General features: G+C 52.6%; 58 protein-coding genes (2 of these 58 cut by a window edge). 22 read left to right on the forward strand and 36 right to left on the reverse strand.

The genetic code is table 11. The features are described from left to right. Window positions 1-1,267: the 3' portion of an isochorismate synthase MenF gene (locus tag RHH27_RS05095; RefSeq protein ID WP_302679022.1), read on the forward strand. It extends 110 nt beyond the left edge of the window; 1,267 of the gene's 1,377 nt are visible here — the last part of the coding sequence; its start codon lies beyond the left edge, outside the window; the stop codon is at window positions 1,265-1,267. On the opposite strand, the gene RHH27_RS05100 is transcribed toward RHH27_RS05095, so the two are convergent. From RHH27_RS05100 to RHH27_RS05135, 8 genes are all read right to left on the reverse strand, one after another. Next, on the reverse strand, window positions 1,264-1,572 hold the full coding sequence (locus tag RHH27_RS05100) for a hypothetical protein (protein WP_226971987.1): 309 nt from the start codon (window positions 1,570-1,572) through the stop codon (window positions 1,264-1,266). The genes RHH27_RS05095 and RHH27_RS05100 overlap by 4 nt on opposite strands. 178 nt (window positions 1,573-1,750) lie before the next feature. Beyond that, the gene (gene petH, locus RHH27_RS05105) at window positions 1,751-2,911 is read right to left on the reverse strand and encodes a ferredoxin--NADP reductase (RefSeq protein WP_302679023.1); all 1,161 of its coding nucleotides are present in this window, start codon (window positions 2,909-2,911) and stop codon (window positions 1,751-1,753) included. Between the two features lie 147 nt (window positions 2,912-3,058). After that, complete coding sequence (locus RHH27_RS05110; protein ID WP_302679024.1) at window positions 3,059-4,081, reverse strand: diguanylate cyclase domain-containing protein; 1,023 nt, start codon at window positions 4,079-4,081, stop codon at window positions 3,059-3,061. Between the two features lie 34 nt (window positions 4,082-4,115). Then, a complete protein-coding gene (locus RHH27_RS05115) occupies window positions 4,116-4,673 on the reverse strand; it encodes a methanogen output domain 1-containing protein (protein WP_302679025.1) in 558 nt (185 codons plus the stop codon). A 151-nt stretch (window positions 4,674-4,824) separates the two neighbouring features. Beyond that, entirely contained in the window at window positions 4,825-5,289 is a 465-nt protein-coding gene (locus tag RHH27_RS05120; RefSeq protein ID WP_206201354.1) for a PAM68 family protein, read from the reverse strand. Window positions 5,290-5,294: 5 nt separating this feature from the next. Continuing rightward, a complete protein-coding gene (rpsO, locus tag RHH27_RS05125) occupies window positions 5,295-5,564 on the reverse strand; it encodes a 30S ribosomal protein S15 (protein ID WP_206201355.1) in 270 nt (89 codons plus the stop codon). A gap of 106 nt (window positions 5,565-5,670) precedes the next feature. Next, a complete protein-coding gene (locus tag RHH27_RS05130) occupies window positions 5,671-6,711 on the reverse strand; it encodes a LysR family transcriptional regulator (RefSeq protein ID WP_206201356.1) in 1,041 nt (346 codons plus the stop codon). A 189-nt stretch (window positions 6,712-6,900) separates the two neighbouring features. After that, complete coding sequence (locus RHH27_RS05135) at window positions 6,901-7,062, reverse strand: hypothetical protein (protein WP_302679026.1); 162 nt, start codon at window positions 7,060-7,062, stop codon at window positions 6,901-6,903. A gap of 22 nt (window positions 7,063-7,084) precedes the next feature. On the opposite strand from RHH27_RS05135, the gene RHH27_RS05140 reads away from it, so the two are divergent. Continuing rightward, the gene (locus tag RHH27_RS05140; protein WP_225901662.1) at window positions 7,085-9,262 is read left to right on the forward strand and encodes a CHASE2 domain-containing protein; all 2,178 of its coding nucleotides are present in this window, start codon (window positions 7,085-7,087) and stop codon (window positions 9,260-9,262) included. Next, window positions 9,259-9,519 (forward strand): FeoA family protein, encoded by a 261-nt coding sequence (locus RHH27_RS05145; RefSeq protein WP_206201358.1) that lies wholly within the window; start codon window positions 9,259-9,261, stop codon window positions 9,517-9,519. The genes RHH27_RS05140 and RHH27_RS05145 overlap by 4 nt, the downstream gene beginning before the upstream one ends. Here the strand turns inward: RHH27_RS05145 and RHH27_RS05150 are convergent. From RHH27_RS05150 to RHH27_RS05170, 5 genes are all read right to left on the reverse strand, one after another. Then, a complete protein-coding gene (locus RHH27_RS05150; protein WP_206201359.1) occupies window positions 9,502-11,133 on the reverse strand; it encodes a CTP synthase in 1,632 nt (543 codons plus the stop codon). The genes RHH27_RS05145 and RHH27_RS05150 overlap by 18 nt on opposite strands. Window positions 11,134-11,212: 79 nt before the next feature. After that, window positions 11,213-11,557 carry a helix-turn-helix transcriptional regulator gene (locus tag RHH27_RS05155; protein WP_206201360.1) on the reverse strand — a complete coding sequence of 115 codons (345 nt, stop codon included), beginning with the start codon at window positions 11,555-11,557 and terminating at the stop codon, window positions 11,213-11,215. A 117-nt stretch (window positions 11,558-11,674) separates the two neighbouring features. Beyond that, window positions 11,675-13,360, reverse strand: coding sequence for a B12-binding domain-containing radical SAM protein (locus RHH27_RS05160; RefSeq protein WP_302679027.1), 1,686 nt, complete (start codon window positions 13,358-13,360; stop codon window positions 11,675-11,677). Window positions 13,361-13,429: 69 nt separating this feature from the next. Next, window positions 13,430-14,215 carry a phosphodiesterase gene (locus RHH27_RS05165; RefSeq protein WP_302679028.1) on the reverse strand — a complete coding sequence of 262 codons (786 nt, stop codon included), beginning with the start codon at window positions 14,213-14,215 and terminating at the stop codon, window positions 13,430-13,432. A gap of 62 nt (window positions 14,216-14,277) precedes the next feature. Continuing rightward, the gene (locus RHH27_RS05170) at window positions 14,278-15,216 is read right to left on the reverse strand and encodes a DMT family transporter (protein ID WP_399373369.1); all 939 of its coding nucleotides are present in this window, start codon (window positions 15,214-15,216) and stop codon (window positions 14,278-14,280) included. 245 nt (window positions 15,217-15,461) lie between these two features. On the opposite strand from RHH27_RS05170, the gene RHH27_RS05175 reads away from it, so the two are divergent. Genes RHH27_RS05175 through RHH27_RS05190 form a run of 4 tightly spaced genes read left to right on the forward strand, consistent with a single transcriptional unit; the run spans window position 15,462 to window position 20,432 of the window. Then, the gene (locus tag RHH27_RS05175) at window positions 15,462-17,372 is read left to right on the forward strand and encodes a hypothetical protein (RefSeq protein ID WP_302679030.1); all 1,911 of its coding nucleotides are present in this window, start codon (window positions 15,462-15,464) and stop codon (window positions 17,370-17,372) included. A 53-nt stretch (window positions 17,373-17,425) separates the two neighbouring features. After that, a complete protein-coding gene (locus RHH27_RS05180) occupies window positions 17,426-19,234 on the forward strand; it encodes a proline--tRNA ligase (RefSeq protein ID WP_302679031.1) in 1,809 nt (602 codons plus the stop codon). Continuing rightward, window positions 19,231-19,860: a methyltransferase domain-containing protein gene (locus RHH27_RS05185; protein ID WP_302679032.1), complete on the forward strand. Its 630-nt coding sequence runs from the start codon at window positions 19,231-19,233 to the stop codon at window positions 19,858-19,860. Before RHH27_RS05180 ends, RHH27_RS05185 begins: the two co-directional genes overlap by 4 nt. Next, window positions 19,857-20,432, forward strand: a complete 576-nt coding sequence (locus tag RHH27_RS05190; protein ID WP_302679033.1) for a hypothetical protein — start codon at window positions 19,857-19,859, stop codon at window positions 20,430-20,432. The genes RHH27_RS05185 and RHH27_RS05190 overlap by 4 nt, the downstream gene beginning before the upstream one ends. On the opposite strand, the gene murA is transcribed toward RHH27_RS05190, so the two are convergent. Further along, window positions 20,388-21,707: a UDP-N-acetylglucosamine 1-carboxyvinyltransferase gene (murA, locus tag RHH27_RS05195; protein WP_302679034.1), complete on the reverse strand. Its 1,320-nt coding sequence runs from the start codon at window positions 21,705-21,707 to the stop codon at window positions 20,388-20,390. The two genes, RHH27_RS05190 and murA, sit on opposite strands and share 45 nt — an antisense overlap. 129 nt (window positions 21,708-21,836) lie before the next feature. Between murA and RHH27_RS05200 the strand changes: the two genes are divergently transcribed. From RHH27_RS05200 to aroB, 4 genes are all read left to right on the forward strand, one after another. Further along, window positions 21,837-22,268, forward strand: coding sequence for a hypothetical protein (locus RHH27_RS05200; protein ID WP_302679035.1), 432 nt, complete (start codon window positions 21,837-21,839; stop codon window positions 22,266-22,268). A 163-nt stretch (window positions 22,269-22,431) separates the two neighbouring features. Beyond that, a complete protein-coding gene (locus RHH27_RS05205) occupies window positions 22,432-25,032 on the forward strand; it encodes a glycogen/starch/alpha-glucan phosphorylase (RefSeq protein ID WP_302676571.1) in 2,601 nt (866 codons plus the stop codon). Between the two features lie 56 nt (window positions 25,033-25,088). Next, entirely contained in the window at window positions 25,089-26,354 is a 1,266-nt protein-coding gene (locus RHH27_RS05210; RefSeq protein ID WP_302679036.1) for an AmpG family muropeptide MFS transporter, read from the forward strand. A gap of 46 nt (window positions 26,355-26,400) precedes the next feature. Beyond that, on the forward strand, window positions 26,401-27,507 hold the full coding sequence (aroB, locus tag RHH27_RS05215; RefSeq protein ID WP_206201372.1) for a 3-dehydroquinate synthase: 1,107 nt from the start codon (window positions 26,401-26,403) through the stop codon (window positions 27,505-27,507). Here aroB and RHH27_RS05220 read toward each other — a convergent pair. After that, window positions 27,504-27,737, reverse strand: coding sequence for a hypothetical protein (locus tag RHH27_RS05220; protein WP_206201373.1), 234 nt, complete (start codon window positions 27,735-27,737; stop codon window positions 27,504-27,506). The two genes, aroB and RHH27_RS05220, sit on opposite strands and share 4 nt — an antisense overlap. A gap of 257 nt (window positions 27,738-27,994) precedes the next feature. On the opposite strand from RHH27_RS05220, the gene RHH27_RS05225 reads away from it, so the two are divergent. Beyond that, a complete protein-coding gene (locus RHH27_RS05225) occupies window positions 27,995-28,429 on the forward strand; it encodes a hypothetical protein (RefSeq protein ID WP_206201374.1) in 435 nt (144 codons plus the stop codon). On the opposite strand, the gene nusB is transcribed toward RHH27_RS05225, so the two are convergent. The 9 genes from nusB to RHH27_RS05270 all read right to left on the reverse strand — a co-directional run bounded on the left by nusB (window position 28,408) and on the right by RHH27_RS05270 (window position 37,043). Beyond that, the gene (gene nusB, locus RHH27_RS05230; RefSeq protein WP_206201375.1) at window positions 28,408-29,046 is read right to left on the reverse strand and encodes a transcription antitermination factor NusB; all 639 of its coding nucleotides are present in this window, start codon (window positions 29,044-29,046) and stop codon (window positions 28,408-28,410) included. The two genes, RHH27_RS05225 and nusB, sit on opposite strands and share 22 nt — an antisense overlap. 24 nt (window positions 29,047-29,070) lie before the next feature. Next, complete coding sequence (locus tag RHH27_RS05235) at window positions 29,071-29,742, reverse strand: DUF502 domain-containing protein (RefSeq protein ID WP_206201376.1); 672 nt, start codon at window positions 29,740-29,742, stop codon at window positions 29,071-29,073. A 33-nt stretch (window positions 29,743-29,775) separates the two neighbouring features. Then, complete coding sequence (locus RHH27_RS05240) at window positions 29,776-30,885, reverse strand: M48 family metallopeptidase (protein WP_302679037.1); 1,110 nt, start codon at window positions 30,883-30,885, stop codon at window positions 29,776-29,778. A 43-nt stretch (window positions 30,886-30,928) separates the two neighbouring features. After that, window positions 30,929-32,062: a molecular chaperone DnaJ gene (gene dnaJ / locus RHH27_RS05245; protein ID WP_302676564.1), complete on the reverse strand. Its 1,134-nt coding sequence runs from the start codon at window positions 32,060-32,062 to the stop codon at window positions 30,929-30,931. Window positions 32,063-32,079: 17 nt separating this feature from the next. Beyond that, on the reverse strand, window positions 32,080-34,035 hold the full coding sequence (gene dnaK, locus RHH27_RS05250) for a molecular chaperone DnaK (protein WP_206201379.1): 1,956 nt from the start codon (window positions 34,033-34,035) through the stop codon (window positions 32,080-32,082). Between the two features lie 169 nt (window positions 34,036-34,204). Further along, a complete protein-coding gene (locus tag RHH27_RS05255) occupies window positions 34,205-34,744 on the reverse strand; it encodes a DUF2854 domain-containing protein (RefSeq protein ID WP_206201380.1) in 540 nt (179 codons plus the stop codon). A gap of 13 nt (window positions 34,745-34,757) precedes the next feature. Further along, on the reverse strand, window positions 34,758-35,249 hold the full coding sequence (locus tag RHH27_RS05260; RefSeq protein ID WP_206201381.1) for a YajQ family cyclic di-GMP-binding protein: 492 nt from the start codon (window positions 35,247-35,249) through the stop codon (window positions 34,758-34,760). 2 nt (window positions 35,250-35,251) lie between these two features. After that, on the reverse strand, window positions 35,252-36,538 hold the full coding sequence (locus tag RHH27_RS05265) for an ABC transporter substrate-binding protein (RefSeq protein ID WP_206201382.1): 1,287 nt from the start codon (window positions 36,536-36,538) through the stop codon (window positions 35,252-35,254). Window positions 36,539-36,680: 142 nt separating this feature from the next. Then, window positions 36,681-37,043 (reverse strand): hypothetical protein, encoded by a 363-nt coding sequence (locus tag RHH27_RS05270; RefSeq protein WP_206201714.1) that lies wholly within the window; start codon window positions 37,041-37,043, stop codon window positions 36,681-36,683. A 207-nt stretch (window positions 37,044-37,250) separates the two neighbouring features. Between RHH27_RS05270 and petB the strand changes: the two genes are divergently transcribed. Then, window positions 37,251-37,898 carry a cytochrome b6 gene (petB, locus tag RHH27_RS05275; protein ID WP_011056639.1) on the forward strand — a complete coding sequence of 216 codons (648 nt, stop codon included), beginning with the start codon at window positions 37,251-37,253 and terminating at the stop codon, window positions 37,896-37,898. 106 nt (window positions 37,899-38,004) lie between these two features. Beyond that, on the forward strand, window positions 38,005-38,490 hold the full coding sequence (gene petD / locus RHH27_RS05280; RefSeq protein ID WP_011056640.1) for a cytochrome b6-f complex subunit IV: 486 nt from the start codon (window positions 38,005-38,007) through the stop codon (window positions 38,488-38,490). A gap of 57 nt (window positions 38,491-38,547) precedes the next feature. On the opposite strand, the gene RHH27_RS05285 is transcribed toward petD, so the two are convergent. Then, window positions 38,548-39,078, reverse strand: coding sequence for an NYN domain-containing protein (locus RHH27_RS05285; protein ID WP_302676561.1), 531 nt, complete (start codon window positions 39,076-39,078; stop codon window positions 38,548-38,550). A gap of 396 nt (window positions 39,079-39,474) precedes the next feature. Then, the gene (locus RHH27_RS05290; protein ID WP_302676560.1) at window positions 39,475-39,948 is read right to left on the reverse strand and encodes a hypothetical protein; all 474 of its coding nucleotides are present in this window, start codon (window positions 39,946-39,948) and stop codon (window positions 39,475-39,477) included. A gap of 175 nt (window positions 39,949-40,123) precedes the next feature. On the opposite strand from RHH27_RS05290, the gene RHH27_RS05295 reads away from it, so the two are divergent. From RHH27_RS05295 to RHH27_RS05320, 6 genes are all read left to right on the forward strand, one after another. Next, a complete protein-coding gene (locus RHH27_RS05295; RefSeq protein ID WP_302679038.1) occupies window positions 40,124-41,575 on the forward strand; it encodes an ATP-dependent DNA helicase RecQ in 1,452 nt (483 codons plus the stop codon). Between the two features lie 120 nt (window positions 41,576-41,695). Continuing rightward, a complete protein-coding gene (locus RHH27_RS05300; RefSeq protein WP_206201386.1) occupies window positions 41,696-42,394 on the forward strand; it encodes an FxLYD domain-containing protein in 699 nt (232 codons plus the stop codon). 35 nt (window positions 42,395-42,429) lie between these two features. Then, on the forward strand, window positions 42,430-43,215 hold the full coding sequence (locus RHH27_RS05305; RefSeq protein WP_206201387.1) for an HAD family hydrolase: 786 nt from the start codon (window positions 42,430-42,432) through the stop codon (window positions 43,213-43,215). A gap of 65 nt (window positions 43,216-43,280) precedes the next feature. Continuing rightward, complete coding sequence (locus tag RHH27_RS05310; protein WP_206201388.1) at window positions 43,281-43,562, forward strand: hypothetical protein; 282 nt, start codon at window positions 43,281-43,283, stop codon at window positions 43,560-43,562. Between the two features lie 150 nt (window positions 43,563-43,712). Further along, a complete protein-coding gene (locus RHH27_RS05315; RefSeq protein ID WP_206201389.1) occupies window positions 43,713-44,279 on the forward strand; it encodes a DUF2808 domain-containing protein in 567 nt (188 codons plus the stop codon). Window positions 44,280-44,401: 122 nt separating this feature from the next. Next, complete coding sequence (locus RHH27_RS05320) at window positions 44,402-45,088, forward strand: 1-acyl-sn-glycerol-3-phosphate acyltransferase (protein WP_302679039.1); 687 nt, start codon at window positions 44,402-44,404, stop codon at window positions 45,086-45,088. Between the two features lie 6 nt (window positions 45,089-45,094). Here the strand turns inward: RHH27_RS05320 and RHH27_RS05325 are convergent, their stop codons facing one another. Both RHH27_RS05325 and hslO read right to left on the reverse strand, forming a co-directional pair. Then, window positions 45,095-46,468: a 1-acyl-sn-glycerol-3-phosphate acyltransferase gene (locus RHH27_RS05325; RefSeq protein WP_206201391.1), complete on the reverse strand. Its 1,374-nt coding sequence runs from the start codon at window positions 46,466-46,468 to the stop codon at window positions 45,095-45,097. A gap of 26 nt (window positions 46,469-46,494) precedes the next feature. After that, complete coding sequence (hslO, locus tag RHH27_RS05330) at window positions 46,495-47,394, reverse strand: Hsp33 family molecular chaperone HslO (protein ID WP_206201392.1); 900 nt, start codon at window positions 47,392-47,394, stop codon at window positions 46,495-46,497. Between the two features lie 139 nt (window positions 47,395-47,533). Between hslO and mazG the strand changes: the two genes are divergently transcribed. Then, complete coding sequence (gene mazG / locus RHH27_RS05335) at window positions 47,534-48,655, forward strand: nucleoside triphosphate pyrophosphohydrolase (RefSeq protein ID WP_310742773.1); 1,122 nt, start codon at window positions 47,534-47,536, stop codon at window positions 48,653-48,655. Here mazG and RHH27_RS05340 read toward each other — a convergent pair. Genes RHH27_RS05340 through trxA form a run of 3 tightly spaced genes read right to left on the reverse strand, consistent with a single transcriptional unit; the run spans window position 48,652 to window position 50,966 of the window. After that, complete coding sequence (locus RHH27_RS05340; protein ID WP_302679040.1) at window positions 48,652-50,400, reverse strand: ABC transporter substrate-binding protein; 1,749 nt, start codon at window positions 50,398-50,400, stop codon at window positions 48,652-48,654. The genes mazG and RHH27_RS05340 overlap by 4 nt on opposite strands. Then, entirely contained in the window at window positions 50,400-50,621 is a 222-nt protein-coding gene (gene thiS, locus RHH27_RS05345) for a sulfur carrier protein ThiS (RefSeq protein ID WP_302679041.1), read from the reverse strand. Before thiS ends, RHH27_RS05340 begins: the two co-directional genes overlap by 1 nt. A 21-nt stretch (window positions 50,622-50,642) precedes the next feature. Further along, window positions 50,643-50,966, reverse strand: coding sequence for a thioredoxin (gene trxA, locus RHH27_RS05350; RefSeq protein WP_149817697.1), 324 nt, complete (start codon window positions 50,964-50,966; stop codon window positions 50,643-50,645). Window positions 50,967-51,173: 207 nt separating this feature from the next. Between trxA and psaX the strand changes: the two genes are divergently transcribed. Beyond that, on the forward strand, window positions 51,174-51,284 hold the full coding sequence (psaX, locus tag RHH27_RS05355) for a photosystem I protein PsaX (protein WP_081711791.1): 111 nt from the start codon (window positions 51,174-51,176) through the stop codon (window positions 51,282-51,284). Window positions 51,285-51,464: 180 nt separating this feature from the next. Here psaX and RHH27_RS05360 read toward each other — a convergent pair whose 3' ends face one another. From RHH27_RS05360 to RHH27_RS05380, 5 genes are all read right to left on the reverse strand, one after another. After that, complete coding sequence (locus RHH27_RS05360) at window positions 51,465-51,833, reverse strand: YccF domain-containing protein (RefSeq protein ID WP_206201395.1); 369 nt, start codon at window positions 51,831-51,833, stop codon at window positions 51,465-51,467. Continuing rightward, window positions 51,830-52,204 (reverse strand): hypothetical protein, encoded by a 375-nt coding sequence (locus RHH27_RS05365; protein ID WP_302676553.1) that lies wholly within the window; start codon window positions 52,202-52,204, stop codon window positions 51,830-51,832. Before RHH27_RS05365 ends, RHH27_RS05360 begins: the two co-directional genes overlap by 4 nt. A 168-nt stretch (window positions 52,205-52,372) precedes the next feature. Continuing rightward, the gene (locus RHH27_RS05370; RefSeq protein WP_302679042.1) at window positions 52,373-52,867 is read right to left on the reverse strand and encodes a hypothetical protein; all 495 of its coding nucleotides are present in this window, start codon (window positions 52,865-52,867) and stop codon (window positions 52,373-52,375) included. Window positions 52,868-52,908: 41 nt separating this feature from the next. After that, window positions 52,909-55,395 (reverse strand): dynamin family protein, encoded by a 2,487-nt coding sequence (locus RHH27_RS05375; protein ID WP_302679043.1) that lies wholly within the window; start codon window positions 55,393-55,395, stop codon window positions 52,909-52,911. 102 nt (window positions 55,396-55,497) lie between these two features. Continuing rightward, a protein-coding gene (locus RHH27_RS05380) for a mechanosensitive ion channel family protein (protein ID WP_302679044.1) crosses the window boundary here: on the reverse strand, window positions 55,498-56,452 show its 3' portion. 719 nt of this gene lie beyond the right edge of the window; 955 of the gene's 1,674 nt are visible here — the last part of the coding sequence; the start codon falls outside the window, past its right edge; the stop codon is at window positions 55,498-55,500.

Here is a 56,452-nt window from a genome sequence, read left to right on the forward strand (position 1 = left end):
TTTAGGCATCTCCTTACCCACCGTTGATCCCCTGATGCTGTTGGCTGGCCTGATGCAGGTCAGTGGCGAAAGTGAGCATTTTTACCTTGAGCAAGCGGGAGAGATTGTTGCTGCCTGTGGTGCGGTGGCGACCCGCAGTGTTCAGGGACATCAACGGTTTGGGGAACTCCAGCGTTTTAGTGAACAAATCCTCAGCCGAGTGTGGGCGATCGCTCCAGCCGAACCGCGCCTGTTCTGTCAATTTAGTTTTTGGGATCACCTAGGCTCTAACTGGGGGTTCTTACCCCGCTGGCAGGTGATTCAGCGTCTGGATCAGGTTTGGCTCACCCTTAGTTGTGCCTTAGAGACCAGTACACCCCATCGCCTCTGGCAAGACTGGCAACTAGTGCAGCGGGCACTGACCCACATTCTGGCTGATCCGCCCCCCTGTCCACCACCACTGGCGATCGCCCTACCGCCTCTAGCTGAGCAATACGGGCAATTTATTACCAGTGTCCAGCAGGCTCTCAAGCTCCTTGAGGAGGGAGACCTCGAAAAATTGGTTTTGGCCGCTGCCCTCACCCTAGAGCAGCCTCAGGGGTTCAACTGGCTGGGAACGTTGCAAAATCTGCGTCAGCAGTACGCCAATTGCTACATCTTTAGTGTTGGCCAAGAGGGGCAGCAGGTCTTTTTGGGGGCGAGTCCCGAACGCTTGGTCAAGATTGCCGATGGCGTTCTCTGTGCCGATGCTTTGGCGGGTTCCCGTCCCCGTGGGCAAACCCAACAGGAGGATCAAAGCCTGCGCAATGGCCTTTACCACAGCCCCAAGGAACGCTACGAGCATCAGGTCATTGTTGAATTTCTCTGCCAAACCCTCCAACAGTTGGGCATGACCTGTGAGGTGCCTCCCAAACCGCACATCCTTGAGCTAAGTCATATCCAACATCTGCAAACGCTGATTCAGGCCCCGCTGCCGCAACCCATTCATATTCTCCAAGGGGTGGCGGCCTTACATCCAACGCCCGCAGTGGCGGGGTATCCTGCTTCACGGGCACAGGACTGGCTGCGGCAACTGGAACCCTTTGATCGCAATGGTTATGCTGCTCCCCTTGGTTGGGTGACACCCAGCGGAGAAGGGGAATTCATTGTCGGAATTCGCTCTGCCCACCTTCAGGGCAACCATGCCCATCTTTTTGCTGGGGCGGGCATTGTCAAAGGCTCTCACCCGGAACGGGAATGGCAGGAAATCCTGTGGAAATTTCAGACGATGATCTCGGCTTTGGCTTAGCGCAGGGGGGGCTGTTTTTTGCTCATCGTCAGCATCGGCAAGGGCTGGGAGGATTGGGGCGGCAGCGCATACTGGGGCACTTTCTCAGGGAGAGGACGTTCGGGCGATCGCTGGAGCAGGCGATAGAGCAGCGCGCTGCCCATCAAACCTAGACCCAATAGCAGCAGACCGTTGTAGCCCCCCAAGCCACCAATGGTTGAATCCACACCTCCCATTAGCAGAAGGAAGGCGGAGATGGGTTCTTTACGGTAGGCTTTGCGCAGAAAGCGAGGATAAATCATAGGCGATCGCTGGGTACTCACCATTAGAAGAATACGAGAATGCTCATGACTTGGCGTTAAATAGGTTACATTTTAGCGACCCTACGCCACACATTGATTTCTCAGTAACAGCTCGATCAGGCGACTTACTTCTATCCTGACAGATCCAAAGGGCACTTGGCATTGAGGAAAAAAGGGGGCGATCGCCCCCCAATTGATCTCCCTAGTAGGTTTCCACGTGCCAACGGCCTTCTTTTTTGAGCGTGCCCTTGAGGAACTCTTGCCAATCGGCACCATTTTTGGCTGCCACTGCTGCCATTGCTTCATCAATACCCGGCTCCATCCCCTTCAGACCACAAATATACACATGGGTGTTTTTCTTCTGCAGGAGTTGCCAGATTTCATCCGCATGCTCAGCAATGCGACCTTGGATGTACATCTTGCCGCCGTCGGGGGTTTTCTGCTCACGGCTAATGGCATAGGTGAGGCGGAACTGATCGGGATACTTCGCCTGCAGTTCTTCTAACTCATCCTTATAGAGGATATTCGCGGTATAGGCAACGCCAAAGAAGAGCCATGCCAGACCCTTGAATTGATAGTCTGGATTATTTTCTTTGAACATGCGCCACAAAAAGGCACGGAAGGGGGCAATCCCCGTTCCTGTTGCCAACATAATGATCGTTGCTTCTGGATCATCGGGCAGGAGCATTTCCTTACCCACGGGCCCAGTGATTTTCACTTCATCGCCAGGTTGCAGTTGGTTCAGGTAAGAAGAACAGACCCCATAGATGGTTTCGCCGGTTTCTTTGTCCTTGTACTCTAGGCGCCGCACACAGAGGGAGACGGTTTTGTCATCTTGAAAGTCACCGTGGCGGGTCGAGGCAATCGAGTAGAGGCGCAGCTTGTGGGGTTTGCCATTGGCGTCAGTACCCGCAGGAATAATGCCAATACTTTGGCCTTCGAGATAGCGCAACTCGGTACCAGAAATGTCAAAGATGATATGCTTGACGGTTCCCTCGCCCCCTTCGCGCACCAACTCTTCATTGGAAATGACCTTACCAATGCAGGGATTATTGGGACGATAGATATTGACGGGAATATCAACTTTCTTTTCTTTAACTGGGGCAGCACCATTATTGGATACGGGTTCCGTGGTGGCAGCCAAGGGCGCAGCCGTACCATCGAGGGGTTGAATGCTGACAATTTTGCCCCCCCAGCGGGTAATCTGCTGCATAAACTGATTCATGCGGTCATAGGGAACGTTGAAAAATTGACTGCCACTGTTGCGGATGGCATAGTCGGTTTTATCGGTTTCGGCATTTTGTCGCAGTCCCACCACTTCATAGCGAAACATCCGACTGCCAGAATTCGTCGCATTGTACATGGGCTACACAATCTCCAAAAATTTACTCAGCTTTACATTCTGCAACACAACGTCCCAACCGCGATCAACTATCACGTTTTGGCTAGGGGATTGCCGTGCTTTGGCCACCCACATTATATCTAGCAGGGGCAGCTACAGGGGCTTTCCCTAGGGGTAGGACTGAATTTCTTGGCTGGAAGAGACAGGCGCACTCAGCCAAGCATAGGTTTGTAACACATAGCGATCGCGCCCTGAGCGTTTGGCCTCGTACAAGGCAGCATCAGCAGTCGCTACCAGCTCCGCCATTGGGCAGTCCCTAAGGGTGGCGCTCACGATGCAAATGCCGGCACTGACGGTGAGGTAGGGTTGCACTGGTGAACTGGCATGGGGAATCCCTAGGCTGCGAATGTAGTTAAAAATCCGCTCTAAAACGCAAATGGCAACGTCATGGTGGGTGTGGCGCAACAGGAGAATAAACTCTTCACCGCCATAGCGAGCCACGAGATCAGCTTCCCGCACTTGGGATTTAATGGCATGGGCAACCCGTTGCAGGGCGCGATCGCCCGCCAGATGGCCATAGGTGTCGTTGTAGCGCTTGAAGTGGTCAATATCCAGCAGGGCAATGGCAAAGGGGGTATGGGTGGTGGCCGATTCCCGCCAAGCTGTCCGCAGACAGGCTTCAAAGGCACGGCGATTTGCCAATTTAGTCAGGCTATCTTGCTGTGAGACCCCCTGTAGGTGGCGATTTTCCGCCTCTAGCTGTTTTTGCCGCTGCTGTAGCTCCACAATTAGAGCTGTTTGCCGGGCCATTTGCTCTTGCAAGCGCTGAAACTGCTGCCGTTGGACGATGAACTGTCGCAGAAAACGGGGCTGGCGAAACAGGCGCAGGAGAATCAAGGGGGGCTGGCAACGGTGGATACCCACGGCTTCCACTTCGATTTTTTGTCCTTGGTGGCTGCGGAGGCTGCCGGGTACCATTTGGGTGGCTTGCTGCCAAAGGGGCAGCCATTGATGCAGTTTCTCTGGCGGGGTGACCACCAGTTCACTGAGGCTGCGACCCAGAACGTTGCCGCCGAAAAATTCACGACCGCTAGGGTTAATGGCCACAATTTGGCCTTGGACATTCATGACCAGCGTTGGCTCTGGCAACAGATCGATCCATGCGCCAATATCGGGTGTAAAGTCGCTCATCTTAACCCCGCCGGAATGTAAGGACTTGACTGGCTTAGACTGACTCAATGCGATAGTATTCTCGCCCCTTGGCCGCTGAGGCCGCAGCAGTAGGTTGGGTATAGATCACCACGTGGCACCCTTGATCCCCATTGGCGATCGCCTTTTCAATACAGACCTTGGCATAGCCCAAATGGTGCGCCACAATCACGCCAAACACATTTGAGGTCATCATGCACAACGAGGGATGACCCACCACGCCACTGCCAAGGGGGCAACGCTGATTCCCTAAGATAATACGTTCCTCATCCTGCTCAATCAGGAAAAATCCCCCTTCAATGCGATTTTTGAGATCCACAAGAATTTGGGCAACCGTCTTGGCATCAAGGGGGCGATCGCCAAGGGCTTGAGTGTAGAGAGCGTTGATTTGATTGCCCATTTGCTGCCCTACAAGGGCAATAAACCCAGAGGCATCATCGAGACCCACGACATCTTCTAGCGTCTCCGCTACCAACCCCAGCAAATTTTGCAGAAAGCTCGAGGACTGTAGGCTGATTTGCAGATTCCCTATCTCTATGGGAGTCTCAACAGGGGACGGTTCAGTGGCTGTCATGGGTAGTGCCCTCAGGGAACGGCGGTTAAGCGACCCTCACTGCCCGAGTGTATAGTAAATAAATCGAGAAAAGCAACTGGAATTCATCAAGAATTCTTTATACTTTTTTGATTTTTTAATCAGAAGCTGCTCCTCGTCTCAAGGGGTGCGCTCACTCGGCATTTTGCGATCGCTGAGCCTGATAGGCCTGCCAACTCTCGACCACACGACCAAAATTGGTGCGAAACTCTCGCCAGCCGAGCCAACTTCCCTGCTCGTGCTCATCCCAAGATGCAGAAAGAATGCCATAGCTCAGTCCCAGCGCCCCAAGGCCAAACAGGCCTAAGCTAACGATAACCACTGCCACATTGGGCAACTTGAACCAGCCCTCGTGGACGACCAAATAGCTCAGGGGAAACGTCATCAATCCCAAAAGCGTGGGGGTACCGCAGCAGATTGCCATCCGGGTAACCATGCGTTGGCTGACAATTTCTGGAATGCCTGTACTTTTTTTGGCTGGCTTGGCTGGGGATTTTGGGGTATTAGAACGGACGGCTGCGGCAGCAGGAGCTTTGGCAGACTTGGTTGCTCCTTTTTTCTTTTTAGGCTCAAAAGGCAGATCCGACCGTTTTGCCATTGTCTTTAACCCCGAATTCCTAGACGTTCAATGAGTTGGCGATAGCGCTGGGCATCGTGGCGATGGATATAGGCCAGTAGCCGCTTGCGACGGCCAATAATTTTCAGCAGTCCTCGGCGAGAGGCGTGATCTTTTTTATTCGCCTTGAGATGCTCAGAAAGCTGCTTGATCCGCTCCGTGAGGATGGCAACTTGGACATCCGCAGAGCCAGTATCGGTACCGTGGATCTGGTAGGTGTTGATGATTTCTTGTTTAATGTCGTGTTGCAGGGCCATGGTCATCAGTTATGAACAGCGCGATCTATTATCATACTCCGATCTTTTGAAATAATAAACTCTCCTGAGCGCGACTATTCTGCCTGTTGGCTGCCACTGCGTCGCCCTAAGAATTACTGACATTGGTGCTGTTTTCCTCAAGGGGGGCGATCGTCAGCAGTTCCTTAAGGGGTTTTTCACTATCGGAGATGGGGGACTTGGCCGTTGTCAGTTCTGTATCAATGGCAAAGGTGGCAAATTGGGTGAGAATTTCACGGCAGAAGACCTCGGCTGCCCGCGATCGGTAGCGATTGGGATTGGTAATCAGTGACAGGGTGCGTTTCACCACCACATTTTCGATACCCATCCGCCGTAGGCTCCCCAGTTGTAACTCCTTCTCAATGGCGGAAATGGAGACAAAGGCAGCCCCCAAGCCCGACTGCACGGCGTTTTTAATGGCCTCAATGGAATTCAGCTCCATCTCCACCTTCAGGCGGCGAGGGTCAATGTTGGCGCGCTGCAGTACCTGATCAATCACCTTGCGAATGGTGGATTGGGCATCGAGAGCAATAAAGCCCAGCTTGTACAAGTCTTCTTTGGTGAGGGTTTCGGCACTAGCCAAGGGATGATCCACGGGTAAGACCAGTGCCAGTTCATCCTCCGCATAGGGGGTGACGGTAATTTGCTCGCTGAGTTCTGAGGGAACTTCACCACCAATAATTGCCAGATCAATTTGACCGTTGACCAAGCTCCAGCAGGTGCGGCGGGTGGAATGCACATGCAGTTGAACAGCGACTTCGGGATATTTGCTGCGAAACAGGCCAATCATGCGGGGCATCAGGTAGGTGCCGGTGGTTTGGCTGGCTCCAATGATCAATGTCCCCCCCTGCAATTTTTGTAAGTCTTCGATGGCACGGCAGGCTTCATGGCACAGGGAGAGAATTTGATCGCCGTAAGCCAGTAGGAGTTGTCCGGCTTCGGTGAGTTGGGCACGGCGTCCCCCGCGGTCAAATAGGGGAACATCCAGTTGGCGCTCAAGGTTTTGCACCTGTAAACTCACTGCGGGTTGGGAGACGTAAAGGCTGTCAGCGGCTCGCTTAAAGCTTCCTTCGAGGGCGATCGCCTTCAGGATGCGCAATTGATCAAGGGAAAAGGGCAGTTCGGACATAGGCATTGAGGCCATAGGCGTGCCACTAAGAGGCGTTTTTCTGAACTTATCAGGAATCATGCCCAATTGATATCTATCCCCGCACAAGAAGGCTGAGTTTGGCGTGCCAATGATGCAAAATAGCACATCTGAAACCTATTGTAAGGGTTCAGTTTCCCCCGCGCGATCGCTGACTTTTGTTACATGTTGTTACATTATTGCGCTGGGGAGCGAGCGATCGCCATCTAGCACCAAGAGAACAGTGACCTCTATTGGCTGTATATCCCGTTGCTCATCCCCTAGCAGCAGCGGAAAGGGAAGATGGCGGTTCGCTAAAATCGGTCTAGCGATGCTCTCAAGGCGCCGCTGCACAATTGCGCGAGGAGTTGAAATCGTGCCCTACCCTTGGCCAAAATGGCTGCCGATGCCGGTTGTTGCCACCACACTGGGAGTAGCCGCTGTGGTGATCGGTGTGCGCCAACTGGGACTGCTTCAGCCGTCGGAACTGAGTCTGTATGACTTCTATGTGCGATCGCAACCCGCCCGTGACCCTGATTCGCGTATCCTGACGGTGCTGGTAACGGAGCAGGACATCCAAGCCCAAAAAACGTGGCCCCTGCCGGATGCTACCGTTGCCGATCTCCTCACCCGCCTCAATGCCGCTAGCCCGCGGGCCATTGGCTTGGATATTTTCCGCGATTTGCCCCACCCCCCCGCCCACGACGCGCTGCAAAACATGATTCGCATCAACCCGCGCATTATTCCAGTGTGCAAATCAACGGGGGAAACAGCGGAGCAACCCGAAGTGCCGCCACCACCCAGTATTCCCGCAGCACAGGTGCCAGAGCGAGTGGGCTTTGCCGATATCCCCCTCGATAATGATGGTGTCATTCGCCGCAATCTATTTGTGATCAGCAATCCTAAGGCGCAGCGGTGTACAACGCCCTTTTCCTTTGCCCTGATGCTGGCACTGCGCTACCTAGAACAAGACCCCGCTCAGACTATCAAACTCGATGACAAGGGTTTGACGCTCAATGATGTGCATTTTCCCCTCCTCAGCAGCGATGCCGGTGGCTATGTGGGGGTGGACGATCGCGGCATGCAAACCCTGCTGAAGTACCGCTCACGCACCGCAGTGGGGCCAACGGTTTCCCTAACGGATGTACTGACTGGACGAGTGAGCGAAGACCTGATTCGCGATCGCGTCGTTTTGATTGGGGTGTCTGCGCCGAGCATCAAGGATATTTTCCTCACCCCCTATAGCGGTAGTGATGCCGTGACGCAGCAAATGCCGGGGGTGGTTGTTCATGGCCAGATGGTGAGTCAATTCCTGAGTGCGGCCCTCGACGGCGAAAGTCCCATTTGGTATTGGCCGCTGCCGGTGGTGCTTGGCTGGATTCTGCTGTGGGCTGGGGTGGGCAGTGTCCTTGGCTGGTGGTTGCGGCAACCGCTGTGGTTGGGGGGCGCGGTAGTGGGGGGACTCATTGTCCTTTTTGGTGGCGGCTTTGGCATTTTTGTGATCGGGAGTGGCTGGATTCCCGTGGTGCCGCCGGCGATCGCCCTAGTGCTCAGCAGTGTCGGCATGGTTGGCTATGTGAGTTATCAAGCGCAGCAGGAGCAAAAATCTTTCCAAGAAAAAGTACAGGAACAGGAAAAAGCCTTGGCGCTGTTGCGATCGCTGATGGCCGAGGATACGGCAGCCCTCAATGCAGCCCTGCGAGAACCCACAGAAATTACCGGCAAACCCCGTTCTCTCCTCAGTGGTCGCTACAAAATCCAAAAAGTCTTGGGGTCAGGGGGCTTTGGCCGCACCTATTTGGCTCAGGATACCCAGCGACCGGGGAACCCCCTCTGTGTGGTCAAGCATTTGCGACCGGGACGCACCGATGAGCGCTTTATGCAGGTGGCGCGACGGCTCTTTCATACCGAAGCAGAAATCCTTGAAAAGTTAGGACGCCACGATCAAATTCCCCTCTTGCTGGCCTATGTTGAGGAAAATCAGGAATTCTATCTAGTGCAGGAGTTTATTGATGGTGCTTCCCTAAGTGAGGAGCTGAAACGCAAACACACGGAAGCCGAAGCCACCCAAATCCTACGGGAAATCTTGGAAGTGCTGAGTTTTGTCCACAGTCACTATGTGATTCACCGCGATATTAAGCCCGACAATATTATTCGCCGTGCCAGCGATCGCAAGCTGGTGCTGATTGACTTTGGAGCGGTGAAACAAATTCAACCCCAAGAAGTGAAGCAAACCCAAGGGAGCACCGTGATTATTGGCACAATGGGCTACGCCCCCCCCGAACAACTCTCTGGACAGCCCACCCTCAGCAGCGATATTTACGCTGTGGGTATGATTGTGCTGCAGGCTTTAACGGGCATTAAACCCCGCGACCTTCCCCGAGACCCCCGCACGGGTGAAGTGGATTGGCAACAGTGCGTTACAGTCAGTGAGCGGCTAGCGGCAGTGCTAAATAAAATGGTGAAGTTTAACTTTAGCGATCGCTATCCCTCCGCCAAGGAAGCCCTTCAGGACGTGCGGCGCTTGGGAACCCCTGCTGCATCTGTTTCATGAGGCGGCCTGTGTTGCTGTCTGAACTGCCCCTTGGGACGCTGGCACGCATCACTGCCATTGAGGGAACCCCTGCTTGGCAACGCCGCCTTGCAGCCGTGGGATTGACGGTCGGCCAAACCGTCACCCTGTTGCGTCGTGCCCCCTTCAGTCAAACCTTGGCCGTACGGGTGGGTGCCCTGACCGATGTGGCCATACGGGCAACAGATGCTAGCACTATCCTTGTGGAACCGCTGCGAAATCTAGAGGCTTGGGACTAACTGGGCATCCTCACGGTTAGAATCCTTGGCTGCTGCTGCCAGCAAACCGTAAAAGAGAGGATGAGGCGCATTGGGACGGGAACGAAACTCGGGGTGAAACTGCACCGCAATAAAGAAGGGGTGAGCCGGATACTCGATAATTTCTACTAAGCGGCCATCAGGCGAGGTGCCCGTAATTTGATAGCCCGTTTCCAAAAAAAGGCTGCGATAGGCATTATTAAACTCGTAGCGATGGCGGTGCCGCTCGTAGATGACCGTCTCCCCATAGAGCTTTTCGGCAAGGGAATTGGAGGCTAGGCGGCAGGCATACAAGCCCAAGCGCATCGTTCCCCCCAAATCCACAATGTCCTGCTGTTCGGGCAACAGGTGAATCACGGGATGGGGGGTATTGGCATCAAACTCAGCACTGTTGGCATTTTCTAAGCCCGCAATATGGCGTGCCCACTCAATGACGGCACACTGCATCCCCAAGCACAGCCCTAAAAAGGGAATCCCCTGCTCACGGGCGTACTGAATAGCCGCAATTTTCCCTTCGACCCCGCGGATGCCAAAGCCCCCCGGCACAACGATGGCCGCCACATTGCTGAGGGCATTTTCCACACCATTTTCAACCACTTCCTCGGAGTTGACCCAGCGGATCCGTAGTTCTTGATCAAGGGCAATCGCCGAGTGCCGCAGGGCTTCCACCACCGAAAGATAGGCATCACTGAGGCGGACATATTTGCCCACAATCGCCACCTCTAAGGGGGTATGGGAACGGTAGAGCCGCTCCACCAGAGCCTGCCACTGACTGAGATCCGGTTGCCGTTGCTCCAAGTTCAAAAGACTCAAAACTTGGGTGGCTAACCCTTCGCGCTCAAGCAGCAGGGGCACTTCATAAATACTTTTGGCATCCGGCGAGGGAATGACACATTCCACAGGAACATCACAAAATTGGGAGAGCTTTTCTTTAATGCCGGGGACAAGGGGGCGATCGCAACGACAGATCAGAATATCCGGCTGAATCCCAATGGAGCGCAATTCCTTCACCGAGTGCTGGGTGGGTTTGGTTTTCATTTCCCCTGCCGAGGGAATCCAAGGCACCAAGGTTACATGCATAAACAGCACATGGTGCCGCCCCACCTCCGTGCGAAACTGACGGATGGCCTCTAGAAAGGGCAGCGACTCAATATCGCCAACGGTTCCCCCAATTTCAATGATCACCACATCGGGGTTTTTGTCCTTCGCTACCCGCAGAATGCGTTCTTTAATCTCATTCGTAATGTGGGGGATGACCTGCACTGTTCCCCCCATATAGTCGCCGCGTCGCTCTTTGTTAATCACCGCTTGGTAAATGGATCCCGTCGTGACGCTATTGAGGCGGGACATGGGGGTATCCGTAAAGCGCTCGTAGTGCCCCAAGTCCAAATCCGTTTCGGCACCATCGTCGGTGACAAACACTTCCCCGTGCTGGAAGGGACTCATCGTGCCTGGATCCACATTGATGTAGGGATCCAGCTTGAGAATTGACACGGAATACTGCCGCGATTTCAAGAGGCGACCCAGACTGGCGGCAACAATTCCCTTACCAATGCTGGAGACAACACCGCCGGTCACAAAAACATATTTCGTCATTGCTAAATGCTAGTGGTGAGCCGCAAAGGGCATACTCGTAACACGTACGCCACTATTCTCGCATATTGGGGCATGGCGCCTAGGAGAAATTGTGCACCAATTCCTTGACCATTTGGGATTGCTCTTCAATCCGCTGCTTCAGCCGCTGACACACCAGATCACACAGCGGAAAGATCGTCGGGTCAGCAATTTCGTAATAGACGGTAACCCCTTGGGGCTGGCGCCGCACCAGACCTGCCTGAGCAAGGGTTTTCAAGTGCTTTGAGACATTGGCCTGCCCCAAGCCCGTTTCCTGAATAATCTCCGAGACATTGCGTCGTCCCTGTTTCAGGGCACAGAGCACTTGCAGCCGACTCGGTTCCGCCAGCACTTTGAAATAGTCGGCAACGTGGACGAGTAACTCAGGGGAAGGGAGATCAACCATAGGGGATATCGCACACTAGAGACACAGATCAAGATAACTTAGCTTAATGATTCTATTATATGACTGTACAGTAAATAAAGCAGCCCACCCTAGGGATGGGGAATGCTGCGAGGAGCGTTAGCGCAGCTTCACTGGCAACTTGATGGCCGATTTGGGTGAGGTGGCCGTTGTGTTTTTTTGCCGTAGCCGTTGGGCATAGAAGGACGCCGCCTCATCCCCACGGGCACATTCTTGGGCAAAGTTAATCAGATGATGCCCCACCACACCCACGTGGATCACTTGTTCAATTTGGCCTTTTTTCAGGGCCGGCCCTGCCAGTTTCCAGAAGGTCTTGCGGTAGCTGCCCCAAAGCCCCACGTGCCAGAGGAGATTTTTCATGATCCGCAGTCCCCGCAGGATATTTTCGCGGCTGAGGCGAGCTGGGCTATTCGGCACTGCAATGCGGTTGGGATAGGTGTGTTCCATTTGATAGGCAAACCGCTCGTAGAGAAATTCGGGTTCATAGGCCGTTGTGATGGTGCGGCGCCACATTTCCACCACCTCTTCGTAGGGCATGAGGAACTCAACATTGGACTCGCGGTTTTCATCATGGTTGAGGCGACCTTCTGCTTCCAGCCGGCGCCAGAGAGGCGTACGCGGTAGAGCGTGTAGCAGGTTAATTGTCAGAGTGGGAATGTGGGAGGCGCGAATAAACTCAAGGATGCGATCGCCCGTTTGGGGTGTATCGGTATCAAAGCCAATAATGATCCCAGAAACCACTTCCATGCCGTAACGATTGAGGGTTTGCACCGCCTGCAAAATCGGCATACTTAGATTTTGATCCTTGTGGATGGCGTGGAGGGCTTCAGGTTCCGGGGTTTCAATGCCACAGAAAATGGTACAGAAATAGGCCTCCCGCATCATTTCTAGGAGTTTTGGGCTTTGGGCAATGTTCAGGGTCGCTTCGCAGGCAAATTGCAGCGGGTAGCCATTGGCCCTTTGCCAGTCAATGAGGTGCGGCAGTAATTCGGTCACCGCGCGGCGATTGCCAATAAAGTTATCGTCAACGAAATAGACCGCCCCCGGATTCCCAGAAGCCAGCATTGTATCCAGTTCCTTGAGGATTTGCTGCGGCGTTTTCAGGCGCGGATTGCGGCCATAGAGTTCGGGAATATCACAAAACTCACAGCGAAAGGGACAGCCACTAGAAAACTGCACACTGCCGAGGAAGTAATTTTCCATGCGCACGTGCTGGTAGGCAGGCACAGGAAATTCACTCAGGGGTAACCGTGCCGTGGTTTCAAAGATCAGTTGTTGGGGCGGGCGCTGGCTGCCGTACTCGTCAAAGTAAGCAATCATTTTATCGGTGGCATCCCCCAGTTCCCCTAGGTGGAGAATATCCACATCGGGATAGTATTCCGGACAACTGGAGACCGAAGGCCCGCCGAGGGCAGTGAGTTTACCGTGACGATGGGCAATGTCGTTGATTTCTAAAATTTGTGGCCGCTGAATGTGCATGCCGCTAGTAATGACAATATCAGCCCAAGCATAGTCAGCATCGGTTGCTGGCCGTACATTTTCATCAATCAGGCGCACTTCCCAAGATTCTGGAAGATAGGCGGCCACCAACAAAATCCCTTGGGGTGGCATAAAGGCGCGCACCGTGCCCATGAGGGGGTAGGCGTGGTGAAAGGTGCCAAAGGAGCGGCTATAGCGGGGGAAAATGCAGAGAATACGGCGATGATTGCGGGGGGTATAGGGGACTCGACCACCGGTCATCTCGGGAACCGGTTTAATCTCATCGGTGCTCCGACTGAGGTTCATAGCCCACCACTCCTACCTACACGCACTTTTCAATAGGTATAGCCTACAAATGTGGCTATCGCCTAGGTTTTAGTACCCTTTGGCACTAAAGTCCAATGTGAGGGGAATCTCGACCCGCTCAATGTGGGTTCTAAAGGTGCCATCGGGGTATAACGACAGATGACGAAAACCGGGACCAATGGGTTCAAGGGAAAATTCAGGGGCGCGAGGCAAAAACTGGATACAGGTGGAGGGGCAGCCGAGATACATTACCCCTTGCCGCTCGGTGGCAAATTCCTGATGAATATGGCCAAAGAGGACGAGTTTGACTTGAGGGTGGCGATCCAACACAGCAAAAAGGTGCTCAGGGTTTTGTAGGCGGCTACTATCAAGCCATGGGGCACCGGTCTCAAAGGGGGGATGGTGCAGGGCAATGAATGTGGGGAGATCGCCCCCGCGACTCAAGGTTGCCTCTAGCCAGCTTAAGGTTTCAGGACGCAATTCACCATGGACTTTGCCATCCGCTTGGGAACTGAGGAGCAGGCCTTGCCAAGTCCCAAGATTGATCTGGCGATCGCCCCTCAGCGGCGGACGTTCCAGCGCCGGCAGCATTACCCTTGGTTCATCATGGTTACCGGGAATCCAATATACGGGACAGGTAAAGTCCCTGAAAGCAGTGGCCAAACGGTCGTAGGTGGTGGCAACGGGTTCCTGTGCCAAGTCTCCCGTCAACAGCAGGGCAGCAGGGGCATGACGGTGAATTACCCCTAAAACAGCAGCTAGGGATTGAGCCGTGGGCAGGCCAAGGAGTCTGCCTTCATCTGTGGCAAATAGATGCAGATCTGATAACTGGATCAGGTGAAAGGGATCATTCATAGACTTGCTGGGGTGTGGGGACGCTGGGCAGGAAACTGACCTATTTGACTGAGGTTAATCGACTACTTTTGATCGACTACTTTAACGCTGACCGAAGTTGCCGATTCCCGCAAGCGGGCGGGTAAGGGGAGTTGTTGCCACCACCGCCCAAGCACTTGGCGCTGATTGATGATGTAAATGCTCATGAGCGTTAGCCCCACCCCCACCAACTGAACCTGACTCAGGGTTTCCCCTAAGAACCAATGCCCAAAGGTGAGGGCAAATACTGGGGTGAGAAAGGTCAGGGCACTGAGACTAGTCAGATTCCCCTTGGCAGCGAAATAGAAAAAGACACCGTAGGACAGGGCACTACCGAAGAGGGTGGCATAGCCCAAATTAAAGACATCCGGCCACTGTAGAGCCGCCCAAGGTGCTGGGGTATTCAGGCTCGGCAAGAGCAAGAGGGGCAACCCGCCCAAGACCATGTGCCAGCCGGTAGCCACAATGGGATCCGCATAGCGTGCCAAGGGACGCATGAGAATGGTTCCCACGGCCATTGAGAGGGCAGCCAACAGCATCCACAGTTCACCTCGCTGCCACCACTGTCCCCAAGGAATACCTTGCCATGCGCTGGGTTGATGGAGCAACGTCAAGAGATCATCGCCTAGACCAATACCACTAATGCCCACTAAGCCAAGAAATAACCCCAGCCAGCCCCAGCCGCCAACGCGCTCTTGATATAGCCAGCGGGACAGCAATGCCACCGCAAGGGGTTGGGAGTCAATCATGACAGAACCCAGCCCGGCTCCCGTTTTTGCTAAGCCAGTGGCCAGAAACCCCTGAAATAAAAGGCCATCCACAAGGGCAAAAAGACTAATCCATCCCCACGCCCGTAAGCTATTGGGTTGGGGCTTACCGAGGGCGATCGCCACCGCTAAAACCAACAGGCCTGCGGGCACAAGGCGCACACCGGCAACCCACAGCGGCGAGGTATGGGGCATCACCTCTTTCATGGCCACCATGGCAGTTCCCCAAAAGAAAAAGGGGGAAATTAAAATCAAGCGTTGCCAGAGTGCGGTCACAGGCGTTGCAAAATCAGGAGAAATGTTAAGGATTATTGCGATTCGTATCCTTAAATTATAATCCTGCCGTGGGAAACGGCAACTTCAGGAGGGAATTGCCAAGTTGATTTGCTATAACAAGTTCTAACGACCTCCCTAGCATCCTAGGGAAATTGCAGGCAGTGGGTGAGGAGCCGCAGCAGGAAATGAAAGCACTAGAGGTTTGGCAACGGTGGTTCCGGCGGGTTCCTAAGTCAGCGGAGCTAGCGATCGCCCCTGTGGGGACAACAGTCACTGAATCTCTGCTCTCCCGCTGGCAAACTTACCGCCAACGACTCATGGCATATGAGGGGTGGCCTTGGCTCATCCCCTTTTTAATCTCCGGCGTAACCCTGATGACCGCCAGTGCTTGGCTATTGGTTTTACCCCCCTTGCCCGATTGTCGTCACTCCGGCCTCGTCATGAGCGATGGCGATCGCCTCTACTGTGCCGATCAAGCCGCCCTCCACGGCAACTTACCCTCTCTGGCTCAAGCCATTGAAACCGTCAGTCAGTGGCCCGAAGATCACCCCCTGTTTCCCCAAGCAAAGCGGCGTGTGGATGAATGGTCAGCCGCCCTACTCGTGATTGCCCGCCAACAGTTGAGCCAAGGCAATATTGATCTGGCAACGCTGCTCCTGAAAAAAATCCCCACCACCGCAGCGAGCTACTCCCAAGCTCAAGAGCTACTGACCGCAACGAATGTGGGAGAAGGGGGAAACTTGTTGGCCACGGCAGAGGCGGCGCTGCGCCAGCAGGACTGGGGGTTGGCATTACTGCAAGTGAAACTGATGAACCAGTTGGGCACCGACTACTGGCGCGAACAGGCACAAAAGCTCTCGGTGCGTATCTCCCAAGAACAGGATGCGTGGGTGCAATTGGTGCAGGCACGGGATTTGGCGGCTTGGTTAACAGCCAATGAACTGGCCGAGGCGGTCATGCTGGCTCTGCAAATTCCCCCCGAGGCGGTTGTTTATTCCCAAGCCCAAGCGGATATTCGCCGTTGGATTCCTGAAGTGTTTGTGTACGCTGAAGAACGCTTAACGGCAGGTGATCGCGAGGGTGCCCTAGCACTGATTGAAAAAATTGCCCCCGCTCTCGATGTGTCCTACCACGATCGCCCGATTGTCATCTTGGGGCAGGCCAAAGCCCTTGCGGCCAAGGGAACGGTTTTGGGCTACTGGGAAGCGATCGCCCGCGTGCAGCAGATTCCCACCACGGATCCCTTCTATGAATCGGCTCAGGCCTACCTCAAAACATGGCAGCAGCAGTTGCGCAACCAGCAGCATCTTCAGTGGGCATCGTGGCTCGCCAATTCTCATCTGCGCTGGGGGTATGCCTTGGCCATTGCTCAAGCTCGGCAGGTGCCCCTTGGTCAGCCGGAACGGGTTCAAGCCCAAGGTTTGATTGCCCTTTGGCAGCGGGATCTGCGTACGATTAATGAGCAGCCCTTGCTCCATGCAGCGATCGCCCTCGCAGAACAGAAACAGTATCAGGCCGCCCTAGGGGTTCTGCAATACTTCCCCAGCAATGCTGTGCTTGCTTCTGTAGTGGCCAACTACCGCAACGAGTGGCAGGAAAAACTGGAAGAAATTGAGGATCGTCCGATTCTGGATCGAGCGATTCGCTTGGCACGGGAAGGCAAACTAGAGGAAGCCATTCAAACCGCTGAGCAAATTGGTCGCGATCGCGCCCTCTACCGTGAAGCTCTCAATCGCATCTGGCAGTGGGACTATGAACTCAGTGTGCGCCAACGGCAACAGGCAGCACCCACGCCCGCTTGGTGGGAAAGCCCCCCCAGTACTCCTGAAAGGACTTCTGAACCAGTCACCGAACCAGAATCAGCTCCGCCAGCAACACCAAGGACTTCTGAACCAGTCACCGAACCAACATCAGCTCCGCCAGCAACACCCACGCCAGAGGCTGCTACCCCTGCACCCACCCCTGAGGCATCTCCCACCCCTGAAACCACGGTTACCCCTGCCAGACCTGCACCGACACCTGAAGCCACTGCTGCCCCGACGCCGACACCTGTTCAACCGCCAGCAGCGGATCCCGAACCAATGGCTACCCCCTAGCGATCGCTGGTCATCGTAAAATAGAGGCTCTGTGCAGTATCGGTAGCCCAGCTATGCGTCTCTCGCAAATGCTTTTTGTCACGCTTCGCGATGATCCAGCGGAAGCAGAAATTCCCAGCCACAAATTATTGCTGCGGGCGGGATATATTCGGCGGATTGCCAGTGGTATCTATAGCTATCTGCCCTTGATGTGGCGAGTGCTGCAAAAAGTGAGCGCCATTGTCCGTGAGGAAATGAACCGCAGTGGTGCTTTGGAATGTTTGCTGCCGCAATTGCAACCCGCTGAACTGTGGCAAGAGTCGGGACGCTGGGACACCTATACCAAGGCCGAAGGGATTATGTTTTCCCTCACCGATCGCGCTGAGCGGCAGTTGGGACTAGGGCCGACCCATGAAGAGGTCATCACCACCCTCGCTAAGGACTTGATTCGCTCCTATCGTCAGTTGCCCGTTCACCTGTACCAAATTCAAACAAAGTTCCGCGATGAGATTCGCCCGCGATTTGGTCTGATGCGGGGACGAGAATTCATTATGAAGGACGGCTACTCCTTCCATGCCGATGTGGCCAGCCTCAAGGAAACCTATCAGGTGATGTACGACACCTATAGCCGTATTCTTCAGCGCTGTGGCCTGACGTTTCGAGCCGTGGAGGCGGATTCGGGTGCCATTGGCGGATCGGGATCCCATGAGTTTATGGTGCTGGCTGCCGCTGGCGAAGATGAAGTGCTCTATACGGCTGACGGCCAATATGCCGCCAATGTGGAAAAGGCCGTTTCGCTGCCCCCTGACGCGGTGCCCACAACTTACAAAAAGGTGGCGACACTAGATACCCCCAATACAGCAACCATTGATGCCCTTGTTGAGCACTTGCAGTGCCATCCGACGCAAATTGTCAAAAATGTCCTCTATCGAACGGTTTTCGATAATGGGCGGGTGGGTCTGGTGTTGGTGAGTATTCGCGGCGATCAAGAGGTGAATAGCGTCAAGCTGCACAACACCCTCACTTCCCTTGCGCCCAACTACGGGGCAACGAAATTGCTGGATCTGCGGGTGGCGGATGCCAATACCGCCCAAGAGTGGGCAGCCACCCCCATTCCCTTTGGTTACATTGGCCCTGACATAGAGGACGGCGTTATTAAAGCCGATCCCCAGATCATTCCCCACTGGATTCGCATTGCCGATCACACCGTAACGGAGTTAAAGCGGTTTATTACAGGAGCCAATCGCGATCAACAGCACCGTGTCGGTGTCAATTGGGGCAAATCCTGTCCATTACCGGCCATTGTCGCCGATGTTCGCAAAGCCCAAGCCGGCGATCGCGCCTGCCACGATCCAACACAGCACCTAGAGACCGCCCGTGGCATTGAAATTGGCCATATTTTCCAGTTGGGGACAAAGTACTCTGAGGCAATGAAGGCCACCTACACCAATGAACAGGGGGAAGAGGTGCCACTGGTGATGGGCTGCTATGGCATTGGGGTTTCCCGCTTGGCTCAGGCGGCGGTGGAGCAGCACCACGATCCACAGGGCATTATTTGGCCGCTGGCGATCGCCCCCTATCAAGTGATCATTGTCGTTCCCAACATCGAGGATGGGCAGCAAATGCAGGTGGCCACTGACCTCTACGATCAGCTTCAGGCGGCAGGAATTGAGGTGCTCTTCGACGATCGCGATGAGCGGGCAGGGGTGAAATTCAAAGATGCGGATCTCATTGGCATTCCCTATCGCCTAGTGACGGGGCGGGCGATCGCCAATGGTGAAGTGGAACTCGTGATCCGCGCAAGCGGTGCCAAATCCACCCTCCCTATAAGCGAAGTTGTTCGTTATCTTCAAAAGGAGATTGCTCAGCAGTTAGGTCGATGATTCTCAATCCCTACCAGCGCACGAAACTGGATAGCCGCAGCGATGATCTCTTTTACGCGGCACCGCGCTTTGTTACCCACGTGGATGATTTCTTTCTTGCCCGCCTCACGGATCTCTACCGCCAATACTTAAAGCCACAACTGCGGGTTTTGGACTTAATGAGTAGTTGGGTGTCCCATCTACCACCAGAGCTATCCTTTGCGGAAGTGGTGGGCCATGGGATGAATGCGGCGGAGCTAGCCCGCAACCCCCGCTTGGATCGTTATTTCGTTCAGAATCTTAATGAAGAGTTGGCCTTGCCCCTAGAGGATGCCAGTTTTGATGCTGTCTTGATGGCGGTGTCGGTGCAGTACCTCCAGTATCCTGAGGCCACTTTTACAGAAATTGCCCGTATCCTCAACCCCCAAGGGGTGGTCATTGTCAGCTTCTCGAATCGCATGTTTTTTGAGAAGGCGATTCAGGCGTGGCGCGAGGGTACCGAGGGCGATCGCCTGCGCTTGGTGCAAACCTACATTGATAGCATTCCCTCCCTCAAGGTGGTAGAAACTCAGCTGCCCCGTCGCTGGCCTTGGCTGGGATTTACTGATCCCTTCTATGCTGTCGTGGGTCAAAAGCAGTCGGCGTGATGGTCAGAGGAGGCATCTATGAGCAGTTTCGCGGTGCCCTCCTTGGACTTCTGTGGGGCATCGCTAAAGAGGATATCTATCTAGCCCAGGCACTGCCCCACCAATGGTTAACCCCCAACCAAGGGGAGTGGCCCGTTCAGCTGCCGCAGTTGTTGGCATCATGGGATCAACCTTTGATCTCAGTCCCCGCGGCGTTGCAGGAGATTCAGACCCTACTCCATGAATACCTCGCGGCGGCTTGGGCACCTGAGCCTTTGGCCGTACCTCTAGAGAGAGGAGAGGTGATCCGCTATGCCTTGGCGATCGCCCCGTGGGACTTAGAATTAGCCCATGAAATTGTTATCAAGCAGCAACCCAGTGCTGGTCTTCTCTTAAGCTGTCTTTTTGGTGCCTATTGGGGGGCATTAGCCTTACCCCTCAGAGCCTGGGAGTATTGGACGCCGACAGTGGCTGCAGTGCTGGGGAACGTGATGATGCAATGGACAGGGGGTATGGGAACCGAGATGGCACTTGCCCCCAAGGACGGACTAAAACACTGGAGAAGGGGCTGTACTCGGAACATAACGCTCTAGCTGTGCACCCAAACCCCGCAGCTTGGCTTCAATTTGCCAGTAGCCCCGATCTAAGTGCTGCAAGCCATAGACGTGGGTTTCGCCGTGGGCAGCCAGTCCAGCAACGACTAAAGCCGCTGTGGCACGCAAATCCGTACCTGTTACCGGTGCACCCGAAAGATAGGGCACCCCTCGGATGGCAGCGTGATTTCCCTTGACCCGAATATCAGCGCCCATGCGATTGAGTTCAGCCACATGGCCAAAGCGATTTTCAAACACCGTTTCGCTGACTAAACTATTCCCCTCACTGATGGCCAGCAACGCCATCATCAAGGCCTGCATATCCGTGGGAAAGCCAGGGTAGGGGAGCGTTTCAATGTCGGTGGCACGATAGCGCTGCGCAGGGGTAAAGCGGACACGGGTGGGATCGGGAAATTCAATCCTCGCTCCCATTTCTTCCAGTTTGGCAACCACAGGTGTTAGGTGACTGGGAATGACCGGTGCCAATGTAATGGCCGAGCGGGTGACGGCAGCCGCCAAGAGAAATGTGCCCGCTTCAATGCGATCGGGGATAATTTCGTATTCAGTGCCGTGGAGGCGATCGACCCCAACAATGGTAATCGAATTGGTGCCTGCCCCATAGATTTTTGCCCCCATGGCGATACAGAAGTTGGCCAAATCCACCACTTCCGGTTCTTGAGCGGCATTTTCAATCGTGGTTTCCCCCTCGGCAAGGGTGGCGGCCATCATCAGGGTTTCCGTTGCACCAACGCTGGGATAGTCCAAATAGATGCGGGTTCCCTTCAGTTTGGGGGCACTGGCGGTAACAACACCGTGGTCAATCGTGACTTCGGCTCCCATCGCTTGCAGACCGCGCACATGCAGTTCCACCGGACGAGCGCCAATAGCGCAGCCGCCGGGCAAGGGAACACGAGCAATCCCCAACCGTGCCACCAATGGACCAATGGCAAAGAAACTCGCCCGCAGTTGGCTGACCAAACTATAGGGGGGATCATTGGTATTTAATTCCGTGGCATCAATGGCGATCGCTTCACTACCGAGGCGGTGTACCTTGACCCCCAATGCCTGTAAAATTTCCCCAAGGCGACGAATATCCGCTAAGTCAGGCACTGCACGAAGAATGGTTGTATCCGCTGCTAAGAGTGCCGCCGCCATCAAGACTAATGCTGAATTCTTGGCTCCGCTAATCCTCACCTCCCCCGATAACCGATAGCCCCCCTGAATCTTGAGGTGTGCCTGCTCTGTGGTCAGCGGCGTTGCGGTCGAGGTTAGCATATTTCACTCTCACAGCCAAAAGAATTCCAAGCGATTATATCCTATCAGTGCGAATTTTATGCAAAGATCAGTATTAACAAAAGAGGGACAAATGCACGCCTGTTGTTTTGCAAATAATTTAAGGATTGGATGGAACACCAAAACCTCAGCGATTTACTGCGGCAAGAGGCAGCTAAACAGCGTCAAGCGCCCAGCAAGCGGAGTCGACACCAGCCCACCAAGGCAGAACTAGAGCAAGAACTGGCCGCCCTCAAAGCAGCGTTAGCAGCGGCAGAAGCTGAGAAAACCGCTCACAGTACCCAGATAGAGCAACTGCAACAGGAAGTGCAAACGTGGCGCGATCGCGCCCAAGCCCTCGAAACTGAGCTTCAGAACCTCCAAACCCGCCATCAGACCCTAGAAGCCGAATTTGAAGAGGCCAAAGAAGTCATTCGCCAACTCACGGCGCCTCAGCCCTACCGCTTTGAGGATGTGGGATTTAAACCCCTTGTTAATGAAGTTCCCATCCCCAATCCCAATGCCTCTCCCCTTGGGGATGCGGAAATTGGTTGGTTTGATTAGGGATTGCCCAAGGGATTGGCAGACTCTTTGAGAAGATTAAAAAAATGTAAAGGCAGATAAATCAATTATTAAAATTCCCGCAGCGGTAGTCTAATGTACATTTCACAAATCTGTATTAGCCTTAAGTTAAGTGATTGCCGATTCCTTCAGAGCTACAGGTTGCATGAATAATTCCGCCACGCCCAACGGTCATCCTGTTCATTCAGTTTCCCACACCAACCCTACTGCCAACGACGAACACTGCGATTTGTATATCGAGAGCGATCGCACAGGGATGACCGTGCAAACCCTGAAGCGCGCCTTTGTTGATAACCTGCACTACATCCAGGGCAAGGATGCCATGTTTGCCACGCCCTACGATTACTTCATGGCACTGGCCTACACGGTGCGCGATCGCCTGCTGCATCGACGGATTAAAACCGCCCAAACCTATTTTGAGCAGGATGCCAAGGTGGTCTATTACCTGTCGGCAGAGTTTCTCATTGGTCGCTTGCTTCTGAATAATCTGATTAACGTCGGCCTCTATGAGCAAACCAAACAGGCCATGACCGACTTTGGCTTAGATCTCAATGAACTCATGGATCGCGAACCTGAACCAGGCTTAGGAAATGGCGGCCTAGGACGGTTGGCGGCTTGTTTCCTCGACTCCTTAGCCACCCTCGAAATTCCCGCTGTTGGCTACGGCATTCGCTACGAGTATGGGATTTTCGAGCAAATCATCACCAATGGCTGGCAGCACGAAGTCCCCGACAACTGGCTGCGCTTTGGCAACCCTTGGGAGATTGCCCGCCCCGACTACAATGTCGAAGTTAAGTTTGGCGGCCACACCGAAGCCTACACCGATGTCCAAGGGCACTACCGCGTGCGCTGGATTCCCAGTACCACCGTCTTGGGCACCCCCTACGATACACCAATTCCAGGCTATGGCAAAAATACCGTCAATACCCTGCGCCTTTGGAGTGCCCGCGCTGCTCAGGATTTTAATTTACAGGTCTTCAACGCCGGCGACTACACCCAAGCGGTCTCGGAAAAAACCTTTAGTGAGAATATCTCGAAGGTTCTTTACCCCAACGACAACACTCCCCAAGGCAAGGAGCTGCGCCTGCGGCAACAGTATTTCTTTGTCTCCTGTTCGTTGCAGGACATTATTCGCCTTTACCTGCGGCGGCACACCAGCTTTGATGCCTTCCCCGACAAAGTAGCCATTCAGCTCAATGATACCCACCCCGCCATTGGGGTGGCTGAACTGATGCGATTGCTGGTGGATGAGTACCAACTCCCGTGGGAAAAAGCGTGGGACATTACCCAGCGCACTTTTGCCTACACCAACCATACCCTGCTGGCGGAAGCCCTTGAACGCTGGTCGGTGGAACTTTTTGCGCAACTACTGCCGCGCCACCTTGAAATTATTTACGAGATTAACTACCGCTTCCTCAACGAGATTCGCCAACGCTATCCCGGCAACATTGCCCGCTTAGCACGCATGTCCTTGATTGAGGAAGGTCATCCCAAGCAGGTGCGCATGGCGCATTTGGCCTGTGTCGGCAGCCATACGGTCAACGGGGTCGCCGAACTGCACACAGAGCTGATCAAGCAGGAGCTGATGCGGGACTTCTACGAGATGTACCCCAACAAGTTCCAGAACAAAACCAATGGCATTACCCCCCGCCGTTGGCTATTGATGAGTAATCCCCGCTTGGCCAGTCTGATTACCGAAACACTGAAGAGCGATCGCTGGATTACCCACCTTGAAGACCTGCGCGGCCTAGAACCCTACGCCACGGATCCCGCCTTTCAGGCCAAGTGGCAGCAAATCAAGCAAGCCAACAAAGAACGCCTAGCGGAGTACATTTGGCGCCACAACCAGATTGAGGTGGATCCCTATTCCCTGTTTGACATTCAAGTGAAGCGGATCCATGAGTACAAGCGGCAGCACTTGGCGGTGCTCCACATTATTACCCTCTACGAACAAATCAAGGCCAACCCCAACATTGACATTCAGCCGCGCACATTTATTTTTGGCGGCAAGGCAGCCCCCGGCTACTTCATGGCCAAGATGATCATCAAGCTGATCAATGCGGTGGGGGATATGGTCAACCATGATCGGGATGTCAATGGCCGTCTGCGGGTCGTGTTCCTCAGTAACTATTCCGTTTCCCTTGGGGAAATGACCTATCCTGCGGCTGATCTTTCAGAGCAGATCTCCACCGCTGGTAAGGAGGCCTCCGGCACCGGCAACATGAAATTTGCCCTCAATGGTGCCCTGACGATTGGTACTCTGGATGGGGCAAATGTGGAAATTCGCCAAGAGGTGGGGGCAGAGAACTTCTTCCTCTTTGGTCTGACGGCGCAAGAGGTAATGAGCCTGAAAGCTGAGGGCTACAATCCCTGCGAGTACTACAACAGCAACCCAATGCTCAAGAAAGTGATTGACAGCCTGATTTCCGACTACTTCAATCCACGTGAGCCGGGGCTATTTGAACCGATTGTCAGTTCCCTGCTCAACGAAGATCCCTATATGCTGTTGGCGGACTACCAATCCTATGTGGACTGTCAGCAACGGGTTGCCCAAGCCTTCCGCGAGAAGAGCCACTGGACACAGATGTCTATTCTTAATGTGGCGCGCATGGGCAAATTCTCTAGCGATCGCACGATTGCGGAGTACTGCAAAGACATCTGGCACGTCAAACCCGTCCCCGTTTCCCTAGATACCTGTCGGCCCGCTTTTCGCCCCAGCCGCATCAGTCAAGCCAGTAGTCTTTAGGTGACTGCCCCTTTTGCTCTACACTAGGGCAAGTCTCAAGCAGGGAAACGACATGAATGGCGGGAATCGGCGCAGCTCTACGGGTGTTTCAAAGTCGCAAAATGGCAGCACTGCTCTTGCTGGGCTTTTCCTCAGGGTTGCCCCTGTTTCTCACCAGCCGAACACTGCAAGCATGGATGACCGTTGAGGGCATTGACTTGACCGCTATTGGTCTCTTTAGCCTCGTGGGGTTGCCCTACTCATTGAAGTTTCTCTGGTCTCCCTTACTGGATCGCTATACGATTCCCTTTTTGGGACGGCGGCGGGGCTGGTTACTGCTCATTCAGGTGCTCCTCTTGGGGGCGATCGCCCTAATGGCGGTACAGGATCCCAGTACGAGCCTACGGCTATTGGCAGTGAATGCCTTCGCCATTGCCTTTTTGAGCGCCAGCCAAGATATTGCGGTGGATGCCTATCGTGCCGATGTCCTAGAACCCCTTGAAATGGGGGCGGGTGCAGGTATTTACGTCCTTGGCTATCGCATTGCGCTCTTGGTCACGGGTTCCCTAGCCCTGATTCTTGCCGATCAACTGCCTTGGCCCGTGGTTTACGTCCTGATGGCGCTGCTGATGCTCGTGGGCATGGTCACGACCCTTTGGGCACCGGAACCCGAAGTCCATCCCCCGGCTCTTCCTTCATTGGCACAAGCAGTGATTCGCCCCTTCCTTGATTTTTTCCAGCGCTACGGCTGGGGAACAGGGCTGATTATTCTGCTCTTTATCTGCCTCTACCGCTTGGGGGATGCGCTCACAGGGAACATGATGACCCCTTTCCTGTTGCAGCAGGGCTTTAGCCAAACCCAAATTGGTGCGGTGCAAGGGGGTGTCGGGCTGATTGCCACCATTGTTGGTGCCCTTGCCGGCGGGGCGGCCATCAGTCAAATCGGTATTCACCGTGCTCTTTGGATCATGGGGGGATTGCAAGCTTCTAGCAATGTCTCCTACTTTGTTTTGGCCAATGCCGGTGCCAATCCAACGGTGATGGTGGCCGCCATTAGTATTGATAACTTCTGTGCCGGACTGGCGATCGCTGCTCTGACGGCTCTTTTAATGAGCCTCTGCAACCCTCAATTTAGCGCAACGCAGTATGCCCTGCTCTCTAGCCTTTTTGCCTTTAGTCGAGACGTGCTAGCAGCCCCTGCGGGCAAAGCGGCGGAGATCATGGGGTGGCCGCTCTTTTTTCTCTTTACAATTGGCGCTGCCTTACCCGCACTTCTCCTCCTGCCGTTTTTTGCCCCTTGGCAAGCGAAGCCGGCCTTTCCCCGCCCCGGCAGTGATGACTGAAAATACTTAAAAATACTTAATGTAGTTGTCCCCAGCAAATCCGACAATGACGACGCTGATTCCCGTTCCCCTTGGTGAGCACGCCTACCGAATTGCCATTGGTGCCAACACACGGCGGCAGTTGCCTGCACTGTTGGCCGAATATACGCCCTTGACGCCGAAAGCCCCTGCCCTCATCGTTTCCAATCCGCAAATTTGGCGGCACTACGGCACGGATGTGCAAGAGGCATTAACGCAAGCGGGCTGGCAAGTCACCCCCTGTATTCTGCCAGCAGGGGAACGCTACAAAACCCTCAGAACCGTTGAAAAGATTTATGATGCTGCCCTGAGTCAGCGTTTAGAGCGGGGTTCTACGCTCTTTGCCCTTGGTGGTGGCGTCATTGGCGACATGACTGGCTTTGCGGCGGCGACTTGGCTGCGGGGGATTGCCGTGGTTCAGATTCCCACCAGTCTCTTGGCGATGGTGGATGCGGCGATTGGTGGGAAAACAGGGGTGAACCATCCCCAGGGCAAAAATCTCATTGGAGCCTTTCATCAACCTCGTCTTGTGGTCATTGATCCCGATGTTTTGGCAACCCTGCCCCCCAGAGAATTCCGGGCTGGTATGGCAGAGGTGATTAAGTATGGTGTGATTTGGGATACTGAGCTGTTTGATTTGTTGAGTCAGCTGCCGCGTTTGGATCGCATGGCTGCTGTGCCTGCTGAGCAGTTGCTTCAAATCCTACAGCGTTCCTGCCAAGCGAAGGTGGATGTGGTTAGCAAGGATGAGCGCGAAACCGGACTGCGGGCCATTTTGAATTACGGGCACACCATTGGCCATGCCCTTGAAAGTATGGGCAACTATCGCCTTTTGAATCACGGCGAGGCTGTGGCCATTGGCATGATTGCCGCTGGGGAACTGGCGGTGGCCTTGGGGTACTGGTCAGCAGAAGCCGCCGCTGCCCAACGGGCATTGATTCTCAAGGCAAAGTTGCCGACCACAATCCCGGCTTACTTTGATGTGGAGGGACTGCTGGCACTGCTACAGCATGACAAGAAGGTTCAGGCGCAACAGGTGCGATTTATTCTCCCCACCGCCATTGGCCATGTGGACATTTTTGATCAGGTACCGACCGACTTGATTCGGGAGACACTCCATCGCCTCCAAGCCTAGCTAGGGGGCGCCGTATCTAGCAGCGCTTTTTTGGTTGCTTTCAGTTCTTGCCAAAGGCGTTTAATTTGCTCATAGGCTTCCTGAGGGGAAAGCTTGCCACTGTTTTCGAGACTGGAAATGTAGCTCACTCGAGTCGCAAACTCCTGTAAGTTGGCATCAAATAAAAAGTTTTCGGGTGTAAACTCACCGTGGTAACGGCTGTAGGGATGTAAAAATTCGTATTTATTCATTGCTTACCTATCCTTTTTCTCAGGGGTTAACCTATTCTTAACTTCATTTTAACCATTTTCTCTCGGATAACTGTAGCTGCCGCAACAAAACAGTGATCTTGCTGGGGGCAAAACGGCGCTTTGTTAACAACTATGGGCAAAAGATTAAGCATTATTAACTTTGATTGATCAAATAAAGGAGACTTATCACACTACATATACGAGAGTGATCCCTTGCGATCGCCAGATATCAATGCTGTAATTTAGGAAATGGATAAATGATGCACGGACTCTCCTTGGCTCCCCGTTATCGCTTAGATGATGTTGATCCTTGGCTTCTGGGAATTGATCCCAGCCGTCATTATTGGCTGCAAGTCAATGGGGATCCCCAGCAGCGGGTGGCCATTCCGGGGGTCTGTGTCCAGAGCATCTCGGAACTACGGGAGATTATGGAGGCGGTGCGATCACTCCTACCGGGGCAGCAGTTGCAAATTCAGCGAGCAGCCACCTGTTTAGAAATTCACTGCGTGGCTGAAAATCTCTTGGCGATCGCCCACCCTGTTGCCGGTGCCCCTGTTTGGCATCTCTTTGATCGCGAAACCCTCGAAAGTTTAGTGATGAGTGCCCATCCCCACTGGCAATGTCGGCCTGAGGATGTGGAATTGGGGCGGCAGCAATTGTGGCAGTCGTTTCAGTTACCAGTGGCCGCTTGAGCCGTGTCAAGGGCCTCACTGATCCGCCGCAGCACACCATTGATAAAGCGATGACTACCTTGGTCGCTGTAGCGTTTGGCCAGTTCGATCGCCTCGTTGATGGCCACTGGCTTGGCCACGTCAAGATAGCGCATCTCTGCGACGGCCATTTCAATAATGGCGCGATCTAAGTGCGTCAGTCGCTCCAGTTGCCAATCCACCATTGAGCGATTCACCAGTTCTTGAATCTCCGTTTGGTGTCGCTGCAAACTGCGCAGTAGGGCGATCGCGTAGGCTTGAACTTCCTCTTGATGGGCAAAGTAGAGAATTTCGGGTAAATCGAGGGCAGCACCTATTTTGTTCAAGCCCTTTTCCGCCCGATTGAGGGCATCTTGAAGCACCATCTGTGCCTTTTCGAGGTGGGGCAACTGAAACTCGCTATGGTTGAGCAGTCGCTGACTTTCACTAAGTTCAGTGCCGGCCTGTTCGAGGGTATCGCGCACATCACTCGCCAGCGTCCGTACCGCCATCAGGATCAAGCTGCGGCAGTCACTTTCATCGAGCAGTTTCGGTTGGCGTAACACTTGAGCGGCACTGAGCAACGCCAATTCACGGGCAACACGACGAGCAGTAATCATGGGTAAATCCTCAAAAACGAGTTCTTAACGCAACGACGCAGGGGCGGGGGGCAGGGTCGAGGTCGGAACTGATCCCGGTGTAACAATCCCCCCGGAAATAATCAGCTTAAAGGCATCCTCGATCGAAATATCCAAATCTCGCACATCCCGCTCACTGGCAATCACATACCAACCGGTGGTGGGGTTAGGCGACGAGGGGATAAATAGACTCAACATTGGCTCGGAAAAGACCGTTTGCAATGAACCATTAATCGTGCCAGTGACAAAGGCCACGGCCCACAGACCCGACCGCGGGTATTCTACGAGCACCACTCGGCGAAAGCGATCGCGCGAGTCCCGCAGAATTGTCTCTAGGAGTTGTTGCAGCACCTTATAAATGGTGCCCGCCAAAGGGATGCGCTTGAGAATGCTCTCACCTGTGTTCAACAGCCACTGGCCAAAGATATTGCGTGCCATCAAGCCAATGAGCAAGATCCCTGTTAAGGGCACCAAAATCCCCACCGCCACATTGAGCAGATCCACCAACAGGGGGTGCCATGTTTTGAAGGGGTTCACCTGCTTAGGAATACGGGTGAGGAGATCCAAGACCCAACTGGAGACAGAAATCGATAGCCAAATCGTTGTTGCCAGCGGGATCACCACCAGCAGACCAGCAATGAGATCATTTTTAATTGCTTGTTGGAGTCGGTGCAACACAGATACTCGCACGAGCAGACTTCTGTTTCTAGCTTAGCGGTTGCTGCCACTGCGGTCACGGTGAAAGGCCAAACTGCTGTAGAGCATGAAGGCGGCATCCCAAGGACTGTCTTCACGGCGAAAGAGGTTAATGTGGGGGGGAATTTTACTCAGGAGTTCGCTAAAGTCCAAAGCAGTTTCAGCAAAACTGGTAAAGTCTTGCCACACGGGGCGATCGCCACAGTGCTGCTGCCACAGACTCGATAACTGCCGCCACTTCACCCATGAGGTATTTTGATCCAACTCCAGATCACTCTGGATCACCTCTGCCACTTGATTGAGGGGAATCCCTTGGTGAAACTGGTAACCGCCGCGATAAAAGCGCAGGATTTGATTTTGCTGAAACAGGTGAAGATCACAGCACTGGGCATGATCCTGAATTTGTTCTTTACGGGTGACTTTTCCTTGGCGATCGCGATCGAACACTTGCTCAAAAATCGGCAGCAACCCCTCCACGCGCTGGCTGACCTGTGACCAAGTAAACGTTAACTCCACTGGCTCTGGCGAGAGCGAACTGGTACACACCACACGCGGCTGTGGCTCCAAGGCTGCAAAATAACGCACCTGCAAGACGGGTGTGGCTGTCAGTGCCTCAAAGGGGACACAAAAGAGGGTAAACCCCTGCTGTTTCAGTTCTTGGCAATAGACGGTGAGTTCCGCAAAATTGCCCGTGCGGATCAAACGCCAGCCCCGCGACGGAATCAACAGTCGCGCCGTGTAGGGGTCAATCTTAAACATGGTGGCCAAAAGACGGGCAAGGATCGTCCGCTGCTCAGAGCCAGCCACCCCCTCCAAAACCAGAAGGCCCTGCTGCTCGACTCCCACCACAGCATGGGTTGCTAAAATCGCCTGTTGCCGCTGCTGTTGGCGAATTTGCTCAATTTTTTCAAGGCCGCGCCGAGCCATTTGCGTCAGCTTGGGGCCACAGTTCAGCCGCAGTAATTGGCGAAAGTCTGACTCCGCCTCCTCTAGCCGCTCTGTCTTGAGATAGAGTTGACCTCGGCACAGGAGGACACGGGGGTCCTCAGGAGGCAAGGTGGCCAGCAATTTTTCTGCCTGTTGGAAATTTCCTTGATCCAGTGCTGTCAAAACCTCAGTCAGCATGGCCAGCGCCCCCAACGGTTTTTTCTATTTTAGGCAACGCGCCCTAACCACCAAATAAGCTGCCGAGGAAGCCCTCTAGACCGCCTTTGCCCATACGCTCGCCGCGAATCTTGGCCAATTTCTCCAGCAGTTCTCGCTCTTCATGGGTGATATGGGTGGGAATTTCGACATCAACGGTAATGAGGTGATCGCCCCGCGCCACGGGATTGCCCACACGGGGGACGCCTCGGCCTTCTAGGATTAACACCGTACCGGGTTGGGTGCCTGCGGGAATCTTCAGTTCTGCTTCGCCATCCACGGTACTCACGGGAATCCGACAGCCAAGAATCGCTTGCAGGTAGCTAATTTTAATCCGCGATAGGATGTTGTTGCCTTCGCGCTGAAACTCAGGATCGGGTTCGACAAACAGATACACATAGAGATCGCCGGGAGGGCCTCCGCGCAGACCGGCATCTCCTTCCCCTGAGACCCGCAGCCGGGTGCCATTGTCCACCCCCGCAGGAATCGTAATTTTCAATTTTTTGCTGACTTGGATGTGGCCTTGGCCACCACAGGACTCACAGCGAGATTCAATCACTTCCCCCGAACCGCCACAGGTCGGACAGGTGGTCAATTGGGTAAAACTGCCGAAGGGAGTGCGTGCCGATCGCCGCACTTGACCGATGCCACCACAGGTACTACAAGTGACTGGCCGTGTGCCGGGTTTGGCCCCTGTGCCTTGACAGGTTTTACAGGTTTCCAAATGATTAATGCGAATTTCTTTCTCACCGCCAAACACCGCTTCGCGAAACTCGAGTTTGAGGTCATAGCGCAGATCTTCACCGCGGGTTGGCCCCTGCGACCGCCGCCCACTGCTGGTAAATCCACCAAATCCACCCCCAAAGAAGGTTTCAAAAATATCGGCGAAGCCGCCCATGTCACCAATGCCAAAGTCACTGAAGCCAGCAGCCCCGACGCCACTGACCCCGGCTTCACCAAAGCGATCGTAGTTGGCTCGCGCTTGGGGATCCGAGAGCACCTCGTAGGCGCGGTTGATTTCCTTGAACTTTTCTTCAGCGCCCGGTTCTTTGTTGACATCGGGGTGATACTTGCGAGCCAAGCGCCGATAGGCTCGTTTTAATTCTTCAGCATCCGCAGAGCGTGAGACACCTAAGATCTCATAGAAATCACGAGCCATAGCCACCGTTACCTAAATTAATCAACCGCTTCATAATCTGAAACAACTGTTTCTTCATTATCGCTGATTATTGTGGCATCACTATCTAAAACTTGAGTGGCTTGGGAACTAATCGTAGCACCCCCCATTGTCGGGGTTGAGGTCATCATGGAACCGCCTGCGGTTTGTTGATAGACCACCGTTCCCAAGGTCACCAAGGCCTGCTGCAGGGCTTCCATCCGCTTGCGAATTTCATCGGGGGTAATATTGTCATCCACCATTGCTGCCTGCATACTCTGAACCACCGGCTCAATCCGTGCCCGTAGATCGGGAGTTAATGTGATGCCATGGTTTTTGATGGTTGATTCATAGCTGTACAGCAGGGCATCGGCTTGGTTGCGCAGTTCGGCAATCTCTTTCTTGATTTGGTCGGCTTGGGCATAAATCGTTGCCTCTTGGCGCATGCGCTCGATTTCCATACTGCTGAGGCCACCGCGATTGGTAATGCGCACACTTTGTTGGCGACCGGTGGCGCGATCGACGGCAGACACACTCAGGATACCGTTGGCATCAATATCAAACGTGACATCAATTTGCGGCACGCCGCGAGGGGCAGGGGCAATGCCCGTGAGCTCAAAGCAGGCCAGTTGTTTATTGTCTTTTGCCATCGGGCGCTCCCCTTGATAGACAGCAATTTCCACGACCGTTTGGCCATCGGTAGCGGTGGAAAAGGTCTGCGTCTTACTGGTGGGGAGGGTGGTATTACGTTCGATGATTTTGGTAAAGACACCGCCAAGAGTTTCCAACCCCAGAGAGAGCGGGGTGACATCTAGGAGCAGGAGATCTTTGACCGTTGTTTCCTTGCCCAGAATGCCGCCTTGAATGGCTGCCCCTACGGCAACGGCTTCATCAGGATTAACGGAGCGATCGGGAGTTTTGCCACAGAATTCCTTCACCAACTGCTGAATGGCAGGAATACGGGTTGAGCCACCGACAAGTAACACCCGATCAATCTCTTGAACCGTCAAACCGGCATCGGCGATCGCCTGCTGCATGGGTTCGAGGGTGGCCTGAACCAAGTGGGCGCAGAGTTCCTCAAACTTACTGCGGGTGAGTTCCATTTCAAGGTGCTTAGGCCCTGTTTCATCAGCCGTAATGAAGGGCAGGTTAATGGAAGTGCTCAGGGTGCCCGATAACTCCACCTTGGCTTTTTCAGCCGCTTCGCGGAGGCGTTGCAGTGCCATTTTATCTTTCGAGAGATCGATCCCCTCCTGCTCCCTAAAACAGGCCAAGAGCCAATCAAGAATACATTCGTCAAAATTATCGCCCCCTAGGTGGTTATTCCCCGCTGTGGAGCGCACCTCAAAGACGCCATCCCCCAGTTGCAGAATCGAGACATCAAAGGTGCCCCCGCCCAAGTCAAAAACCAAAATGGTTTGATCTTGATCCTGCTTGTCGATGCCGTAGGCCAAGGAGGCCGCCGTTGGCTCGTTGATAATGCGCATTACCTCAAGGCCAGCGATCGCCCCCGCATCTTTGGTGGCTTGGCGTTGCGCATCACTAAAATAGGCTGGCACAGTAATGACGGCTTGGGTCACGGGTTCCCCCAGATAGGCTTCCGCATCCTGCTTCAGCTTTTGCAGGATCATGGCAGAAATTTCTTGGGGGGTATAGGTGCGATCGCGAATCTGCACATCCACCATGCCATCGCGACCCGGCACACAGGTATAGGGCACGCGCCCCCGTTCTTCAGCGGTTTCCTCCCAGCGGCGACCAATAAACCGCTTGATACTGAAAATCGTGTTCTCGGCATTGGTGACAGCTTGCCGTTTCGCCAGTTGACCCACCAACCGTTCGCCCGATTTGCCAAAGGCAACAATACTGGGGGTGGTGCGCCCACCCTCGGCACTGGGGATCACGACAGGATTCCCCCCTTCTAAGACTGCCACACAACTATTTGTGGTTCCAAGGTCGATGCCAATGACTTTACCCATAGCCGTAATCGCCGTTTCCAAAAATGCGTTGTCAGGAGGAGACTGCTTGCAAAAAAGTCTTACTCTTTAGGCTAGAATGCCGCAATGATGATGCTATCGTAACACCTGAATTCAGGGCAAAACGGTTTACCAATCATCTTAGGCAACTGGAACAGGGTTGACCACAGGCTTACTCGCGAATCAGCGCCACTGCCACACGGTTGTTTCCCTGATCCGTCATGCTTACCCGAATATTGGGGCCAAAGAATGTCTGCATCTTGGCTTGCTTCGATTGCCACACCTCAAGGGGAACCGCCGGGGAGTCAAATTCTAAAATTAATGTATAAGCACCGTCTGTTAAGGTCTCGGCGATCGCCACCAAGACAGGACGCTCGGCATCCGAGGGACTCAGACCTAAACTGGCCAATGTGCTATCTAAGTGTGCTTCTTGACCGTAACGATAACGGGTGACATCCTTACGGATTTGCGTTTGGGTGGGGGTTGCTTGGGCACGGCCAGCGATCGCCTCTGGAGTTGGGGCTTCACGATAGGGCACCGGTTTGAGTTCTGCCGCTTTGAGTGCCAAGCCGCCTAAGAGCAGGGGCACACCGTAGAAAAAGCCCGCTAGATTCAAGGTGGCATTCCCTGTGGCATAGGCCACCACTCCCACCACCGTCAGCAGTGAACCGACAATTAACCCCAACGTTCCCAGCGATACAGACCCCAACATGACCCTTTAACCCCTAGCGGTAGTTCGTAAATTGTAATGGCACGGGGTAATCCTCAGTTTTCAGGCGCTGGATCACTGCTTGTAGATCATCCTTTGATTTGGCACTGACCCGTACCACATCCCCTTGGATCGCGGCTTGCACCTTCTTAAATTCATTGCGGATAAGCTTGCTAATCTCTTTGGCTAGTTCTGAATTGATCCCGCGCCGCAATTTGATCAACTGTTTGACCCGTTGACCACCCGCTGCTTCCACAGGCCCATAGTCAAAAATTTTCAGAGACAACTGCCGCTTCGCCGCCTTCTGTTGCAGAATCGTTTGCACTGAATTGAGCGTAAATTCACTATCGGTGTGAATTGTCAGTCCCTCTTTTGTCAGTTCAAGGGTGGTCTGGGTATCCTTGAGGTCATAGCGGGCTTTGATCTCTCGCTCCGTTTGATCCACTGCATTGACCAGCTCTTGCCAGTCAAAATCACTCACAATATCAAAGGAAAATGTGCTTGCCATGCCTAGGGTTTTTGGGGATTCACTTGACCAATTACCTTTAATTTACCGTCATCAGTGACCTGCCAAATGTCATAGACCCCGACAACATCGCCATTTTCATCAATATCGACATTGCCACTGGCGCCTTGATAGTTGATTTCTTTGCCTTCCCGCAGTAAAGCCAGTCCCTTGCACACATCATCCACTTCTTCCCCCGGTGCGTTGGCCACATCGCGCAATTTGCTGCGAATCCCTTCACCCGTATTTTGTCCTGCGGCCTGTGCAGCTAGTACAAGGAGCGCGGCGGCATCCCAAGTCTGAGCACCAAAGGCCGGCAGATCGCTCCCTTTTTTAGCACGCCACAGTTCTCGCAGGCGACTCAGGGCTTGACCATCGGCGCCGGGAACGGTTCCCTTGGCACCGGCAATAATGTATTTGCCATCGGGAGTACGGCCCACTTGCTCAGGGAAACTTTCGGACTTGACGCCATCGGTGAGGAGAATGGCCACGTTTTGGGTGAGACCTTGCTCAAAGGCGGATTTCAGGAGCAGGCTACCCGTTTCCGGATACAAAATAGCCACCACCGCATCGGGGTTCCCGCTAAAAGCGGCAGCGGCTTCTGTTGTGAAGGTGGTTGCCCGCTCATCATAACGGGTGGGGCGGTCTTCATTGATCACGGTTCCCCCTAGGGCTTTGAAAGCGCGGGTAAATTCCTGCTCAAAGCTGCGGCCATAGTCATTGTTGATCACCACGGTGGCGACTCGTTGATACCCCTGTTCTTTGGCCAGTTGGGCAAGGGCTTGGGCTTGGTAATTGTCGGGGGGAGCAGTGCGTGCCCAATAGCCGTTAAAGTCTCCTTTCTTGGCGCGTTCAGTCAGGAGTGTACTCGTACTGCCGGGGGAAATTAGCATCACTTGACCGCGGGTGGCAATATCGGCGGCGGCATTGGAGACACTACTGCCAAAAGAACCAACGACTCCGGCAACTCGGTCAATCTCCACCAACTTCGTCATCGCTTCTGCCCCAGAGGCAGGATTGGATTGATCATCAGCAGCAATAAGCGTGACGGGCTGGCCATTAACACCACCACAGGCATTCACCGTTTCCACCAGCAGGGGGACAACTTCAGCTATAGGGGTTCCCACCGAGGCTAAGTCGCCGGTTGAGGGCAACAATGAGCCAATCCGCAGCCCCTCACCCGTTGGGGTTGTGGTGGTGGTGTCCGCCTCGCAGGCGCCAATGGTAAAGAGGAGGAGTAATCCTGCAAAAATCTTGGCAGCTGCCCATCCGCTTGACGGCTTCTGACCCATAGCTATACACCCTCACAATTTGTCAGCATGCTACTGCAACTGCGGGAATCTTGCAATGCGCAGAGAGGATACCCTGCACAAAAAAAGGGGCATTCCCACATCAACAGCCCCTTTACATCCAATGCTCTGTGGATGAGGTTTCCTAGGTAGAGGGACGAACTTGCCGCGCCATATTCAAGAAGGCAGCCATATTAGCCCCCGGACGACGCCGCGCAAAACGGGTGTAGGGAACACTGGGGGTGACAGGGGTGGGGGTGGGTTCTGCGGGAGCTGTGGCAACGGGGGTGGGTGCGGCGGCAACGGGTTGAGCGGGTTGAGGAGCAGGAGCAGGTTCAGGGGTCGAGGCAGGTTCTGCCGCTTTAGTAGGGGTTGGCGGTGCAGCAGGGGCAGCCGTGCTCTTATCTAATTCAATGTAAAACTCGCCCTTTTTGCCCAAACCAAAGAGTTTCGCGATTGCCCCCAATAGGCCAAAAATCGCACCAAAGAGTTTCTTCAACAGATTCATCTCAAAGCCTCCCAAGCGGTCGTTGTGAGTAAGGTAGCAGAGGAGACAGCCCCAAGTTAGCATCCTGAAGCTGTTGAGACTTTATTATCGGACGCTCGGTGGCGCCAATCAACCTGAGAGTGCCGGTAACTCAATATGGAAAGTCTGAGAGGGCATATGTTACATTTTTCAAAGTAAAGCAGCGGTTTCGCAGGACTAATCACTGTTATGAACAAAGTTTACGACTGGTTTGAGGAACGCCTCGAAATTCAGGCGATCGCTGACGACATCACCAGCAAATATGTGCCGCCTCACGTAAACATTTTTTACTGTCTGGGTGGCATTACCCTCACCTGTTTTTTAATCCAATTTGCCACGGGCTTTGCCATGACGTTTTACTACAAACCGACGGTGGCTGAAGCCTTTGCCTCTGTGCAGTACATCATGAATGAGGTCAACTTTGGCTGGTTGATCCGCTCCATTCACAAGTGGTCGGCCAGCATGATGGTCTTGATGATGATTCTGCATGTCTTCCGCGTCTATCTTACCGGTGGCTTCAAGAAACCCCGCGAACTTACTTGGGTGACGGGTGTGGTCTTGGCGGTGATTACCGTCAGCTTTGGGGTCACGGGCTACTCCCTGCCTTGGGATCAAGTGGGCTACTGGGCGGTCAAAATCGTTTCCGGTATCCCTGCGGCGATTCCCGTGGTGGGCGATCAACTGGTGGAACTAATGCGCGGTGGTGAAAGTGTCGGTCAAGCCACACTCACTCGCTTCTATAGCTTGCACACCTTTGTGCTGCCGTGGTCGATCGCCGTCTTTATGCTGATGCACTTCCTGATGATTCGTAAGCAGGGCATTTCGGGTCCCCTGTAAGCCAAGCATCAAGAAATGTAACAGAGCCTGCTCTTTTCGGCGGTTCCACTTGTTATGCTCCAAGTAATCTCCCCCCTTGCTGACCCTCTAGGAGAACGATTGATTTATGGCAAAAGTTTTGAAAAAGCCTGATTTAACGAATCCGGCGCTGCGGGCAAAACTGAAAAAAGGCATGGGCCACAACTACTATGGCGAACCCGCTTGGCCCAATGACCTGCTCTATATCTTCCCCGTGGTGATTATGGGCACGATCGCCCTTGTGATCGGTCTAGCGGTGATGGATCCTGCCATGGTCGGTGAGCCAGCGGATCCCTTTGCCACCCCCTTGGAAATTTTGCCGGAGTGGTACCTCTATCCCACCTTCCAGATTTTCCGGGTGGTGCCCAACAAGCTGCTGGGGGTGCTCATGAATGCCTCCATTCCCTTGGGCTTGATGCTGATTCCTTTCATTGAAAGTGTCAACAAGTTCCAGAATCCTTTCCGTCGTCCTGTGGCCATGACAGTCTTCCTCTTTGGCACATTGGTGACGCTATGGCTGGGGATCGGTGCTGCTTTCCCCTTGGATAAGTCGCTGACTCTCGGCCTGTTCTAGACATCTTAAGAAAACACCTCATTTGCTTGCGCATCTGGCGATCGCTGGGTGCGCTTTTTAGTTGGGATTTTGCGAGTCAGTTTTTTCAATAAAGGGTCGAATTTCGTTCAAATCAATGTAGCGATCGGTGGCATTGCGCAGCTCACGGGCAATCATGCCTTCGGTGGAAACAACCGTAATGTGGGTGTTTTTAGAGCGCAGGAGTTCGATCGCCCGCTCAAAATCGCCATCGCCACTAAAGAGAACCACGCGATCGTACTGACCGACGGTGTTGAACATATCAATCACAATTTCAATGTCTAAATTGGCCTTTTGGTAATACTTGCCTAGGGTCTCGTCGTAATATTCCTTCAACAGCTTTGTGCGCACCGTATAGCCAAGGTTAATGAGGGCATCGCGAAACGAACGCTGATCTTGTATGTCCTTGAGGCCGGTGTACCAAAAGGCGTTCACCAATACAATGTTGGGGTCACGGGTAAAAAATTCGAGAACACGACGGGGATCAAAAAACCAGCCATTTTTCTGCTGGGCATAGAACATATTATTCCCATCGATAAAAATTGAGAGCCGTTCTTGATGGGGAAGCATAATTAGGGAGAACCTATAGATCAGTGATGTATGTGTAATAGAAGAACCGTTGATAGAAGTTTGAATAGGCGATGGGTTTTATACATTCTATAGGAGAGAATTTGACAGGATTCAAGGGAGCAAGAGCTAGTCCTTCAACAGGTAACAAGATAAAAAGAAGGTAAAAAGAAATATACGATAAGTTTTGCGATCGCTCGTAATCAGAAAAGTAAAAGTTCGCCAATGGTTCAGTGGGAACACTTTTAAGAAAAAGAAAACATTTATTAATGCTTTTTAACCACTGCAATCTATTTTAATGGAACTGCATAGCGGATGCTATAGTTTTTTCTTTGGCGATCGCCCCTTAAACACCAAAAAAGGGGGCAGTGCCCCCACGGGTTCACTTTGCGGCTGAATCTAGTAGAGGGCACGTACCGGCGGAGCTGGCATCACCGCTGGGGGGGGTGGGGGGGCAAAGAAGGGTTGTTGCGGCGGCGGCAGTGGCGACTCCACCATCAAATTGCAGGGAAAGGGCGTACCGTACATCGAGGTACAGAAGGGACTATCAAGATCACGGGTGCGCACAGGGGGTTGATTGCTTTGCTGATACCACGCATCCGTAGAAACGTAGTTGATCCGCCGTGCCCGATTCACAATGTCATTATCCCGATAGGTGGGAAGCCCAAACGTAAAGGCCGCGTCGCCAGCGATCGAATCATCTTGCCAGTACCCCTGACTGCCATCAATACGATCAAAAGCCTGCGGCAAGGTGGGCTGACTGACAGGAAATTGTTGGGGATTGACGGGTTGGCGGCGGCTTTGGGCAGTTGCCGGAGCGACCACCGCTGCCAACATTGCCACGCATACCAGCGGCACAAATTTCATGCCCATAGGTTCATCTCCATAAGCGTTTTACACTTCGGCAACAGTGATAGGCCTAAAGGGTCTTAGGTATCCTAGGATTTCTTGCTTAAAATTATTCTAAATTCACTCCTCTTGCTGTTCCCAGAAGACTGTGCCGCTTTTTGCAACGCTGAGACTTCTCATCAAGGCTTAAGCCAGTGCAATGCCGGATGCCGATTTAGATCTCATACAGGCCGCCCTACAACAATACTGGGGCTATTCTGAGTTGCGATCGCCTCAAGCAGAGGTGATGACGGCACTCTTACAACGGCGGGATGCCTTAATTGTCCTCCCTACCGGAGCGGGCAAAAGTCTTTGTTTTCAATTGCCAGCAGTGCTTCAGGGCGGATTGACGCTGGTGATCTCGCCGCTGCTTGCCCTCATGGAAAATCAGATCACTGAATTGCGGCAACGGGGTCTTGCGGCAGCAGCCTATCATAGTGAACTGCCCAGCCGCCAACGCCGCCAGATTCTCTCGCGCCTAACCCACTACCGCCTGCTGTATCTTTCGCCGGAGTCCCTATTTTCCACCCCCCTTTGGCAGTGCCTCTGTGCAGCACCGATTCAACTCAATGGCTTGATTGTGGATGAAGCCCATTGCCTTGTACAGTGGGGCGATCGCTTTCGACCCGTTTATCGTCGCTTGGGAACGGTGCGGCCTGCCCTGCGCCAATGTAAACCGCTGCACCCCCGGCTGGCGATCGCTGCTTTTACTGCTACCGCCGATCCCAATGCCCAACGCACCCTCATTGAGGTTTTAGGTCTAGAGCAGCCTGTGCAGATCATTCACAGCCCCTATCGTGCCAATCTCCATTTAGCCGTACGCTCTGTGTGGAGTCGGGGGTATCGCCGCCATTGTCTCCAGCAATTTCTCAAGCAGCAGGGCAGAACCTCAGGCTTGATCTATGCCCGCACTCGCCGCGACTGTGAAACCTTGGCCACTTGGCTTCAGGAGCAGGGGTACCGCACCACCGCTTACCATGGCGGACTGCCGGCAGCACAGCGACGCCAAATTGAGAGCGATTGGTTGCAGGATAAGCTACCCTTTGTGGTCTGTACCAATGCCTTTGGTATGGGGGTGAATAAACCCAATGTGTGTTGGATTTGCCACTATCAGCCACCCCTGCAACTCAGTGAATACCTCCAAGAGGTGGGACGCGCTGGGCGAGATGGCCAACCAGCACAGGCACTGGCCTTGGTGAGCGATCGCTGGGGTTTAGATCGCGAAGATCAACAGCGTTGGCACTTTTTTCAGCGCCAAAGTCAAGATACTTACAATCGCGCCATGGCACTTCAGACGCATCTGCCCCTCAGGGGTAATCTTCCGCAACTGCGACAACACTTTCCTGAGGTGGAACTGACCCTAGCATTACTGCATCAACAGGGGGCACTCCGCTGGCAAGACCCTTTTCACTATTGCTGTCAACCCTTAGCACAGGTGCCACCGCCGCCCAAAGACACTCAAGAACAGTTGATGCAAGAGTTTCTCTATCACCGCGGCTGCCGCTGGCAGTTTCTCCTCCAAGCCTTTGGTTTTGCCACTGAGGCAGGGGGATTGCGTTGTGGCCATTGCGATCGCTGTCGGCCTGCGAACCGTACCTGTAAAATACCGTGAATTCACAGATTGGTATCACTGGGACTTTGTGTACACTGGCACATAGAACGGTAGGTTTACCATCGGTAGGTACAGGTTTCCCAGCAGTCATTCTGTTGCCACAGGGTAGGGGTTGTGGGCATGGGGCTACTACAAGTTGAGCAAATTCGCGAAACACTTCAGGATGTGCTTTCAGAACACGCCGTTGTTGTGCAGGTGAACCAGTTTCGCAACCAATTAAACATTGTTTTGAACAAACCCCCCGGCACCGTTGCCCACTATTCTGCCTTGGTGGGTCTCCTCAAATCCCGCTTGGGACAGTTTCACCTCGACGATATTGCTCGCATTAAAATTATTGGCCGCATTCAAGGTTCGCCTAAACCCGATTGGGAAGAGGTCATTGATCTACGCCCCCCCAACCCAGCCCTAGCTGCCCCTGTGTATGCTTCCTCGGCTCCGTGGGTGGTGGCGATCGCCGCTGGGGTTGTGAGTTTACTAGTGATCTTTAGCTATCATCTCGGTCAGTGGCAGCAACAGCAACGCATGCAGCACTTGATTGGCGGTACCCTTGCGCAACAAGGCGTCACTATGGCCGATTTTAAGTGGCACATCGAGGGCGGTGCACCGTTTATTGTGGGCGTTCTGAAAAACTACAGTGAAGAGCACTTGCGCATGATTCAGGCGGACTTTGAACTTTTTGACAAGGCAGGGCAGCGGGTCGGCGCCGTTTCGGTACAGGTTTATGGCCTTGGCCCTGAGGAAACTTGGCACTTCCGTGAACCCGTGGGCAATCATCAGGCAGTGCGAGCACGACTGGTAAAATTACAGTCATTCCATTAAGTTTTCCCCTAAAAGGGGTAGAGTAAAAACCCTCTATGGCTCACCTCAACGCCCTGATTTTTGACGTGGATGGCACCTTGGCGGACACTGAGCGGGATGGCCATCGCATTGCCTTCAATAAAGCCTTTGCTGCGGCAGGCCTAGATTGGGAGTGGGATATTCCCCTCTATGGTCAACTGCTGGCGGTGGCGGGGGGTAAGGAGCGCATGAAGTATTACCTTGATTGCTTTCGTCCCGATTGGCCACGTCCCCAAAATTTGGATGCCCTGATTGCCGACCTGCACAAGGCGAAGACCCGCTACTATACGGAGCTATTGGCAGAAGGGGCGATTCCCCTGCGGCCGGGGGTGAAACGGCTGCTCACTGAAGCCCGTGAAGCAGGATTACGTTTGGCGATCGCCACCACAACCACCCCTGCCAATGTCACCGCACTCCTTGAAAATGCCCTTGCTGCTGATGGCGTCAGTTGGTTTGAGGTGATTGCCGCTGGGGATGTGGTGCCCGCCAAGAAACCTGCGCCCGATATTTACTTCTACACCCTTGAAAGAATGCGCCTCTCGCCCCAAGAGTGCCTTGCCTTTGAGGATTCCGCCAATGGGATTCAGGCAGCCACCGCCAGTCGCCTAGCGACCATTATCACGATCACCGACTACACCAAGGATCATGATTTTCGGGATGCAGCGCTTGTCTTGGATTGCTTAGGGGAACCCGACTACCCCTTTCAAGTGATTCGCGGTGAAGTGGGCTGGACCACCTATGTGGATGTGCCCCTATTGCGATCGCTCCACCAACAGTGGACAAGTACGTTGAGTCACCGATGATTTTCTGGCCACAGCGTTTTACAGTGAAGAATATACGAACCTAGCCTGAGTGATTAAAGAACGCAATGTACACGATTGATTTAATTCTGCGTCATGTCCCCATGCCCGTGAGCATTGAACGCAAGGAAAGTGCCGCAGCGACAGCAGTCTATCAGCAAATTCAGCAGGCGATGGCCAGTGGCACCCCGACTGTCCTCGAACTGACGTGCGATCGCCAAGTGGGCAAGAAGTTAACTGTCCTCACCTCAGAAATTGTGGCCGTACAGATGGCCGATAAGGATGCCCCCTCCAGTGTCGCCAGCCGGGGGGGATTCTTTGCTCAGTTGGTGCAGCAAACCAGCAATTAAGTAAAAATCTCTCAATAAAGTTTAGTTTTTCTTCGCAATGGTGAGTCTTTGCCGTTAGGATACTAAGCAGACTGATCCGTAGGGGAACGTTGAGCGAATCCTCCCCGTCTGAAAGTCAGGTATCTGTGGTGTGTCGTAATAGGGTTGTCTATGGTGAAGCGTTTCCTACCGGTTCTGATTCTGTTGGGGTGTAGTCTTGGTCTTGTGACCCCTGCCCTTGTGCGAGCTCAAGTCAATCAGGGTTTTACCTTCACTTGGGGAGATGGTCCCAGTGGACGGCAGCAACTCCAGTACCATTTAGAAAACGGTACGCCCGGCTTTATGGGCGATCGCTACTGGCTGCGCTTGGGGGAACAAAAAGTCGCGATTAATCGCATTAACATTACTTATCCCGATTACTACAACGGCATTATTGATCCTAGGGGTATCGAGGTACGGGTGGGGGGCGATCGCGGGAATCGCTTTTTTCAATTCCGCCGTAATCTTGGCCAAAAAATTGAACTAGCGGAGGTGTCCCTTGACCGCGATAACCGCGTCATTGACATCGTACCCGCAGAGGTCATTCCCGCAGGCACGCCCGTGCAAGTGATCCTCAACAATGTGCGCAATCCCAATCATGGCGGGATGTACTACTTCAATGCGCGCATTGGCTCCCCCGGCGATATTCCCCTGATGCGTTATATCGGGACTTGGATTCTGAGTATTGCCAATAACTAAGCCAATAACTCACTGGAACTCAATTTGCCAATTTGCGAACTGGTTCGCCATCCCTAGCCAGATTGGGGCGATCGCCCGAGGCTAGTCTTTGTGTGTCACAGCCGGTTCACTCTTCACGCCTGATGCTAGATTCTGTCAAGTCTTCATTCCCCCACATTTCGCCTCTCCTCACTCCCCTGATGTACCGTCTGGTGGGGGATATTGTCCTGCGGCGCTATTTTCGTACCCTTGAGGTGCAAGGGCAGGAGCAGATACCCAAAAGGGGGCCCGTGATCTTGGCACCCACCCATCGTTCCCGTTGGGATGCGCTCATTATTCCCTATGTGACGGGACGGCGGGTGAGTGGACGCGACCTCTACTACATGGTCTCCCACGATGAAATGCTGGGACTGCAAGGCTGGGTAATTGGTCAGTGTGGTGGTTTTCCCGTCAATACCCAAGCGCCTTCGGTGAGTGCCTTGCGGACAGGTGTGGAACTCCTGCGGCGGGGACAGGCCTTGGTGGTCTTTCCTGAGGGCAATATCTTTCGCGATCGCCAGATTCATCCCCTAAAGCCGGGCTTGGCGCGTTTAGCCCTTCAGGCAGCTCAGCGCTGTCAAGAAGCGATCCAGATTCTGCCGATTTTACTCGATTATGCTCAGCCCTATCCGCAGTGGGGAAGCGAGGTCAAGGTGATCATTGGTGCTCCCTTGAGTACGGGCAATTACAATGTTACCCACCCCAAAAGTGCTGCCCAAGAACTGACGAGTGATCTTTTGAGGGCACTGCAGCAGCTTCAAGAGGGGCGATCGCTCCTGTGTTTGGCTTGAATCCCTCTAAGAATCCGTAGGCACAATTAGCGCTTCAAATTGCTGGCGAATCTGGTCAGTGACTTCCTTAACGGCCTGTCGTGCCCCTTGGCGATCGCGACGATACAGCGGCCAATAGCTCTCTAAATTGAGGGGGTCTCCGACACTGAGGCGCACCTGCCGCAAGCCCACCAAGCGATTCACATTGGGGCTTTTTCCCTCTAACCAATCAAACGTCCGCCAGAGGATCAGTGCCACATCGGCAAAGCGATCAATCGTGAATTTCTCACGGATATAGCTACCCGTAATCGAGGTAAATCGCTCCGCAAGACGCATATGACGTAATCGCACATTGGCTTCCTCGGCCAACCAATCGGCTAAACAGCGCTCTACGGCAGACAGTTGTGCCAAATCACCGCGAAACATCCGTTCCCAAGCGGCCTGTTCAATCCGTCGGCAGCGACTCACAAAATCTTCACTGGCCTTAAGACCAAAGTAGGACTCTGCCACTACAAGGGCACTGTTGAGGAGTCGCTGAATCCGTGCTGCCAATTCGGCATTGGGGGAGTCAAAGGGGGGCAGTTCGGGAAAATCTTGGCGGTAGGACGTGGCATAAAAGGTCTCTAGGCGATCCAGCAGGTGCATCGCTAAATTGAGCAGGCGGCGGTAGAGGTCCTGCGGTTCGGTACTCTGAGAATTGGTGGGGCAGCCAAGGCGGTTCTCCAGTTGTGCCATCAGCATGGCCATGCGTTCCCAAGAGGGCTGACTGAGGCTGTACTGAATGCCAACGGGGAGAATGACCACAGGGAGCGATCGCCCCGCCTTCGTCAAATCTTCCAGACACCAAAATCCCAGTTGTGCCACGCCCGGCTCTAAAGGTGCGACCAGTTCATTGTGTTCATTCGTTGCCCCCTCCGGCGCTGCTGCTAGGGGAAATCGTCCCTCCAAGAGTAACTCCCGTGCCGATCGCAGGGCTTGGCTATCGAGCTTGCCGCGCATGATGGAAATCCCCCCCAACCGTGAGAAGAGCCAACCAATTTGCTCCCCTGCCCAGAGGGGAATCCCGCGATCGTAGAGAAAATAACCATTCGTGGGGTGACGCAAGCGAATGCCCAGCCGCCGTGCTGTTTGCGGCAATAGATGCCACATCAAATAGCCCATCACCAAAGGATCATCCGTACAAGGATGGCGAAAGGCAATGAGGAGCCGCACCTGTCCCCGCTGAAACTGCTCGTAATAACGGGCAAGGGTCTCGACATTCACCCCTTCCACCCGATTGAGACCAAGGCCGTAGCGGATGTAAAAGGGCAGGAGCCGTGCCGCCGTCCACCAAACTGGATAGCTAAACCGCTGGGGGAGAAAATGCAACGGGGGTTGGGCAGTCGCAACCACACTGGACATGACGCAAACTCCTCAGAAACAAGGGTTTAGACTGAGGCAGTGGCCAACTCCGCAATCAACTGTTCCAACATCGGCTGATCCGCCCAATAGACAGCATTACAGAACTGACAGGTGGCTTCCGCCTTCGCCTCTGTGGCTAGAATATCCTTTAATTCTGCCTCCCCTAGGAGCTTGAGTGCCGCTAGCATCCGTTCATGGGAACAGCCACAGTGGAAGCGCACCATTTGCCGTTGGGGCAAGAGTTGCAAGTCCATATCCCCAAGGAGTTCCTGAAAGATATCTGGCAGTGTCCGCCCCGCCTGTAGCAGGGGTGTAAAGCCCTTGAGATTGGCCACCCGTTCTTCAAGGGTGGCGATCAGGTGTTCATCATTGGCAGCTTTGGGTAGCACCTGTAACATCAACCCACCGGCGGCAGTCACCCCGGCCTCTTCAACAAAAACGCCTAACATCAGGGCTGAGGGGGTTTGCTCTGAAGTGGCGAGGTAGTAGGTGACATCTTCGGCAATTTCCCCGGAGACAAGCTCCACCGTACTGGAATAGGGATAGCCGTAGCCAAGATCGTGGATGACGTAGAGATACCCCTGACGCCCCACTGCCGCACCCACGTCCAGTTTGCCCTTGGCATTGGGAGGCAGTTCAACACTGGGATACTGCACATAGCCGCGAACCGTGCCATCGGCACCCGCATCCGCGAAAACCGTTCCTAGGGGGCCATTGCCTTGAATGCGCACATTCACCCGTGCTTGGGGCTGTTTGAAACTAGAGGCGAGAATTAAGCCAGCGGCCATGGTTCGTCCCAAAGCAGCCGTGGCAACGTAGGAGAGTTGGTGGCGTTGGCGGGCTTCATCGGTGAGTTGAGTGGTAATGACGCCCACGGCACGGATGCCTTCAGCCGCAGCCGTTGCTCGCAACAGAAAATCTGCCATGATTAGCCTAAAGAAATGTTTCGTTACACTTAGTTTATCTCCTTTCAATTGACCCTAAGGGCAGCCACCTGACGGGCAACATTTAGGAGACCCCTAGCAAGAACATCAGGAAATTGGCGATGATAGGCAAACAATCGTGATGCAGCGTCCAGTGATTGCGCCTATGGCCATGTCCTTAACTGTTTTGTCGGCGGCAACTGTCTTGGCAGAAGCAACAGAATTGCCTGAAGGGGGTCTGATTACGGAGATTCCGACGCTGGCGATCGCCCACCGCTTAGCACACCACCTCCGCCACCACTGGCCTTTAGAGACACCCTTGACACTCATTGACGCCCAACACCAGAGCACACTCCTCACCCTTGGCGAATTGGCAGAACTAACAGAGGCCACCTGCCCGCTACAACTGTATGTGCCACCCCCCTTACCAGAGGCACTGATTCAATTTCAACGCTTGATTGACGTGGTTCGAGAACTGCGCCATCCTGAGCGAGGCTGCCCTTGGGATTTGCAGCAAACACCCACCACCCTCATTCCCTACGTTCTTGAGGAGGCCTATGAAGTTGTCCATGCCCTTCAAGAGGGAGACACCGGGGCGATCGCCGAAGAATTGGGAGACCTGTTGCTGCAAGTCGTGCTCCAGAGTCAACTGGCTCAAGAAGCCGATCAATTTACCCTCGCCCAAGTTATTCAAGGGATTACCAATAAGCTGATCCGCCGCCATCCCCATGTCTTTGGTGAAGTGGCACTCACCACTGCGCAAGAGGTGCGCGATCAATGGGAGCAAATCAAAGCGGCTGAAAAAGGGACTGAAGACCGCCTCCCCCTGAGTCAAAAGCTGCAACGCTATGCCCGTACCCTGCCCCCCCTGATGGCGGGTATGAAAATTGGTGAGCGAGCCAGTCGCGCTGGCCTAGATTGGCCAACCATTAGCGGTGCATGGGAGAAATTTTACGAGGAGCTGGCGGAGTTTCAGGAGGCCCTTTTGCAAGGGAATGCCGAGCAACAGGCTGCGGAATTGGGAGACCTGCTCTTTAGTGTGATTAACCTTGCCCGCTGGTGCCAACTAGATCCTGTGAATGCCCTGCAACAAACCTACCAACGCTTTATCCAACGCTTGGAGTGTATTGAGGCGGCCATCGATCGCCCCCTTGAAACTTACACCCTAGAAGAACTGGAAGCCCTATGGCAACAGGCCAAGGTACAGTTAGCCGCAGACAACCGAACCGAAGTGCCACCGGAGACCAAACCCGAAGAGGCCTAATCCATGGCTGCCATTTCCACTTTCAGTTCATCGAGATTCCACAGGGCACCCCCCAGCGCCGTGGGATTCGCGCCCACCACATGATTGCGAAAAGCCGTGAGGGAGAGGGGATTCACCAAGTAGATAAAGGGGAGATATTCCTGAGCCAGCCGCTGGGCTTCGGCGTAGATTTGCTTGCGGCGTTCTAGATTGAGTTCCTGTGCTCCCTGCACATAGAGATCACTAATGCGCTGCTCCCAGTCGGCCACCACTCGACCCGTGATCGGCGGTTGGTTGGGTGCCGGTTGCTGATTGAACGTATGCAAAAGGCCATCCACGCGCCAGATATTGGCACCGCTATTGGGTTCATTGCCACCCCCCGTAAAACCGAGGATATGGGCTTCCCACTCTAGGGAATTGGAGAGACGATCCACGAGGGTGCCAAAGGCCAAAAATTGCAGATCCACCTGCATGCCGATCGCCCCCAAGTCCTGCTGAATTTGTGTCGCTATCGCCTCACGGATTTTGTTGCCCGCATTGGTAATCAGTGAAAAGCGGACGCGGTTCCCTTGAGCGTCAAAGAGGCGACCTTGATTGTCGTAGCGGAAGCCTGCCTCTTGCAGTAATGCCTTGGCTTTGGCCACATCGTAACGGTAGGTGGGCAGTCCCTGCTCTGGGGAGAAGTAAAAGGGACTTTGGACGGGAATGGTGGAATGTTGGGGTGCCCCTAAACCTTGGTAAATGTTGTTAATCATCCGCTGGCGATCGAGGGCATAGGCCACTGCCTGACGGAACCGCACATCGTTAAACCACTCGGACTTCACGGGATCCACAAGGGGCTTGCCATTGCGGCGACCGCGATTGAGATTAAAGGAAAGGAAAAGGGTATTGGGACTCGGCCCACTGTTGTAGATGCGAAACTGGCCGCGCTTTTCTTCCCGCTTGAGGAGGGAAAACATCTCAGGGGTGACGGCAAATAGATCCAGACCGCCCGAGCGAAATTGCAGCATGGCGGTGTCGGTGGATTCCACAATTTGCCAAATAAAGCGTTCCAGATGGGGCAGGGGCGATCGCCAGTAGAAGGGATTGCGCCGAAAAATCAACCGCTGGCTATTCACATAGCGATCCATGACAAAAGGGCCATTGCCAACAATTTGCCGTGGATCCGTATCAGTTCCCCACATGGACAAAAACTTCAACCGCCCTTGGCTATCCCGTTCTCGTACTGCTTGCCGCAGCAGATGGGCGGGTAAAATCGGCAAGCCAGTATTGCGTAAAAACGGCGCAAAGGGTTCAGGGAGCTTAAACGTCACTTGGCGATCGCCTTGGGCGGTCACTTCGGGCAGCAGCCCCTTCTGGCCAATACGGAGAATATCGCGGCTACTGGTGGGAATCTCAGGATTGAAATAGATCTCATTGTAGGTGAAGACCACATCCTCACTGGTGAGGGGCATCCCATCCGACCATTTCAGATTCGGCTTGAGTTGAAAGACAATCTCGAGGGTTTCAGGCTTAATTTGCCAAGATTCAGCGAGGGCTGGCTCCAGCTCACCCGTGAGGCCATTTTCTTGAATTAACCCTGTATAAAGGTAGCTAAAGACATTGGGGGACTCTTGGCTCAGGGCATAGTTAAAGGTTTTTGGGTCTGAGGTGACGGCGGTCACCAATTGGTTGCCACGCGGCGTAATTAGGCCAGCACAGCTTCCGAGGCTGAGGGTGCATAGACAAACCAGTAGCGCAATTAGAGGCCATCGCCACCCGCGCATCAGCCGCCACCGACAATCGTGACAATTTCCAAGCGATCGCCCGCCTGCACATAGGTGGTTTCCCAAAACTGCCGATGTAAAATCTCACCATTGTATTCAATGGCAACAAGGCGGGGGTGAATGTTGAGCAAGTCACAGAGTTCTGGAATCGAGAGCGATCGCCTCAGGGTGTGAGGAGTGCCATTGACATGGATGACGATCGCTGGCTCAACAGGAACCATAGCAGTAGGGGCGTATCCAGCTTAGAGGAACTGGGCAAGGGTTGCTTCAATTTTGGTTTTGGGTACTGCACCCACCAAAATATCCACCTTTTGGCCGCCCTTGAAAATCATCAGTGTTGGGATACTGCGAATACCGTAGTCGGTGGCCACCTTAGAGTTTTCATCGGTATTCACCTTGACAACCTTGACCCTGCCCTGATACTCATTGGCAATTTCGTCAACAACGGGAGCCACCATACGACAGGGTCCACACCAAGGCGCCCAAAAGTCTACCAGTACAGGAATATCGCTATTTAATACTTCTTCTTCAAAGGTGGCATCTGTAACGGACAATGCACTGGACATAAACAGAACCCTTATAACGAATTTGTAGCCTTAAAAATATACTCTAGCAACCTTTAGACCAATCTTGGGCTTTAGATTATTTTTTGATACCCTAGGCAGTCTAGCTCGCGGCTAGGTTTGATTTGCAGTATATCACGTCGCCCTCGGCATACAGGAGACTACCGGCGTATAATAGGATTGCCGTTTCCTATCCAGAGGATGTCAACTATGGCAACAAAATCTGCAAAACCCACCTACGCTTTCCGTACCTTTTGGGCTGTGCTGCTGTTGGCCATTAACTTCTTGGTTGCCGCCTACTACTTTGGCATCCTCAAGTGACGCTCATCCCGCTAGTGAAAGTCCCTGCGGGTGCGGGCAATCTGTTCATGCAGCTTTGCCACTTTCTGTTGAATCTTCTTCCAGTTGGCTGACCCAATCTGTTTCCGCTTCAGTCTGCGTTGCAGCAATTGAAGCTTGCGTAAGCATCGAGGGGGCACCCTAGCCCCCCATTACTGGTAATCACTTCAACTCACGGCCAAAGGGCAGTAATCCTAAAATCATCAGCTTGAAATGCTGCTGCGCAAAGGGCAGGCCAATAATCGTCACCGCCAAGAGCAACCCCCAAAAGAGGTGATTGAGGGCAATGCCCCAGCCCACAACCAAAAGCCACAGGATATTAAAGATCATCGTTAGGGTGCTGTTGGCATCGGGCGCTTCAACAATTTGCTTTCCAAAGGGCAATAGAGCACTCCAACCCAGTTGAATCGCTTTAATCCCAAAGGGAATGCCAATGATCGTCAGGCACAGCGTCACACCGCCCAGCATATAGCCAATGCCCGTCAGGAAGCCGCCAAAGATCAACCAAATGATATTGCCAAGAAGACTCATGATCCGCTGCTCCAAACATTACCTAAGCCTAGCCTAGCAAGTAGCCAGTCGAGGAATTCTGCATAGGCAATCTGAGTCTGGAACCATGACGGTGGCAGTTGTCCAAAATAGGTCATCGCAAACTCAACTCTCACATCCCGTTCACGGTTGTAGCGCTGTTGGGGTGTAAGTGCATTATCTTGGAGGGAAAGGCGCAGGAGTCGCTGCACCCTCTCGGCTGGAATTTCCTTTTGGAACTGTGGTGCTTGGTAGGCATAGGCACTATAGAGTTGAGGTCGCTCTGTAGGAAGCAGCGCTAAGCACCACTGCTGAACGATTTCTCGACACTGAGGTATCTGCTCCTGAAGAAGAGCGTGCGCTTCTTGAACCACTGCTAGGGAACCTTGCTTCAGTAATAGTTGTGACTCAAGTGTTTGACAATTTGACCCATTGCAGCCTCACAGATCACTCCTCCTGTGCGTAGCAACTCACCACTAAAAAGCCCATTCAGAATGTCTGGAGTAACGTCAAAAGTGACTGTGAGCGGAAATTGTATGATGTTACCCTACCTTAGTAAAGTACCGATCAATGATTTCAGGATCAACTGCTTTTGAAATCTCTTCTACCGTTGCATTACCAACTAACTGAGAAAGTGCTTCTTCTAAATCAATCAAGCTTTTTGCTTTATTTCTGAAATCAATCGAGGAAACACTAGGATCTAGCTTGATTTTGACTAAAAAGAAATCTGTTTCCCTACAGTCTTTTTCATTTATTATTTTTTTATTTGTCCAAATTATATCGCAATCTTGGTTAGAACAGCTATAGATATATTTCACTTTCCGAAGGAGAAGGTTGCAACTTTGCTTATCTAGAGATTTACTAATATTCTCAATAAATTTACGATCTGATTCGCGAATTGCTAAAATCAGAAATAGATTTCTTTCAGAAGGCAAGTTGTTTTTTATGATATCTAATAAAATACTCCCAGCAACTAAAACTAATACTACACCTGCACTAATCACTAAAAGATTGAGACTAAAACTGAAAAAATTCATACCCTTAACCTTCATAAGACAGTAGATAAGCTAAACTCAGATTACACAGATTCAACCCCAGCTATTTTCTTTAATTTAGTCAGATTATCAATTATCAAATTATTCTGCTGATTTAAGTAATCTAACTCATCTTCATTTTTTTGTCTTTTTTGCTCTATTTCATGACGTTGGCTATCTAAGTATTCTATTGATGTTTCGGAAACTTGTTTTACTGTTTCTTGAATCCTTTCTCTTAAGTCATCTATTATTGCTGTAACCCATCTTGTGATCGCTTCAACAACTTTATTGTTAAATTCAGACGCCCCTAATGATGATTCCCAATTTTCATAAAGCTTGTTAATAATTGTTAGTTTTAAATCTTTGATTTCTTTTATTCTATTGTCACGATCAATACTAGAGCCAGCTGCTGCACCTAAGCCAAACCCAATAGCTGCACCAACCCCTGCAGTTGTAAGGCCAAAGATTAGACCTAGTAAAGCCCCAGTCATTCCTGCCAAGAATGCACCGCCTGCAGCAGCTTCCCCCGTGTCTTTAAGATTGGAAATAGGGATAGATATTCTTTTGGCTATTGACAAGTTTTTCAAAAGATCATCTACATTAGGATAAGATCGAGCAGCTTCAATACTAGTCTTAATACGTTCTGCAATACTCAATTGAGGTAAAATTTCATTTATTTTATGGATCAAGTTATCAAGAGTAATTTGGCTGTAGGAGTTAGCAAAGTTTTCAAGAGTGGAGCGATGGGCTTGAATGAGAAACCTAGTTCGTTCTTGACAAGCTTCTTCTATATCAAAATTAAGTACAATAATAGCTCCCTCAATTGCCTCCTCTACTTGGTTAATTATTTGATTTTTTGTGTTGTCATCCGCATCTAAAACATTAATTAGAATATCGATGCTTTTGTCAATAACTTCACTAAGGTTTTGGCAATTTTGAAGAACACGATTGAATAGATGGGGTTGAAGAATTTGCCTTAAATTATCGTATGACTTAGGTAAACTATGGCTATCATAATTTCTAGAGCCTCTCAAGTATTGATTTACAGGACTTAAAATTTCAATTGATAGATCTGTCTTGACTTCACTTGGAAAGTCAATTGTTTTAGTAACATTTCCTTGACACTGCTCAGGAAGTCTTAACTCTTTTATCTTGCTTCTTTTTTCAGTTTCAGTACTTTTAGATATCATCACATTACTTAACTGATTTAGTTTGTTACTGAATTCTTCAAAAGTTTCTTCTATCTTTTTTTGAATTTCTTTCTGTTTGGTTTCGATTTCTTGCTTTTCTTCTTCAATTTCTTCAATTGAGATTTTACGTTTAATTTCAAGAGCAGTACCTATCTCTGCTTGAAGATTTTTAGATTTGTTAATGAAATCTAATAAAATGGGTGCAAGAACACTTTGCCGAAATGATGACTGACAGTATTTACTTAAAGTTTGCCAAAATATCTTGCTGCCACTTATATTCAAGGCATAGTCTAAAAGTTTTTTAGATTCTTCTGATGTAAGTGCTGTTTTACGACGAGATTTCCGTCTTAGATCATCATAGAAATTAGCTATTTCTTCATTATATTTTTCTTCTCTTGTAAAAATGTTTGCACAATCATGCAGCAGGTTTTCTAGAATATCCAATTGATAGGCTGATTCTGAGTAAGCATGAATTAGCTGTGCATAGTAGAGGAATAGTGCTGTCATTGGAATGATTTCAGGTGGTGTGCCTAGCCCTAGGGTTGTTTGTATTTGTGCCTTCAAGTTCTGAATGCGCTTTTCTATTGAGTCGTCTTCACTCGTACGGCTATCTATCTTATTTAGAATGAAAATCATCATTTTGGGGTCTCCCCCAAACCACTCTACAATGTCTTTTAATTCTTTAAGAAGCGTTTCCTGTTTATCACTATCTGTTTCTTGATAATTAATTGTAACGATACTAAAGCAGCCTTTGATGGTATCCTGAATAAGCTTTAAGTTTTTTTGATCGTTAATTGATTCCAAGCCAGGTAGGTCAAGAATTTCGATGTTCACGCTCTCTGGTAGTCCAATTTTTAAGCGATCTATGACTGGCAAAATTGGGCAATAGACCTCAATTTCAGGGAAGGGAAGGTCGGACTCTACTTTTTTTCTTTCATGGTAACGAGTCATGCACTCCTTAATCTTACTGTAGATATCCTCATCAGTGAGGTTTTGCCAACCAATCGTGGGATTAATGACTAATCTATTTTGAAGGCTGTGATGAATGCGTAAAATTCCTGCACTCATTTGCTGTGCTTCAATTGGCGCAATTCTACGACCAATAAGGGCATTAACAAGGGTAGATTTACCTGAAGATGTAGTGCCAATAGTAGCAATGCGAAAGGTGGGATGTTCTAGCCGTTCTTTGGCTTCGGTGTAGGTATCGTAAAACTGTTGGAGTATTGCCTGTAAGTGAGGCTGGTTAAGAATTTGTGGATCGCGTTTAGTAATCTGGTTAACAGCAGTATCTACAGCCTTGAGGTGTTCGAGAGCAGCCTCCAAAAGACTAGAGATTTCCATGGTAGCAGTGAAGTACAACTAGCAATTTTGCTTGATTCTAGCACAGGATTTTTGGGATTGCCATCCAGTTTTAGAGTTTGTTAACGGATTCAATGACTTGAGCTATTTCGGTAGCGTAATGCGGAAGCCGGGGGGGAGATAGTCATCCCCTAAGTAGTTGCTGGGAATCGTGCTGGTGTTGCCATCCCGCAGTGCCAAGTAGCTTGGTGACATGATTTCGATACCCGCTTCGTTGCAGGCGTCTTGGAGGTTTTGATGCAATTCAGAAATGGTATAGCGTAGCCCCTTCCAGTTACGGGTGTAAACATTCAGCTCATAGGCGATGTGGTAGTCATTGAGGGCAATTTGCAACACAAAGGGGGCAGGATCATTGAGGATGTTTGTAGTGCGGCGACCCGCCTCAATCATGGCTGCATAAACGTCGCGCCAAGGGACATCATAGCCAAGGGTAATCGTAGTTTGCAAAATCAAGGGCTGACCCATTTCCCGAATGGCTACAGCGTAATTGATGACTGTGCTGTTGAGCAGTGACGAGTTGGGAACTGTAATCACTTGATTATTGAAGGCACAAATACGGGTGACAAGGAGCGTTTTTTGTACCACAATCCCCTTAACATCGCCGATTTGAATGAGGTCGCCCACCTGAAAGGAGCGAGTATAGATGAGAATGACGCCACCCACCACGTTGGCGATCGCCGAGGTGGAACCCAAGGAAAAGAGAATCCCCAAAAACACAGAAATACCTCGGAAGGCTGGGGAGTCAAAGCCGGGTAAGTAGGGAAAGACAACGACTGCCGCCAAAGCAATAATTAAAATTTGCAGCAGGTTGTAGGTGGGTTTTGCCCAATCGGTGTAGAAGCCCGGAATGACCAAACGCTCGGTTTCAAGGGCATAAAAAATCGCCCGCACCCCTTTCAAGATGTAGTAGGTGATAGCCACAATGACGGCGATCGCCACCAGATTAGGCAGATAGTTGCCAATACTCGTGAGAATAAATTCAAGGGAACCCAAGAAGTGATTGAGAAAATTCTTGCCAAAGGCGCGTGTCCAAGGAAAG

This window comes from Thermosynechococcus sp. PP555 (assembly GCF_031583225.1).
Lineage (GTDB): Bacteria > Cyanobacteriota > Cyanobacteriia > Thermosynechococcales > Thermosynechococcaceae > Thermosynechococcus.

Excerpts from the sequence above, each read along its gene's own strand:
- RHH27_RS05100 (WP_226971987.1), bottom strand. The coding sequence starts at position 1,572 with ATGGTGAGTACCCAGCGATCGCCTATGATTTATCCTCGCTTTCTGCGC.
- petH (WP_302679023.1), bottom strand. The coding sequence starts at position 2,911 with ATGTACAATGCGACGAATTCTGGCAGTCGGATGTTTCGCTATGAAGTG.
- RHH27_RS05110 (WP_302679024.1), bottom strand. The coding sequence starts at position 4,081 with ATGAGCGACTTTACACCCGATATTGGCGCATGGATCGATCTGTTGCCA.
- RHH27_RS05115 (WP_302679025.1), bottom strand. The coding sequence starts at position 4,673 with ATGACAGCCACTGAACCGTCCCCTGTTGAGACTCCCATAGAGATAGGG.
- RHH27_RS05120 (WP_206201354.1), bottom strand. The coding sequence starts at position 5,289 with ATGGCAAAACGGTCGGATCTGCCTTTTGAGCCTAAAAAGAAAAAAGGA.
- rpsO (WP_206201355.1), bottom strand. The coding sequence starts at position 5,564 with ATGGCCCTGCAACACGACATTAAACAAGAAATCATCAACACCTACCAG.
- RHH27_RS05130 (WP_206201356.1), bottom strand. The coding sequence starts at position 6,711 with ATGTCCGAACTGCCCTTTTCCCTTGATCAATTGCGCATCCTGAAGGCG.
- RHH27_RS05145 (WP_206201358.1), top strand. The coding sequence starts at position 9,259 with ATGAGGCGGCCTGTGTTGCTGTCTGAACTGCCCCTTGGGACGCTGGCA.
- RHH27_RS05150 (WP_206201359.1), bottom strand. The coding sequence starts at position 11,133 with ATGACGAAATATGTTTTTGTGACCGGCGGTGTTGTCTCCAGCATTGGT.
- RHH27_RS05155 (WP_206201360.1), bottom strand. The coding sequence starts at position 11,557 with ATGGTTGATCTCCCTTCCCCTGAGTTACTCGTCCACGTTGCCGACTAT.
- RHH27_RS05160 (WP_302679027.1), bottom strand. The coding sequence starts at position 13,360 with ATGAACCTCAGTCGGAGCACCGATGAGATTAAACCGGTTCCCGAGATG.
- RHH27_RS05165 (WP_302679028.1), bottom strand. The coding sequence starts at position 14,215 with ATGAATGATCCCTTTCACCTGATCCAGTTATCAGATCTGCATCTATTT.
- RHH27_RS05170 (WP_399373369.1), bottom strand. The coding sequence starts at position 15,216 with ATGGTGGCCATGAAAGAGGTGATGCCCCATACCTCGCCGCTGTGGGTT.
- RHH27_RS05175 (WP_302679030.1), top strand. The coding sequence starts at position 15,462 with ATGAAAGCACTAGAGGTTTGGCAACGGTGGTTCCGGCGGGTTCCTAAG.
- RHH27_RS05180 (WP_302679031.1), top strand. The coding sequence starts at position 17,426 with ATGCGTCTCTCGCAAATGCTTTTTGTCACGCTTCGCGATGATCCAGCG.
- RHH27_RS05185 (WP_302679032.1), top strand. The coding sequence starts at position 19,231 with ATGATTCTCAATCCCTACCAGCGCACGAAACTGGATAGCCGCAGCGAT.
- murA (WP_302679034.1), bottom strand. The coding sequence starts at position 21,707 with ATGCTAACCTCGACCGCAACGCCGCTGACCACAGAGCAGGCACACCTC.
- RHH27_RS05200 (WP_302679035.1), top strand. The coding sequence starts at position 21,837 with ATGGAACACCAAAACCTCAGCGATTTACTGCGGCAAGAGGCAGCTAAA.
- RHH27_RS05205 (WP_302676571.1), top strand. The coding sequence starts at position 22,432 with ATGAATAATTCCGCCACGCCCAACGGTCATCCTGTTCATTCAGTTTCC.
- RHH27_RS05210 (WP_302679036.1), top strand. The coding sequence starts at position 25,089 with ATGGCGGGAATCGGCGCAGCTCTACGGGTGTTTCAAAGTCGCAAAATG.
- aroB (WP_206201372.1), top strand. The coding sequence starts at position 26,401 with ATGACGACGCTGATTCCCGTTCCCCTTGGTGAGCACGCCTACCGAATT.
- RHH27_RS05220 (WP_206201373.1), bottom strand. The coding sequence starts at position 27,737 with ATGAATAAATACGAATTTTTACATCCCTACAGCCGTTACCACGGTGAG.
- RHH27_RS05225 (WP_206201374.1), top strand. The coding sequence starts at position 27,995 with ATGATGCACGGACTCTCCTTGGCTCCCCGTTATCGCTTAGATGATGTT.
- nusB (WP_206201375.1), bottom strand. The coding sequence starts at position 29,046 with ATGATTACTGCTCGTCGTGTTGCCCGTGAATTGGCGTTGCTCAGTGCC.
- RHH27_RS05240 (WP_302679037.1), bottom strand. The coding sequence starts at position 30,885 with ATGCTGACTGAGGTTTTGACAGCACTGGATCAAGGAAATTTCCAACAG.
- dnaJ (WP_302676564.1), bottom strand. The coding sequence starts at position 32,062 with ATGGCTCGTGATTTCTATGAGATCTTAGGTGTCTCACGCTCTGCGGAT.
- dnaK (WP_206201379.1), bottom strand. The coding sequence starts at position 34,035 with ATGGGTAAAGTCATTGGCATCGACCTTGGAACCACAAATAGTTGTGTG.
- RHH27_RS05255 (WP_206201380.1), bottom strand. The coding sequence starts at position 34,744 with ATGTTGGGGTCTGTATCGCTGGGAACGTTGGGGTTAATTGTCGGTTCA.
- RHH27_RS05260 (WP_206201381.1), bottom strand. The coding sequence starts at position 35,249 with ATGGCAAGCACATTTTCCTTTGATATTGTGAGTGATTTTGACTGGCAA.
- RHH27_RS05265 (WP_206201382.1), bottom strand. The coding sequence starts at position 36,538 with ATGGGTCAGAAGCCGTCAAGCGGATGGGCAGCTGCCAAGATTTTTGCA.
- RHH27_RS05270 (WP_206201714.1), bottom strand. The coding sequence starts at position 37,043 with ATGAATCTGTTGAAGAAACTCTTTGGTGCGATTTTTGGCCTATTGGGG.
- petB (WP_011056639.1), top strand. The coding sequence starts at position 37,251 with ATGAACAAAGTTTACGACTGGTTTGAGGAACGCCTCGAAATTCAGGCG.
- petD (WP_011056640.1), top strand. The coding sequence starts at position 38,005 with ATGGCAAAAGTTTTGAAAAAGCCTGATTTAACGAATCCGGCGCTGCGG.
- RHH27_RS05285 (WP_302676561.1), bottom strand. The coding sequence starts at position 39,078 with ATGCTTCCCCATCAAGAACGGCTCTCAATTTTTATCGATGGGAATAAT.
- RHH27_RS05290 (WP_302676560.1), bottom strand. The coding sequence starts at position 39,948 with ATGGGCATGAAATTTGTGCCGCTGGTATGCGTGGCAATGTTGGCAGCG.
- RHH27_RS05295 (WP_302679038.1), top strand. The coding sequence starts at position 40,124 with ATGCCGGATGCCGATTTAGATCTCATACAGGCCGCCCTACAACAATAC.
- RHH27_RS05300 (WP_206201386.1), top strand. The coding sequence starts at position 41,696 with ATGGGGCTACTACAAGTTGAGCAAATTCGCGAAACACTTCAGGATGTG.
- RHH27_RS05305 (WP_206201387.1), top strand. The coding sequence starts at position 42,430 with ATGGCTCACCTCAACGCCCTGATTTTTGACGTGGATGGCACCTTGGCG.
- RHH27_RS05310 (WP_206201388.1), top strand. The coding sequence starts at position 43,281 with ATGTACACGATTGATTTAATTCTGCGTCATGTCCCCATGCCCGTGAGC.
- RHH27_RS05315 (WP_206201389.1), top strand. The coding sequence starts at position 43,713 with ATGGTGAAGCGTTTCCTACCGGTTCTGATTCTGTTGGGGTGTAGTCTT.
- RHH27_RS05320 (WP_302679039.1), top strand. The coding sequence starts at position 44,402 with ATGCTAGATTCTGTCAAGTCTTCATTCCCCCACATTTCGCCTCTCCTC.
- RHH27_RS05325 (WP_206201391.1), bottom strand. The coding sequence starts at position 46,468 with ATGTCCAGTGTGGTTGCGACTGCCCAACCCCCGTTGCATTTTCTCCCC.
- hslO (WP_206201392.1), bottom strand. The coding sequence starts at position 47,394 with ATGGCAGATTTTCTGTTGCGAGCAACGGCTGCGGCTGAAGGCATCCGT.
- mazG (WP_310742773.1), top strand. The coding sequence starts at position 47,534 with ATGCAGCGTCCAGTGATTGCGCCTATGGCCATGTCCTTAACTGTTTTG.
- RHH27_RS05340 (WP_302679040.1), bottom strand. The coding sequence starts at position 50,400 with ATGCGCGGGTGGCGATGGCCTCTAATTGCGCTACTGGTTTGTCTATGC.
- thiS (WP_302679041.1), bottom strand. The coding sequence starts at position 50,621 with ATGGTTCCTGTTGAGCCAGCGATCGTCATCCATGTCAATGGCACTCCT.
- trxA (WP_149817697.1), bottom strand. The coding sequence starts at position 50,966 with ATGTCCAGTGCATTGTCCGTTACAGATGCCACCTTTGAAGAAGAAGTA.
- psaX (WP_081711791.1), top strand. The coding sequence starts at position 51,174 with ATGGCAACAAAATCTGCAAAACCCACCTACGCTTTCCGTACCTTTTGG.
- RHH27_RS05360 (WP_206201395.1), bottom strand. The coding sequence starts at position 51,833 with ATGAGTCTTCTTGGCAATATCATTTGGTTGATCTTTGGCGGCTTCCTG.
- RHH27_RS05370 (WP_302679042.1), bottom strand. The coding sequence starts at position 52,867 with ATGAATTTTTTCAGTTTTAGTCTCAATCTTTTAGTGATTAGTGCAGGT.
- RHH27_RS05375 (WP_302679043.1), bottom strand. The coding sequence starts at position 55,395 with ATGGAAATCTCTAGTCTTTTGGAGGCTGCTCTCGAACACCTCAAGGCT.